The sequence below is a fragment of the Advenella sp. genome (assembly GCF_052108595.1).
Taxonomy (GTDB): Bacteria; Pseudomonadota; Gammaproteobacteria; order Burkholderiales; family Burkholderiaceae_B; genus Advenella.
This window is the reverse complement of the sequence record NZ_JBQEAU010000003.1, coordinates 1-56994: the sequence shown is the minus strand read 5'-3', so window position 1 is coordinate 56994 and position 56994 is coordinate 1. Positions and strand designations below refer to the sequence as shown.

General features: G+C 52.9%; 58 protein-coding genes (1 of these 58 only partly in view). 20 read left to right on the top strand and 38 right to left on the bottom strand.

Going from position 1 to position 56994, the window contains the following annotated elements:
• The 5 genes in view from ACTIKR_RS01110 to ACTIKR_RS01090 are tightly spaced (at most 58 nt apart) and all read right to left on the bottom strand, a layout consistent with a single transcriptional unit that may run on beyond the window.
• On the bottom strand, positions 1 to 150 hold the beginning of the coding sequence (locus tag ACTIKR_RS01110; protein WP_193089149.1) for an amino acid ABC transporter permease. 552 nt of this gene lie to the left of the window's left edge; the window shows 150 of its 702 coding nt (coding positions 1–150); it begins with the start codon at positions 148 to 150; its stop codon lies beyond the left edge, outside the window.
• Positions 151 to 181: 31 nt separating this feature from the next.
• Positions 182 to 1018, bottom strand: a complete 837-nt coding sequence (locus ACTIKR_RS01105; protein WP_193089148.1) for a transporter substrate-binding domain-containing protein — start codon at positions 1016 to 1018, stop codon at positions 182 to 184.
• 26 nt (positions 1019 to 1044) lie between these two features.
• The gene (locus ACTIKR_RS01100; protein WP_193089147.1) at positions 1045 to 2061 is read right to left on the bottom strand and encodes a nitrilase-related carbon-nitrogen hydrolase; all 1017 of its coding nucleotides are present in this window, start codon (positions 2059 to 2061) and stop codon (positions 1045 to 1047) included.
• 58 nt (positions 2062 to 2119) lie between these two features.
• Entirely contained in the window at positions 2120 to 3076 is a 957-nt protein-coding gene (locus tag ACTIKR_RS01095) for a tripartite tricarboxylate transporter substrate binding protein (RefSeq protein ID WP_193089146.1), read from the bottom strand.
• Between the two features lie 31 nt (positions 3077 to 3107).
• Positions 3108 to 4166 (bottom strand): TauD/TfdA family dioxygenase, encoded by a 1059-nt coding sequence (locus ACTIKR_RS01090; protein ID WP_193089145.1) that lies wholly within the window; start codon positions 4164 to 4166, stop codon positions 3108 to 3110.
• 130 nt (positions 4167 to 4296) lie between these two features.
• On the opposite strand from ACTIKR_RS01090, the gene ACTIKR_RS01085 reads away from it, so the two are divergent.
• A complete protein-coding gene (locus tag ACTIKR_RS01085; RefSeq protein ID WP_193089144.1) occupies positions 4297 to 5208 on the top strand; it encodes a LysR family transcriptional regulator in 912 nt (303 codons plus the stop codon).
• A gap of 413 nt (positions 5209 to 5621) precedes the next feature.
• Here the strand turns inward: ACTIKR_RS01085 and ACTIKR_RS01080 are convergent, their stop codons facing one another.
• Complete coding sequence (locus tag ACTIKR_RS01080) at positions 5622 to 6551, bottom strand: LysR family transcriptional regulator (RefSeq protein WP_193089143.1); 930 nt, start codon at positions 6549 to 6551, stop codon at positions 5622 to 5624.
• A 105-nt stretch (positions 6552 to 6656) separates the two neighbouring features.
• Here ACTIKR_RS01080 and ACTIKR_RS01075 point away from each other — a divergent pair, with 105 nt between their 5' ends.
• Positions 6657 to 7271, top strand: a complete 615-nt coding sequence (locus tag ACTIKR_RS01075; protein WP_193089142.1) for a LysE family transporter — start codon at positions 6657 to 6659, stop codon at positions 7269 to 7271.
• A gap of 121 nt (positions 7272 to 7392) precedes the next feature.
• On the opposite strand, the gene ACTIKR_RS01070 is transcribed toward ACTIKR_RS01075, so the two are convergent.
• The 4 genes from ACTIKR_RS01070 to ACTIKR_RS01055 form a co-directional block, all read right to left on the bottom strand.
• Positions 7393 to 7857, bottom strand: coding sequence for a GNAT family N-acetyltransferase (locus ACTIKR_RS01070; RefSeq protein WP_193089141.1), 465 nt, complete (start codon positions 7855 to 7857; stop codon positions 7393 to 7395).
• A gap of 51 nt (positions 7858 to 7908) precedes the next feature.
• Entirely contained in the window at positions 7909 to 8538 is a 630-nt protein-coding gene (locus ACTIKR_RS01065) for a cysteine hydrolase family protein (protein ID WP_193089140.1), read from the bottom strand.
• Between the two features lie 580 nt (positions 8539 to 9118).
• The gene (locus ACTIKR_RS01060) at positions 9119 to 9556 is read right to left on the bottom strand and encodes an acetyltransferase (RefSeq protein ID WP_193089139.1); all 438 of its coding nucleotides are present in this window, start codon (positions 9554 to 9556) and stop codon (positions 9119 to 9121) included.
• Between the two features lie 70 nt (positions 9557 to 9626).
• Complete coding sequence (locus ACTIKR_RS01055; protein ID WP_442326958.1) at positions 9627 to 9821, bottom strand: EamA family transporter; 195 nt, start codon at positions 9819 to 9821, stop codon at positions 9627 to 9629.
• Between the two features lie 82 nt (positions 9822 to 9903).
• On the opposite strand from ACTIKR_RS01055, the gene ACTIKR_RS01050 reads away from it, so the two are divergent.
• From ACTIKR_RS01050 to ACTIKR_RS01025, 6 genes are read left to right on the top strand one after another with little or no spacing between them, the layout of a single operon-like run.
• The gene (locus tag ACTIKR_RS01050; protein WP_193089138.1) at positions 9904 to 11421 is read left to right on the top strand and encodes a 4-hydroxyphenylacetate 3-hydroxylase family protein; all 1518 of its coding nucleotides are present in this window, start codon (positions 9904 to 9906) and stop codon (positions 11419 to 11421) included.
• Positions 11418 to 12116: an isochorismatase family protein gene (locus tag ACTIKR_RS01045; RefSeq protein ID WP_193089137.1), complete on the top strand. Its 699-nt coding sequence runs from the start codon at positions 11418 to 11420 to the stop codon at positions 12114 to 12116. The genes ACTIKR_RS01050 and ACTIKR_RS01045 overlap by 4 nt, the downstream gene beginning before the upstream one ends.
• Before the next feature lie 25 nt (positions 12117 to 12141).
• Positions 12142 to 13050: a polysaccharide deacetylase family protein gene (locus tag ACTIKR_RS01040; RefSeq protein WP_193089136.1), complete on the top strand. Its 909-nt coding sequence runs from the start codon at positions 12142 to 12144 to the stop codon at positions 13048 to 13050.
• A 3-nt stretch (positions 13051 to 13053) separates the two neighbouring features.
• Positions 13054 to 13854, top strand: a complete 801-nt coding sequence (locus tag ACTIKR_RS01035; RefSeq protein ID WP_193089135.1) for a maleate cis-trans isomerase family protein — start codon at positions 13054 to 13056, stop codon at positions 13852 to 13854.
• Positions 13855 to 13885: 31 nt separating this feature from the next.
• Positions 13886 to 14431: a flavin reductase family protein gene (locus ACTIKR_RS01030; RefSeq protein ID WP_193089134.1), complete on the top strand. Its 546-nt coding sequence runs from the start codon at positions 13886 to 13888 to the stop codon at positions 14429 to 14431.
• 60 nt (positions 14432 to 14491) lie between these two features.
• Complete coding sequence (locus tag ACTIKR_RS01025) at positions 14492 to 15487, top strand: Bug family tripartite tricarboxylate transporter substrate binding protein (RefSeq protein WP_193089133.1); 996 nt, start codon at positions 14492 to 14494, stop codon at positions 15485 to 15487.
• Between the two features lie 436 nt (positions 15488 to 15923).
• On the opposite strand, the gene ACTIKR_RS01020 is transcribed toward ACTIKR_RS01025, so the two are convergent.
• From ACTIKR_RS01020 to ACTIKR_RS00980, 9 genes are all read right to left on the bottom strand, one after another.
• Positions 15924 to 16157, bottom strand: coding sequence for a recombinase family protein (locus ACTIKR_RS01020; RefSeq protein ID WP_442326957.1), 234 nt, complete (start codon positions 16155 to 16157; stop codon positions 15924 to 15926).
• Positions 16158 to 16456: 299 nt separating this feature from the next.
• Entirely contained in the window at positions 16457 to 17281 is an 825-nt protein-coding gene (locus tag ACTIKR_RS01015) for an alpha/beta fold hydrolase (RefSeq protein WP_193089132.1), read from the bottom strand.
• Between the two features lie 152 nt (positions 17282 to 17433).
• Positions 17434 to 17991, bottom strand: a complete 558-nt coding sequence (locus ACTIKR_RS01010) for a MarR family winged helix-turn-helix transcriptional regulator (RefSeq protein WP_193089131.1) — start codon at positions 17989 to 17991, stop codon at positions 17434 to 17436.
• A 1622-nt stretch (positions 17992 to 19613) separates the two neighbouring features.
• Positions 19614 to 20372, bottom strand: coding sequence for a GntR family transcriptional regulator (locus ACTIKR_RS01005; RefSeq protein ID WP_193089130.1), 759 nt, complete (start codon positions 20370 to 20372; stop codon positions 19614 to 19616).
• 62 nt (positions 20373 to 20434) lie between these two features.
• The gene (locus ACTIKR_RS01000) at positions 20435 to 22021 is read right to left on the bottom strand and encodes an AMP-binding protein (protein WP_226816997.1); all 1587 of its coding nucleotides are present in this window, start codon (positions 22019 to 22021) and stop codon (positions 20435 to 20437) included.
• A 13-nt stretch (positions 22022 to 22034) separates the two neighbouring features.
• Positions 22035 to 23078, bottom strand: coding sequence for a cyclase family protein (locus tag ACTIKR_RS00995; RefSeq protein WP_193089128.1), 1044 nt, complete (start codon positions 23076 to 23078; stop codon positions 22035 to 22037).
• Between the two features lie 22 nt (positions 23079 to 23100).
• On the bottom strand, positions 23101 to 23823 hold the full coding sequence (locus tag ACTIKR_RS00990) for an SDR family oxidoreductase (RefSeq protein ID WP_193089127.1): 723 nt from the start codon (positions 23821 to 23823) through the stop codon (positions 23101 to 23103).
• A gap of 17 nt (positions 23824 to 23840) precedes the next feature.
• A complete protein-coding gene (locus ACTIKR_RS00985; protein ID WP_193089126.1) occupies positions 23841 to 25028 on the bottom strand; it encodes an acyl-CoA dehydrogenase family protein in 1188 nt (395 codons plus the stop codon).
• 24 nt (positions 25029 to 25052) lie between these two features.
• On the bottom strand, positions 25053 to 26024 hold the full coding sequence (locus ACTIKR_RS00980) for a tripartite tricarboxylate transporter substrate binding protein (RefSeq protein ID WP_226816995.1): 972 nt from the start codon (positions 26022 to 26024) through the stop codon (positions 25053 to 25055).
• 303 nt (positions 26025 to 26327) lie between these two features.
• Here ACTIKR_RS00980 and ACTIKR_RS00975 point away from each other — a divergent pair, with 303 nt between their 5' ends.
• Complete coding sequence (locus ACTIKR_RS00975; RefSeq protein WP_370540227.1) at positions 26328 to 26786, top strand: DUF302 domain-containing protein; 459 nt, start codon at positions 26328 to 26330, stop codon at positions 26784 to 26786.
• Between the two features lie 317 nt (positions 26787 to 27103).
• A complete protein-coding gene (locus tag ACTIKR_RS00970) occupies positions 27104 to 27952 on the top strand; it encodes an NAD-dependent epimerase/dehydratase family protein (protein ID WP_193089125.1) in 849 nt (282 codons plus the stop codon).
• Positions 27953 to 28272: 320 nt separating this feature from the next.
• Here the strand turns inward: ACTIKR_RS00970 and ACTIKR_RS00965 are convergent, their stop codons facing one another.
• The gene (locus ACTIKR_RS00965; protein WP_193089124.1) at positions 28273 to 29145 is read right to left on the bottom strand and encodes an NmrA family NAD(P)-binding protein; all 873 of its coding nucleotides are present in this window, start codon (positions 29143 to 29145) and stop codon (positions 28273 to 28275) included.
• A gap of 45 nt (positions 29146 to 29190) precedes the next feature.
• A complete protein-coding gene (locus ACTIKR_RS00960) occupies positions 29191 to 29613 on the bottom strand; it encodes a DoxX family protein (RefSeq protein ID WP_442326956.1) in 423 nt (140 codons plus the stop codon).
• A gap of 128 nt (positions 29614 to 29741) precedes the next feature.
• On the opposite strand from ACTIKR_RS00960, the gene ACTIKR_RS00955 reads away from it, so the two are divergent.
• A complete protein-coding gene (locus ACTIKR_RS00955) occupies positions 29742 to 30647 on the top strand; it encodes a LysR family transcriptional regulator (RefSeq protein ID WP_193089122.1) in 906 nt (301 codons plus the stop codon).
• 214 nt (positions 30648 to 30861) lie between these two features.
• Here ACTIKR_RS00955 and ACTIKR_RS00950 read toward each other — a convergent pair whose 3' ends face one another.
• Positions 30862 to 31548 carry a glutathione S-transferase gene (locus ACTIKR_RS00950; protein WP_193089121.1) on the bottom strand — a complete coding sequence of 229 codons (687 nt, stop codon included), beginning with the start codon at positions 31546 to 31548 and terminating at the stop codon, positions 30862 to 30864.
• Between the two features lie 135 nt (positions 31549 to 31683).
• On the opposite strand from ACTIKR_RS00950, the gene ACTIKR_RS00945 reads away from it, so the two are divergent.
• The 4 genes from ACTIKR_RS00945 (at position 31684) to ACTIKR_RS00930 (ending at position 36632) form a co-directional block, all read left to right on the top strand.
• Positions 31684 to 32259 (top strand): TetR/AcrR family transcriptional regulator, encoded by a 576-nt coding sequence (locus ACTIKR_RS00945; RefSeq protein ID WP_193089120.1) that lies wholly within the window; start codon positions 31684 to 31686, stop codon positions 32257 to 32259.
• 786 nt (positions 32260 to 33045) lie between these two features.
• Positions 33046 to 33501, top strand: a complete 456-nt coding sequence (locus ACTIKR_RS00940; protein ID WP_193089119.1) for a GNAT family N-acetyltransferase — start codon at positions 33046 to 33048, stop codon at positions 33499 to 33501.
• A gap of 119 nt (positions 33502 to 33620) precedes the next feature.
• Positions 33621 to 34283, top strand: coding sequence for a LysE family translocator (locus ACTIKR_RS00935; protein WP_226816991.1), 663 nt, complete (start codon positions 33621 to 33623; stop codon positions 34281 to 34283).
• A gap of 675 nt (positions 34284 to 34958) precedes the next feature.
• On the top strand, positions 34959 to 36632 hold the full coding sequence (locus tag ACTIKR_RS00930; protein ID WP_193089118.1) for a sulfatase-like hydrolase/transferase: 1674 nt from the start codon (positions 34959 to 34961) through the stop codon (positions 36630 to 36632).
• Between the two features lie 148 nt (positions 36633 to 36780).
• Here ACTIKR_RS00930 and ACTIKR_RS00925 read toward each other — a convergent pair whose 3' ends face one another.
• From ACTIKR_RS00925 to ACTIKR_RS00915, 3 genes are all read right to left on the bottom strand, one after another.
• Positions 36781 to 38337 (bottom strand): hypothetical protein, encoded by a 1557-nt coding sequence (locus ACTIKR_RS00925; protein WP_226816989.1) that lies wholly within the window; start codon positions 38335 to 38337, stop codon positions 36781 to 36783.
• 479 nt (positions 38338 to 38816) lie between these two features.
• The gene (locus ACTIKR_RS00920) at positions 38817 to 38912 is read right to left on the bottom strand and encodes a helix-turn-helix domain-containing protein (protein ID WP_442326955.1); all 96 of its coding nucleotides are present in this window, start codon (positions 38910 to 38912) and stop codon (positions 38817 to 38819) included.
• Between the two features lie 24 nt (positions 38913 to 38936).
• A complete protein-coding gene (locus ACTIKR_RS00915; RefSeq protein ID WP_193089116.1) occupies positions 38937 to 40175 on the bottom strand; it encodes a glycosyltransferase in 1239 nt (412 codons plus the stop codon).
• Between the two features lie 371 nt (positions 40176 to 40546).
• Here ACTIKR_RS00915 and ACTIKR_RS00910 point away from each other — a divergent pair, with 371 nt between their 5' ends.
• Both ACTIKR_RS00910 and ACTIKR_RS00905 read left to right on the top strand, forming a co-directional pair.
• Entirely contained in the window at positions 40547 to 41797 is a 1251-nt protein-coding gene (locus tag ACTIKR_RS00910) for a TrkH family potassium uptake protein (RefSeq protein ID WP_226816987.1), read from the top strand.
• Positions 41787 to 42485 carry a potassium channel family protein gene (locus ACTIKR_RS00905; protein ID WP_442326954.1) on the top strand — a complete coding sequence of 233 codons (699 nt, stop codon included), beginning with the start codon at positions 41787 to 41789 and terminating at the stop codon, positions 42483 to 42485. The genes ACTIKR_RS00910 and ACTIKR_RS00905 overlap by 11 nt, the downstream gene beginning before the upstream one ends.
• 36 nt (positions 42486 to 42521) lie before the next feature.
• Here ACTIKR_RS00905 and ACTIKR_RS00900 read toward each other — a convergent pair whose 3' ends face one another.
• The 3 genes from ACTIKR_RS00900 to ACTIKR_RS00890 all read right to left on the bottom strand — a co-directional run bounded on the left by ACTIKR_RS00900 (position 42522) and on the right by ACTIKR_RS00890 (position 44154).
• Positions 42522 to 42962 carry a hypothetical protein gene (locus ACTIKR_RS00900; protein ID WP_193089114.1) on the bottom strand — a complete coding sequence of 147 codons (441 nt, stop codon included), beginning with the start codon at positions 42960 to 42962 and terminating at the stop codon, positions 42522 to 42524.
• 20 nt (positions 42963 to 42982) lie between these two features.
• Positions 42983 to 43267, bottom strand: a complete 285-nt coding sequence (locus ACTIKR_RS00895) for a hypothetical protein (protein ID WP_193089113.1) — start codon at positions 43265 to 43267, stop codon at positions 42983 to 42985.
• 311 nt (positions 43268 to 43578) lie between these two features.
• A complete protein-coding gene (locus tag ACTIKR_RS00890) occupies positions 43579 to 44154 on the bottom strand; it encodes a CGNR zinc finger domain-containing protein (protein ID WP_193089112.1) in 576 nt (191 codons plus the stop codon).
• Positions 44155 to 44257: 103 nt separating this feature from the next.
• Here ACTIKR_RS00890 and ACTIKR_RS00885 point away from each other — a divergent pair, with 103 nt between their 5' ends.
• From ACTIKR_RS00885 to ACTIKR_RS00875, 3 genes are all read left to right on the top strand, one after another.
• Positions 44258 to 45436, top strand: coding sequence for an epoxide hydrolase family protein (locus tag ACTIKR_RS00885; protein WP_193089111.1), 1179 nt, complete (start codon positions 44258 to 44260; stop codon positions 45434 to 45436).
• A gap of 131 nt (positions 45437 to 45567) precedes the next feature.
• Positions 45568 to 47484, top strand: a complete 1917-nt coding sequence (locus ACTIKR_RS00880; RefSeq protein WP_193089110.1) for a DNA/RNA helicase domain-containing protein — start codon at positions 45568 to 45570, stop codon at positions 47482 to 47484.
• 155 nt (positions 47485 to 47639) lie between these two features.
• The gene (locus ACTIKR_RS00875) at positions 47640 to 48581 is read left to right on the top strand and encodes an HNH endonuclease (RefSeq protein WP_193089109.1); all 942 of its coding nucleotides are present in this window, start codon (positions 47640 to 47642) and stop codon (positions 48579 to 48581) included.
• A gap of 288 nt (positions 48582 to 48869) precedes the next feature.
• Here the strand turns inward: ACTIKR_RS00875 and ACTIKR_RS00870 are convergent, their stop codons facing one another.
• From ACTIKR_RS00870 to ACTIKR_RS00825, 10 genes are all read right to left on the bottom strand, one after another.
• Positions 48870 to 49250, bottom strand: a complete 381-nt coding sequence (locus ACTIKR_RS00870) for a hypothetical protein (protein ID WP_193089108.1) — start codon at positions 49248 to 49250, stop codon at positions 48870 to 48872.
• A 10-nt stretch (positions 49251 to 49260) separates the two neighbouring features.
• Entirely contained in the window at positions 49261 to 49524 is a 264-nt protein-coding gene (locus ACTIKR_RS00865; RefSeq protein WP_193089107.1) for a hypothetical protein, read from the bottom strand.
• Positions 49525 to 49687: 163 nt separating this feature from the next.
• Positions 49688 to 50236, bottom strand: a complete 549-nt coding sequence (locus tag ACTIKR_RS00860) for a nuclear transport factor 2 family protein (RefSeq protein ID WP_193089106.1) — start codon at positions 50234 to 50236, stop codon at positions 49688 to 49690.
• An 82-nt stretch (positions 50237 to 50318) separates the two neighbouring features.
• Positions 50319 to 51761 (bottom strand): FAD-dependent oxidoreductase, encoded by a 1443-nt coding sequence (locus tag ACTIKR_RS00855; RefSeq protein ID WP_193089105.1) that lies wholly within the window; start codon positions 51759 to 51761, stop codon positions 50319 to 50321.
• Positions 51758 to 52546 (bottom strand): SDR family NAD(P)-dependent oxidoreductase, encoded by a 789-nt coding sequence (locus ACTIKR_RS00850; protein WP_193089104.1) that lies wholly within the window; start codon positions 52544 to 52546, stop codon positions 51758 to 51760. The genes ACTIKR_RS00855 and ACTIKR_RS00850 overlap by 4 nt, the downstream gene beginning before the upstream one ends.
• The gene (locus ACTIKR_RS00845) at positions 52539 to 53348 is read right to left on the bottom strand and encodes an SDR family NAD(P)-dependent oxidoreductase (RefSeq protein WP_370540226.1); all 810 of its coding nucleotides are present in this window, start codon (positions 53346 to 53348) and stop codon (positions 52539 to 52541) included. Before ACTIKR_RS00845 ends, ACTIKR_RS00850 begins: the two co-directional genes overlap by 8 nt.
• 133 nt (positions 53349 to 53481) lie before the next feature.
• Positions 53482 to 53892 carry a nuclear transport factor 2 family protein gene (locus ACTIKR_RS00840; RefSeq protein WP_193089103.1) on the bottom strand — a complete coding sequence of 137 codons (411 nt, stop codon included), beginning with the start codon at positions 53890 to 53892 and terminating at the stop codon, positions 53482 to 53484.
• 74 nt (positions 53893 to 53966) lie between these two features.
• A complete protein-coding gene (locus ACTIKR_RS00835; protein WP_193089102.1) occupies positions 53967 to 55082 on the bottom strand; it encodes a C4-dicarboxylate TRAP transporter substrate-binding protein in 1116 nt (371 codons plus the stop codon).
• 69 nt (positions 55083 to 55151) lie between these two features.
• The gene (locus ACTIKR_RS00830; protein WP_193089101.1) at positions 55152 to 56453 is read right to left on the bottom strand and encodes a TRAP transporter large permease; all 1302 of its coding nucleotides are present in this window, start codon (positions 56451 to 56453) and stop codon (positions 55152 to 55154) included.
• 10 nt (positions 56454 to 56463) lie between these two features.
• The coding region (locus ACTIKR_RS00825; RefSeq protein WP_193089100.1) for a TRAP transporter small permease subunit at positions 56464 to 56994 on the bottom strand (531 nt) is incomplete at its 5' end.

Sequence of the window (56994 nt, the reverse complement as noted above, 5' to 3'; positions counted from 1 at the left end):
GCCGGACTGTCGCAAGGCGAGTAGAAAAAGCGATAGTACGAAGCCCGCGAGCCAGCATGCAGCAAAGAGTACCAGCGTCATTGTTGCACCGGCCAGCAGCCAGCTTAGGTACTTGCCCTGAAGCACCACACCGAAATTGAGTAGTTCCATAGTGCCAACGATGAAGAGTTACAGGGATCGATCAAAGGTCAGACAAGGGAGTCAGCTTCTTTTCGCGGGGAATCTTGAACTTCGTGCTTGGGCCGTACCACTTGTTCCACATGACATCGAGCTGACCGCTGTCTTCCATCAGGTGCAGTGCCTTGTTCACGGCGTCGAGCAACTCGGGCTCGCCTTTTTTAATGCCAAGACCGGTCGGCTCGAAGAACAAGGACTCGTCCAGGAATCTGAACTTGCCTTCGCCTTGGTCGACAAAACGTGCGCCCGCCGCCTGGCCGATCGCAAGGCCCTGCACTTTGCCTTGCGCCAGCGCCAGGAATGCAGTGGAGCTGTCCTGATAGGTCACCACTTCAGCGCTAGGAATCCGTTCTCGTGTGAAGGTCTCAGGAGTGCTGCCTTTGTTGGCGCTGATTTTTTTTCCAGCCAGATCAGCAAAGGTTTTGATACCCGACGAATTCGAAACAACGATTTTGATGGGTAACTGGTAATGAATGTCGGAGTATGCAATTCGCGTAGCCCTCTCCTTGGTGTAGCCCATGGCGGCAGCGACCACGTCAACGCGTCCCAGGCTAAGTTCGGGAATGCGTGCTTCTACGGCGATAGGCTTGTGTTCGAGAGTGACGCCCAATCGCTTGGCCAACGCATTGCAAAGGTCAATGTCAAAACCGACATACTGACGGGTGCGCGGGTCCTGAAAAGCCAGAGGCTCAGTCCCCGACAGCGTGGCGCAAACCAAGCGACCCCGACTCTTGATCTCCTCCAGACGATTGGCGTGTGCGGTGGTAGCAACGCCTGAAAGCGCAACGAGCAGGCAGCAACCTAGCGCCTGCCGGGAAATGGTCTTGAATGTGGTGAACATGTGGCCTCCTTCTGAATGGGGCGATTTCATTTGTGATGGCCCCAGGTCTTGGAACCGATTGGTGATTTATGCTTTTCCGTCAGGTGTCTTGGATCAGACTTTGCGAATGGCCCTCTGTCCGACTGGACGACTTCCTGTGGGCGCTCGTTGACAAACAGCTGGAACACATCGGGGCGCGCGTAATGGCCAGTGACATCGAGGTCGTATTTGCCGCGAATGGTATCGTCCAGGTCGATCTCAGCCACCATTACGGCTGCACCCTCGAAATTGGGGCCTGCCAGAAAGTTCCCGAAGGGATCGACGATGCAGCTTCCACCCCGGGTCAGCGGTTGTGCGGGGTCCGAACTTGCTACGCTCACATAGTCTGACGGATAGTCAGAAGCGGTGGCGTACTGGTTGGCGCTAAACACAAAGCAACGCCCCTCCATAGCGATGTGCTGCATCGAAGCTGGCCAGATGTCGCTGCTGGCAAGCGTTGGTGCACAGTACAGTTCGATGCCTTTCGAGTACATGGTAGTGCGTAGCAAAGGCATGTAATTTTCCCAGCAAATCACCGCACCGAGCCTGCCCAAATCTGTCGCATACACGGGAAGCGTAGAGCCGTCCCCGAAACCCCAGATGGTTCGCTCGCTGCCGGTGGGCATCAGCTTGCGATGTTTGCCCAGGAAGTTTCCCTTGTTGTCGAAAAAAACGACGGTGCAGTAAAGGGTACCGCCCGCTCGTTCAACCACACCTGTGACCAAATACACGCCAAGGTCTTTGGCCAGTACGGCGAGTTCGTCGATGTAAGGGCCGGGCACATCAATGGCGTTGCGGTGATAGCGCAGGAACTCGTCCCGGCCTTGCTCACTTCTGCCACCAACGTAGGCGCCGAATGTACTGCCCTTGGGATAAGTACCGAGCATTGCTTCAGGAAAGACGACTAGCGAGGCACCCTGATCACGCGCCTGATTCGCCAGCTCTTTCATGCGCAGCATGGTCCGATAGTTGTCGAAGGCGACTGCAGCCGACTGCACGACTGCAGCCTTAAATATTTTTTGCATGATATGTATAATGAAATATAGGTATTAGTAATGCGCTTGTGGCGAAGTTAGTCCAAACTCATTGGCGCTTGATCTTGCCCTTGCGTACTGTTTCGGCCCACTTGGCCGATTCCTTCTGTAAAAAGGTGGCAAACTCGGCCGGAGTATTGCCGATGGGCTGCGCGCCAATTTCAGCGAAACGCTGCTTCAACGCTTCGTCCTGAAGTGACTCGACCACTGCCTTGTGCAGACGGTCGATGACCGCTTCGGGCGTGCCCGCCGGCAGCAGCAGGCCAGCCCATTCGTACACCTCGAAGCCTGGCAACGCACTCTCGGCAACGGCAGGCACGTCGGGCAGCAAAGGGGAACGTTCAGCAGAGGAAATCGCCAACGCGCGTAACTTGCCCGCCGAGATCAGCGGATAGCACGCTGCGATATTGCTGAACATGACATCGACCTGCCCTCCCATCGTGTCCGAGATCGCTGGCCCGCCGCTCTTATAAGGCACGTGCAGCATATCCAGACCGAGACCCTGCCGATACAGCTCGGTTGCCATGCGCTGCACCGTGCCGCTGCCTCCTGAAGCAAAGGTCAGCTTGCCGGGTTGGTCCTTGGCGCGGGCGATCAGGTCTGCCTGGTCCTTGATCGATGACTCCTTGCGCACGACCAGCACGTTGGGCATCATGGTGATCAGCGACAGTGGCTGAAAATCCTTGTTGGTAAACGGCAGGCTTTTGAACAGCGCCTGATTGATGGAGGACGGCGTCGCGTCATACAGCAGGGTATATCCGTCAGCCGGCGCACGTGCCACAAGGGATTTGCCAATAATGCCGCTTGCCCCGGGTCTGTTGTCCACGATCACGCTGGTACCCAGATTGGTGCCCATGCGCACCGCCAGTTGTCGAGCCAAAGCGTCGGCCGCTCCGCCAGGCGCGTAGGGTACGACGATGGTCACAGGGCGCTCAGGATAGGCCGCAAGTGCAGCACCGGCAAGCAAGGAACTGGCGAGAAAAAAGGTTTTCAGAATGGTTTTCATTGGGTGTCTGCCAGAGAGATTTATTGTTCGATCAGTGGGCCATCTCAGGCAGACCGTGTTCCAATCGCGGGCGTGGTGGAAGACCGAAAGCTTCAGGCGCGGGAACGCCCATGCGGGCAGTGCCAGGCCCGAAACGCTCGGCAAATTCGGGCGCAAGAGGACGCACATCTGTGCGCATCCAAAGCCGTAGTAGATGGCGCTTCTTGTCCTCCTCTTCGTAATCTTCGAAGGCCGTGCGCGAATGCACTGTCACGTGGTTGTTCAATAGCTGCATATCGCCCGGCTCCATCTCCATCTCGAAGCACAGTGACTTGCTGCCGGCGAGTTCGTCGAAAAGATCCATCGCTTCAACTTGCTCAGGCGTCGCCGGAATGCCGCTCTTCTCGAACGCAGGTTCTATCGCGTTGCGAAGGTAACGACAGCTGAGCTTGCCTTCGAAGAGACTGAATACCGGAATGCGGTGCTCGGACAGCGGGGTGCGACCCGGCAAGTGCTCCCCCTTCAGGTCATAGAAGAACCCCGCAAACAGCGGTTCGAGCAGTTCGGGCTTGCGCTTTAGTATTTCATTGTGAATTGAGGTCGTACTTGTGATGCGACTGAGGCCACCGGTGCGCGACACGCGCAGACATAAGAGACCCACGACGTCGCAGTTGTCGCAATGGAAGTTGAGCTTGGCGCTGGTGTTGTAGCCACGTGTCTTATGGCCGTACTTCACCCCTTCATCTTTCACATGGCCGAGTAAGTGCGCACGCGAGTTCTGCGTGACCGGTTGCCCAAGATGCCGGCCGATGCCCCAGTAGATCCGCGATGCGTCGTCCTTCGAGTAGTTCAGAACCGGCAGGCCCCGCAGCACAGCCATGCCAATGCCGTCTTCGACTTGTGCGGCTACTTTGTTTAGCATCACCAGGGTCTTGTCTAGAGGAAAGTCCTCTTTTGTGATGTCGGTGATCGGCATGTGCTTCACCTTCTCCAAAGCAGCGTCAAGCTCGGCGATCTGCTCTGGCGTGAAGCGATAAATCCAGCTTTGATCGCCGTTTACTTGGGCTGCCGTCCACGCGCTGGCATCTTCAATAGGTTTGCGTTGTTTCACTTTGGTCTCCCTGAGCGGTGAAAAGGTATTGGGCGTACTGCCTACGATTGCTATGGTATGATCGGTTGAAGAATAAAAAAAGCGATATTTATCGATTCTTTATTATCGTCAAATGGAATGAGATAGAGTCATGACTTTCAAACAGCTGGAGGCATTCTTCTGGGTCGTACAGTTGGGTGGATTCGCACACGCCGCAAACAAGCTCGCGACGACGCAGTCCGCTGTGTCCAAGCGCGTGCAGGAACTCGAGGAAACTGTTAAAACGCAGCTCTTCGACCGCTCGCAAAGAACTGCGCGCTTGACCGAGAAAGGTGAAGAAATGTTCTTTATCGCCAAGCGCTTTCTACGCCAGCGCGAGGAAGCACTTGAGCAGTTCGAACGCCCCGAGGTAGTGGAGCGTCGTCTGCGTATTGGCATGACCGAGCTTCCCGCTATGACATGGCTCCCGCGACTGGTCAACGCGGTGCAGAGCCGCTACCCCAAGGCGCACTTCGAGCCAGACGTCGACGACAGTTTTAGCCTGCGCGAGAAAGTCCTGAGCGAACGTCTTGATTTAATTGTTGTGCCCGACCTCTTCGAGGATGTCCGCCTGCTAAAGACACGCATCGGTGCCGTGCGAAATGCTTGGATGTGCAAGCCGGGCCTCATAGACACGAAGTCTAAGCTTCGCGTCCACGATATTGCCCAGCGGCGCCTTCTCACTCAGGGCCAACTATCGGCGACTGGCGTTCTTTACGAAGATTGGTTCAAGGCAGCAGGGCTGGAGCCCGTCGAGCGCATCACAAGCAATAATCTCGTGGCGATTATCGGTATGACGGTCTCTGGACTTGGCGTGAGCCATCTACCCGTGCATTGCCTAAAACCGATGATCGATGCTGGTCTGCTGCAGGTATTACATGTCACGCCAGTTGTGCCCGATGTGCCTTTTGTCGCTGTTCAGCGCGCAGATCGACGAAGCACCTTGGTGACGGACCTGGTCCGGCTGGCCAGGGATTGCTGCTCATTTGACAGGCCCTTCCAGGCGGCCACTGAATCGGCTTGAAATGATCGATAACAAACAGGTTGTTCTTCCTTTTCAAAATCTTGTTACGCTCTCGCTGCATCGAAAGTGCCCTCACGCAACACCTTCATATTTGGCCTGTTCCCTCTAAAGAGGTGGTACGTTCATTGCGGACCAAGGTAACAGTTTAATTCTTCATTGCTAAAAATGTTGGCGAGCGATCAACCTTTAAATAGCCTATTTCCATGCGTCACAGCCTCGTTTGTGACAGAAAAAATGCCGAGCACCTGTGGGCAGCTTCGTCCCAACAGCTCTGACACTCGTTGTTTAACGTAGGGCTGGTGCCACCGCTCGACCGTGGCGCTGCCGATGCGGTGCGTTGTGCTCAGTTTGCGCTGACTCACTCCGCCGTCATGGGCTTCAAAATCCTCGGGCCTTCGGATTGCTGTCGGCTTTCACGATCGTGCCGTGGCCTCTTGGGCTTTCCATTCGTCCGAGGCGCTGCGTAGTGCTGAGAGCCCGCTGGCGATGGAGAATTGATCGGCGCTACCGCGACGTATACAAGCAAGCAGCCTTCGCACAGGAGCATGGGCGCCCACTAGACGAACCCGCTTGACCTCCTGACCCGATGTTAAATGAGCAAGCCGAGGAAATAGGCAGATTCCGTATCCATGGGCAACCAGAGCCCCCACTGCGCACCAATCAATAGCGTTGTGAGCTAGGCGAGGCATGAAGCCGGCGGCGGCACAGGCACTCAACAAGAGTTGGTGCTGGTCACGCTGATCTCCCGCCTGAATCCAGATTTCTTCTGCTGCATCGCTCAGGCTTACGTCATCTCGCAAAGCGAACCGATGTTGCGCAGGGACCAACAGGTCCTGAGGTTCTTCCAGAAGCACTTGCTGCTCGAACCTGCCGTCGTTCGGGGCAGGCCCGTCGGGCGTCGGGATGATTACCGCAATATCCACCTGTCCGGCGACCAGGAGTTTGAACCGATTCTCGCCTGCGTACTCTCCGAGATCAAAGGTCATACGTGGGTATTGGCGCCTGAGCTTTACCATGGCTGGAGCAATAATACTGGACAGCGCTGTGGCAATCCCGGCTATTCGCAGGTGGCCAGCCTCTCCGTCTCGGTATGCATCCAAATCTGCGCTTGTCCGTTCCCATTGCGCATATAGGATATCGGCGTGTTCAATAATGGCAAGTGCTGCGGCTGTAAGGCGGACCCTGCGCCCGTCAGGCTCGAGCAATCGTACGCCAAGGTCTTCAGCAAGGTGGCGAAGCTGCTGTGAAACGGTGGACGGCGTGAGATGCAGCGTGAGGGCAGCCGCTGTGACGGTGCCCTCGGACGCCAATACGCGCAGGGTACGAAGTCGATGATCAATCATGTAATTTTTCCACAAGGTATTGTATATAAATATTCGATATACGTACATGAATGTATGTGTAAAACTGTCTTTTTCAAAGATTCAAATCGAACATGGATTTCATTTATGATTGAGAAAATTGTCGCTGGCCTTTGGGCGGGATACGGACTCGCCGTGCCCCTGGGCGCGGTAGCGGTGCTAATGGTCGACATGACCGCACGGTCGTCTTTTCGTGTCGGTGCCGCAGCAGCAATGGGTGCCGTCACAGTAGACGGTTTATATGCCATAGCGGCGGTGACTGGTGGGAGCGCGCTTGCCATTGCCATTCAGCCTTATTCGCAACCCTTGCGGTGGATGGCCGCTATCGTCCTTATTGTGATGGCAGCCCATATTGTGATGGCTACGGTACATAAAGAGGAACGCACGTCATCTGCGGCATCGGTTCGCATAACCTGCCGGCGCGCCTATTTCACATTCTTTTGTCTGACGGCACTTAACCCCTGGCCCGCGATCTATTTTGTGTCGCTGGTCCTTGGAGAACAGGCGACGCGCGAGATGGCCCCGTCACACGCTACAGCCTATATCGCCGCGATCGTTGTTGCCTCCGCCAGTTGGCAGCTTCTTTTGGCAGGCGGAGGCGCTACACTCGGCCGTAAACTCACGAGTGACCGCGGGAGAACTGTTACGGCGTTTATCTCGGGAGGACTCATCGTTGCGCTGGCATTCAACATGGTCGTATAACGGGCTTGTGCCGAGTTCTGACCGCTTGCGCTTATGTCGCGTCAGTGAGTGCAGCGTCAACCAGACCAAAGATGGTTTGGCGCCGTGCGAGACAAATCATTTGTCCTCGTCTCTGTCCATCCTATCCAGTCGTGAAACGATAGATCATCTCGCCATCGCCCTGCATTCGCTCCAGCGTACTTACTTGAGCCGCGGCAATGGCTTTCGGCCAAAATCTTTGAGCCGGTGCGTTCAACGACATAACGCTAAGCTCCCATATGCCGGTGTGCATCAGGAAAATGTTTTTTGCAGCATTGTGTCCAATTCCACACCCCCTCGCATCGGGTACGATATAGAATTCGGCGATTGCGAAGTCGGTCCCGTTCCCAGATGGAGACCAGGTATTCACAAGAGAGAAGCCAACAATTTGGTTGCGTTGACGTATCAGATAAGGCCAGCGGCGTTCTTTGTGATCCCAATAGGTGTCAAAGTAGGGATAGGCATAGTCGACGGTGCCGTAGCGGCTTAACTCCGACAGGCAGTCGGCAAGGAGCGTCCTCAGCTGCGATTTTTCCTCAGACGATGCCAAATCTATGAGTAAGTGCATGGTGCCGCCTGGCGCTTAGTAAGCATGATACATGTGATTACGGTACATTAATCAGGAATCCCAAGTAGAATTTTCAGACACTTTGCTGGGATTTTGCTCGGATTCGAAATGACTTGCCGCGAACTGAACTTCATGCGCCGACGCACAGATTTTGATCTCGTCGCCAAGCGACCATTCAGCCGCCCGCGCCGCCATCGCTGCAGGCACGCCCTCTGATCCTGGACCGGCGGGAACGTCGTAAGTTGCATGCGCATCGTGCGGCAGCAGAACGCCATAACCATGTTCCATGGCTGCCCGCGCGGTCGCCGCAACGCACATTTCCGAAAGCAAGCCGCATATCGCGACCGTTCGTATGTCCAGACCGGTGAGGATGGCATGTAGGCTCGTTCCGTCAAACCCGTTATCGTTTTTCTTCCGCACGATCTTGTCGCCAGGTTGCGGAGGGAACAATAGCGCCCATCCTGGTTGGTACGGCTCATCGACGGCGCCGGCCGGACCATCATTCTGGAGGAAGATCACGGGCGCGTTGGCGGACCTGGCCTGGCTAAGCACATAGCCGACCATAGAAATGAGCTGCTTATGTTCCGGCACAGCTTCAGGTCCAGAAACGAAAGCGTTCTGAACATCGACTACGATCAAAGCATCAACTGTATCGGTCGAGATCGGGCTGGAAATCTTCATGCGTGTCGTAAAAAATCGCAGACTTTACACTGCGCAAAAGTCAGCGCTATTTGTCCTTGTCCGTAAGGTGGTCGTACAACGGACGTTTCTTCCGTCTCGTCTCGGCAAGCCGCAAACACTTGCCTCAACTAAAAGTCGTTCGTCGCATTTGAATAGTACTAGATTTCTTGCAATGAGAGCCCCCTAACGTTACAGATCTCGCGTTAGACTGCTGACTCCGTCCTTCAGCTCCCACAGATCCCGCAATTCCCGGATGCATGCCAATTTCGGTAAGCAGCGCTTCCGCCGCGTCGATAAGTGCAGCCTTCCAGTGTGGCGAGTCTTGCGCATCCAGCGACCCGTCTGCATCGCGAGGGGCGAGTCGCGCTTTGGCGAGCCAGCGTGATTTTGCTATGGTTGCCATTTCGTGTCCCTTTGGCCAAGTTCAAGCACTTCGCCCGGGATCCGTTTTTCCAGGGACAAAGTCACCTTTTGGGCATCTGGATTCAGTGGTTGAGCGGCGTGTTTGGCGCGTATCTCGATCCTCGAGCTGGGCATCCAAGGCTTGGTTGCCGTGGCTACCGTACAGAGTGATGGTATCTCATGCGCTAAGCCGCATATGCAGCAACGGATAAGGCTTGCCCTGACCGTCAAGGGGGGAACGCCCAATCACCGCAAAGCCCAGATGCTCATAAAACCCCAGCGCCTGCTCGTTCTGCTCATTTACATCCACCCTTGTGGCACCTCGAGCGCTTATCGCATGCCGGGCAAGCGACGCCCCGATGCCTTTGCCGCGCGCTTCCGGCGCAACGAACAGCATCTCAATATTGCCATCGCTCACGCCGCAAAACCCCAATAGTTCCCCCTCGCCGTTCCTGGCAACGCTCAGGTCAACGGCCTTGAAATACTGATTCAGGATAAGCGGCTTCAGTTCAACGAGGTCGCGCTCGGCCAAAAAATTGTGCGTCGCCCGGACCGAGGACTCCCAGATTTCGATAAGCTGCTGATGCTCTTTGTTTCCTGCACTCTCGATCTTCATTACTTGAACCCTTGATTAACCAGATTTTCAGAATACCCTTGCTTTGCGGCCCCTGTCAAAAAATCATGAGTTAAGTTCGTCCACTTGACTCAGGCTCAAGCGAAATAGCCTTATTTGAGGGCTGACGATTGGCGCGTTGACTCAACCAGATGCTGCCAATGATGAACACAAGACCGGCGATCTGAAGCAAGGTCAGTGTTTGGTCGAGAAAGAGCCATCCAAGCAATACAGCGGTTAACGGACTAAGGAAAAGGAGTGATGACACCACAAACCTTGAGAAAAGGTATTGACAACAAAACAGCCATCAAATATAGTTAAGTCACTTACTTAACTATATGAGGTATGCAATGCTACGAACGGGTGAAGAATATTTAAAATCATTACGCGACGGACGGCGAGTTTATATTGGAGGCGAGCTTGTCACTGACGTAACGAAACATCCCGCATTTCGCAATGCCGCTGGCACATATGCCAAACTTTTTGATTACAAGCGAACAACGCCAGGAATGTCTTTTGAAGAGAATGGTCAGAGATATAGCTTCTACTACATGCAGCCCCGAAATATCGAAGACCTGAAGTTCCGGAGCAACGGGCACAAGTTACTGGCGGATTTCAGCTATGGATTATTGGGCCGTTCGCCTGACCATGTTTCGTCCTTCGTCACGGGGATGACTCTGAAGCCTGATATTTTTGACCTTTCAGACCACGGGTTTCGACAAAACATTGAAGCTTATTATCGTTACCTTCGCGATAATGATCTGTATGTAACATACGCGGTTCATCCTCCCGCTGGCGCCAAAAACTGGAGCTCTGATGCTAAGGAACATTTATTTGACTCCCCATCATTGCAGGTAATCGCGTCCGATGAGTCTGGGGTAACCATCCATGGCATGAAAATGCTCGCGACAGGTGGCGCCTTTGTCGACGAAGTCTGGATTGGTAACCTATCAGCTCTAGCTCCAGGTCGAGAAAAGGAGGCAATAACATGTGCACTGCCTGTCGCTACACCGGGGATTAGCCTATGGTCCCGAAAGTCCATGGAGGCGATGGCGGAAAGCGCATTTGATAACCCTTTGTCATCCCGCTTCGACGAATCGGACATGATGCTGTTCTGCGATCAAGTAAAGGTTCCTTGGAACCGTATCTTCACCCTGGGTCATATAGAGCTAAGTAGGTCCATATACGTTGATACCGCGGGTCATTGTTTCGGTAACCATCAATCGAACGTCAGATTTTGGTCGAAGTTGCAATTCATCCTCGGGCTTGCGAACAAAATTTGTCAATCGGGTGGCGTCCGCAACATTCCCGCCGTCCAAGATACGTTAGGTCGCCTTGCTGCGTATGAAGCTAGTCTCGCCGCAATGATAGCGGGGCAAATCCTCGCATTTGAAGAGATTGGCGAAGGACTTGTGTTGCCCAATCGTAGATACATGTACGCAACCTTGAATTGGTGCCAAGAAAACTACGTCTCGTTGTGCACCGCGGTACGGGAGCTCATGGGTGGCTCCGTTTTCCAAATGCCCGCGAACGTTTCGGTAATACATGATGAGTCTCTGAATGCCATCTTTGAAGAGTTTTGGTCCACAGACCATGAAACCGCGTTAGACCGTATGAAGCTTTACAAGCTAGCGTGGGACATGCTCGGCTCTGAATTTGCAAGCCGCCATCTCCAATATGAGAACTTCTACGCCGGCCCATCGTTTGTCGTACGAGCTTATAGCCTCCGACAAGCTCCCTGGAAGAAGTTCGACGCAATAGTCGAAGACTTCATGGCGACATATGACCATACCACTTCTTTGAATCCATTAGAAATAGTTGAACCCGCTAATACTGGCGGTTTGACACCCAGAGGAATTACGAGATGAATATTAAACGGCCTTGGGATGACTTGATTACAAATGCTGATAAAGCTGCATATGCCACCGCAGGATTTGGCGGCTCCGGCGGAATGGGAAAGCATCCGGCACTTCTCATTATCGATATGCAATACAGAACGACGGGCACAGCTCGTGTCCCAATTGCGGAAGCGATGAAAGAGTTTCCCACATCATGTGGCGACGCCGCCTGGGCTGCTGCTGATCAGGTTAAGCCATTGTTATCCCTGTTTCGGAGTAAGAACTGGCCCGTCCTTTATCCGCACGTTGCGCCAAAGAAATTATACGACAGAGGTCGATTGACGGAAAAAGTCCCGACCATGATGGATATACCGCTTCGTGGCTATGAGTTCTTTGGCGATCTGGCTCCAATAGAGGGAGACATTCTAATTCCGAAACATCATCCCAGCGCCTTCTTCGGCACGTCCTTGGCCAGCCATCTGGTGAATTTAGGTGTCGACACTTTACTCATGGTTGGCTGCACGACTTCTGGATGTATACGCGCCAGCGTCGTAGATGGCTTCTCCTATAACTACCACGTAATTGTTCCTGAAGATTGCGTCTATGACAGAGGAGAGGTGTCCCATGTCGTCAATCTCTTCGATATGTCCCAAAAGTATGCTGAGGTACTTCCGGCGAACGAGCTCTTAAAACGTTTGCGAGAAATATCCGTATCTCCCAAATGAAACTGATAATTAACTAGGAGCAATCATGAAAAAATTTGATACAAAACTAGACCGCTATCCATATTCTGCTATCGTCGATCGACCGACTTACGATTGGGAAAATGGCACAAGACTTGCCGTCTACTTCGCACTGAATATTGAAGCCTTTGAATTTGGTCTGAATCCCGGAAACGACTTTACCTCGTCCCCTTCAGCGCCCTACCATCGAGGTTATGCCTATCGTGATTATGGAAACCGGGTAGGGGTCTGGCGCATTAAAAAACTCTTTGACGACCTGGAAATACCGCTGGCTATCCTCGCCAACTCATCCGTGTATGACGTTTACCCCCGAGTTCTTGATGCATTTCGTGAACGTGGAGATGAATTCGTAGGACACGGTCGAACCAACTCAGAACGGCAGATCGATATGTCGGAAACACAGGAGCGAGAAATGATCGTTCAGGTTGTCAATCAAATGAATTCAGCGGAGGGTGTGGCTCCCAAGGGCTGGCTCGGACCTTTTATTTCGCAAAGCGCCAATACGCCCGAACTACTGAAGGAACTGGGCTTTACATACATGCTCGACTGGTTTTTTGATGAACAGCCGATGTGGTTCAAGACCGGTAAGGGACCGATTTTGGCGGTTCCGTATCCGTCGATGGAATTAAATGACCTTCCCGCATATATCAATAGGGGTTCCAGCGACACCGACTTCACCCGAATGATGATAAATGCATTTGATGAACAGCTACACGAATCAAAATCATTCCCTATGGTTTACTGCGTGTCGTTACATACGTTCATGACTGGGCATCCACATCGCATCCACCAGCTAAGGACAGTGCTGGAACACATCAATAATAATCGCGATTCGATATGGCTTACCACTCCAGGTGAAATCGCGCAATACGTGAGCGATCTTCCTAAAGGTACCGTACCTGGTGATGGGAGATAACAAATGCATGTCATTGATACTGCGCAAAACATAAGTCGCCATCCCGAAAGAGAGTACAGCAAGCAGGGGCTGTTTGGTATTGCAGTGCCACAGGCCAATCCAATTGTCGAACCGGAGATTTCCGCATTGATGCCTGATCAGATCGGTGTACTGACAACGCGACTCCAAGGAAGCCGAGTCGATTCAAAAAGCAGACTGGTGGATTACATGCACAATCTTGCCGCGAGTCTGAACGCATTCGACACCGCCAAGCTCGATGTGGTCGGTTACGCATGCACAGGAAGTACCTACCTTTTGGGGCGGGATGAGGAGCGGCGTCGAATAGATGAGTTTTCACGGCAGTACGGATACCCTATCATCACTTCTGCAGAAGCCATTCTCTCTGCACTGAAACATCTCGGAGTTTCAAAAATTGCATTAATCGCGCCATACCCCCAATGGTTGGTTGACATTAGCCATGCACATTGGGAAAAGTGCGGGCTCACGGTCATTGGCTCTGTACGAACAATGCTCGAGGCGGAAGATACGCGTAATGTTTATAAATTGAATACCGAAATGATTCTGGAAGCGACAAATTCTCTAGCGACAAACAGAGCGGACGCAATTCTTTTGTCAGGCACGGGAATGCCCACGCTGCGCGCGATTCCAGCCATCGCTGAACTGTCAGGCAAACCTGTCATCTCATCGAATCTTTGCCTTGCATGGGCAATGCTTGAGATAGCCTGCTCCCCGTACCCTCGTCCGCGGACGGAAGCCGGAGAAACACTGATTGGTGGCTGGAGCGAGCGAACGTCGTTGCTGTAGCAACTCATTTGCAATATCGAGGAACTTAGACATGATTATTTCAGACACTGTTTCAAAGCCGCGAGCGCCGTTCAAACCCAACGACACGGAATCTCTGCTGAATCAGGAACAACAAAAGCAGTTACGTAACACGCTAGCATCTTTTGCCACAGGGGTGACAGTTGTCACTGCATTGAACCCGGAAGGGTCACCACTTGGGGTTACCGTCAATTCTTTTGCATCGGTCTCACTTGACCCACCTCTAGTGCTATGGAGCCAGGTGAATACAGCACCCAGCCATTCAGGGTTTCTCAAAGCGAAAACGATTGTCATCAATGTTTTGTCCGCCGAGCAGCGACGCCTTGCGGCGCAATTTTCCCGGCCGGATGTCGATAAATTCGCGGGGATCAGCTACAGCCTTGCACAGTGTGGAACTCCCGTACTGGAAGACTGCGCGGCAACCTTCATCTGCGAAATTATCGATCACTACTATGGTGGGGACCATACGATTCATCTTTGCAAAATTAATTCGTTCCAAGGCCATGCTCCGCACCCTCTCATCTATTGTCGAGGTACTTATATTGAATCTGACGCATAGCAGCACGAGAAAACATTTGAATGACCTTCGGTCTATTCATTACCCATCGAGGAGACAAACATGAATTCATTGATAAAGTATTCAGTCGGCCCATTTATCATCGCGATAACAGTTGGCATGATCCCAATAACTAGCTCCGTTGCCGCCACAGAGACCTATCCCTCAAAGCCAATAGAAATCGTGGTGCCGTTTGCTGCAGGAGGAACAAACGACGTGCTTGCGCGGATAATTTCGGAAGCCCTAAGTCCGAACCTCGATCAACCAGTCATTGTATTAAACAAGCCCGGTGGAAGTGCAAGTGTGGGCAGCTCACTTGTCGCCCGCGCACCTGGGGACGGGTATACACTACTGATCGGGAGTCAAGGCAGCATCTCAGCTAATCCTTATCTAATATCCGATCTATCTTACGATCCAATGGCAGACTTCATTCCTGTCGCCCTGATCGGTACAGTTAACAACGTGCTGGTTGTGCCGACCGCGTTTCCGCCAAAAACGCTAGGTAACTTCACAAAACACGCCTTCAACAATCCCGGTGGCTTAAACTTTTCACATGCGGGTGTCGGAACATCCATGAGTCTTGCAGCAGAGCTGTACAAAATCAAATCGGGCGCCAAGATTGTTTCGGTTCCGTACAAAGGTTCCGCACCAGCGACGACCGCCGTGATTGGTGAAGAAGTTCAGGCAATGTTTGCCAACACGATTTCGGTGATTCCGCACATCCATGCAGGGAAGCTGCGCCCACTCGCTGTAACCAGTTCGACACGCGACCCCCTCTTACCTGACGTCCCTACCTTTCAAGAAGCGGGCGTGGATGGCTATGAGATGCAATCCTGGTTCGGCGTATTTTCCCCCGCCGGCACACCACCCGGCATTGTGAAAAAATTGAATGAGTCAATACGGACTGCGCTTAAGGATCCACAACGCAAAAAGCGGTTAACAGAACTGGGTGTAGATCCTGGCACCTTTACGCCAAAGGAGTTTACGGATTTCGTAAAAAATGATAATCAGAATATAGGCAAGCTAATTCGGGAAGCCGGCATTCAAATCACTCGCTAACAACACTATATTATAGAGGGCAGGACGGAAATCTGCCCTCTCTCGCATCGGTCACGACCATCATTGTTCACGTCGCTCCATCAATTATGAGCAAATAGCCATTGTGAAAGTCTACAAAGCAGCGGCGTCTTCTATTACCGCAGAAGGTAGTAATACGGCATTTGGTTTATTCGGCGACGGAATATGCACTTCCGGAACGGCTTGAACTACCTGGGCACGCTTTACCATGTCATTATTTATTTGTCAGTGTGAGACGTTGAGCAGCCCGAAGATATTGGTACTTCGCTCTCCTACTAATACCATACTCATCGGCCTGCACTGATTGTTTCTCACCAGACGCAATCCCAGGAAGCAGGACGATCACTTGTTCAGATGATATAGACTTTTGGCGGCCACGATAGGCGCCGCGTTTTGTCAGAGCAATACCCTCCCGTTGTCACTCGCGGATCAGTGCCCGCTCGAACTCGGCAAACACGCCCATCACCGATAACAATAGATTTTCCATCGGTAAATCTTCACCAGTAAAGATCAGACTTTCCTTGACATACTCAATACGCACACCACGTTTAGTTGGCAACTGGACAAGCCGGCGCAAATCGTTAAGGTTTCGCGTCAGGCGATCCATTCTATGCACTATGACCGTATCACCTTCATGCACAAACGCCAGCATTGCATCGAGCTATGGTCTATGGGTAATCTGATGCATTTGCGGATAGCATATATTTGCTATCCGCAGTTCCTTCGCATTGTTTGGCGGGCGCAGATCATCTGTCTTCCCACGAAGTAGCGCTGGCTAAACTCGGCCGCCGAGACGCTGCGTGTTTTATTTTCCGTTTGCTGAGGTCATCCCTACTTCGGCATCCTACGTTACTTCGCCCGAGGAAGTCATGCGATACCACAGAGCGGTGTTGATCGGGCCGCTCTAGGCGACCCAGGCGATACAACGTCGTTCATACCGAGAAGCATTGGTCAAGCGCTTGAGCTGATGAGCTTAGCCACTTCTTCTGGCATGTCGAGCATTACATCATGTCCACACTGCAGATGATGTGCGGACCATCGAGGATCCGATTTCGCCATATCGAAAAACGAATCAAATGCCGGTTGCTCGTAGTTGGCTGCCCTAACATATAGTTTCTTACTCACTTTATCCCGAATATCTGATAGCGTGAGGGCTTCTGTGAAAGTCTTGAGAGGTTGTGGAGTACATTGCCGATCCACCCATTCTCTGTCTGCTTCGTTAACTTGAAAAACCGCTGCTGGAATAGGCTCCAACAAGGCTGTCGGGTTATTCTTCACCATTTGTCGAGATACGTCTGATTGATCGACCAGGCTTTGTCCATTTTTGGGAAGAAAGGCGTCTAGAAACACCAGTGACTGAATTTTGTTTGCACCTATCTGCTCCGTTGCGCCCGAGATAACCATACCGCCATAGGAATGGCCAACCAAAATGAACTTATCGAGTTCTTCCCAGCGTACCAGATTCACGATATCCTGAATGTGCGTCGTCAACGTAACATTTGTGGTGAGCAAATGAGATCTATCAGCCAAGCCCGTGAGGGTCGGTGCAAAAACGCGATGACCGAGCCCGGTAAGAATGTCGGCGACACGCCGATAACACCACCCTCCATGCCAAGCTCCGTGGACGAGTAAGATATCCGGTCGCGAGAATTTTCCTCTGTCGGATACTGAAGTCGCCTGTACGCCACTTAGTGGTACTAATGACAGCGCGAGCCCGCTTCCCGTTGTCAACATCCATTCCCTTCGAGATATGATCCGTGTTTGGTCGTTTGACATGCCATCTCTTCCTAGTGTTTTTAATAATACATTCTCAGATTCATATCATAAATATATTAAGTAAGTAACTTAACTATAATTAATGACTCTGTTGTTGTCAATGCCTTTTCTCAAGATTTTTTCTGAAGTTAGATTTAGTTTATAGATGGATGCTAAAAGCCGCGATTGGACAAGACATCTTGCAGGTGCTTCTTTGCTCGCTCCGCATCTTCGATCATCCGCTCGATAGTGCGGCACTGCTCGAGAAGGCGAGCTTCGTTAAATTGGGAAAATAAGCGATCATTTACTTGCTGTTGTATCGGGGCCAGCTTTGTCAATAAGGAATTGCCTTTCGGTGTAACGGAGAGCAACTTCACTCTTTTATCGTCAGGATTGGCTAGACTGCTTATCAAGCCTTGCTGAACGAGCGGACGAATCTCCATACTTACGTATGCGTTTGTTACCCGAAAATGCTTTGCTAGAAATCGAGTGGTCCAAGGTTCGTTGTTGTCAATACGCGCAATTGCCTGAAGAGCCACATACTGAAATGGTGAGAGATGGAGTAATTTCCCGAAAGAGGCTCGAATGTCGATAAGCTGCCACCCCAGAACAGCGAAGCCCAGAGTCAAGTGCCGTAATACCTGGTCTGACCCATCTGGCAGCAGCGAAGGCTGGGAGGCGGTAAGAGGAAGCGTTGTCAGGTTGTGGGAATCCTTCTTAATCCGTGTCATGGGCGTTGTACCTTGAATGTGTCCGAGTAAAGTTTGCATCAGTATACTAACTGCATACTCCAGTGAGGATGGCCGCTGATTCCGGTCTATCGTGATCGCTGAGAATTTGATGATGTTATGCGCTCAGATTGTATAGGTTTCGGTCACGATAAATCCGTTATTATCTCATTTTTGCTTAACTTAATTAGATAGTCCAATTTAATTGACCGGCCCAACATGGACATGCTATGTATTGTTGGCGCAACGTGAGAACCCTTCCTGAGCACCGCCCTGGTGTACGCTCTCCGGAGTATTTTGTTTTAGGCAACACATAAATAGCATTTCCGCTGAAGGATGCTTTTATGGCGGTGAGCGCTACAATGAGGGAGAAGTTATCGATCCTTTGCTATCGCCGCCCCACCAATGTGGCGTAATGGCTTTCAGCGCTCGTGCATCGAACGGAGCTTTGCCCTCGATTTCCTACACCAGCTCCGCTAAAAACCGCTTAATATCCATATAGATCACCGTATGGTAAAGAGGATATCTCTCAACCCGCCCTTCCCCATCCTGTTCTTTATCTTCCCACTATTTGTACTCAATCAGCGGCTCATCAGCGTCACTCAACCTAGAATCTGGCCCTAGCTCCAGTGCTATCAGCTAGTGTTGTAGTATTTCCAAGGCGGGTTTGATCAGATACAAGTCTCTTGCCCGTCCCCCTTTTCCCTCGACTGACAAATACCAGGCCTGAGTGCCTTCATCGTTTCCGGCGATTGCCCCGCAAGGCCAGTTTCGGTCATCCCTGAAAGGGGTTTGAGAGTAGATAGTTTTGACTGGTCTATCCTCTTATGCAAACTTGCTCTCACCCGCAAGGATCATTTAGCGTTAAAGAGAGCCTACATTGGGATGCATTTAGATTCGAAAAATGAACGGATCGATACGTATTGAACGTTTGAAACTGTCTCAATAAAGCATCCTGGAATTGAACTGACCTTCAGAAGTTAGAACTCAATTTTCCACAGCTTTTGTGGCAAAGTACGATCACCCGTTCGGGTTTTAAATGCTGTACCAAAACTCAATACAGTATAGGTACACACATCAATTCTTAACAACTTCGTGAAATTACGCTATACCATTGATTAGTAATTATTTTTTACCTGCTTCCATCTACGCTCAGCTTCGCTACGTTTTCCTATACTAACCCCTTAAAACGCAAACTCAAAATTCTCCGCCGCAAGGCGTGCCGGTTCGATTCTGGCCTCGGGGCATCATAGTGAAATTCCTAGAAAATCCTATACTCTAGAGTGATCCCAGCTTTTAGCCCAATACTGGAGGTATTTTCCAACATAACAGCGCCCGCCGGACAACCACCGAAACCAATCCCGCTTGGTCAACCTCGCACACATGGCGACCTCTTCCAGGCGTGTATTGAAATATCCTTTACTCGAGAATAATCTAAGCGCTGCTGATTTTTTTCAATACAGGATTTTTTGTCGCGAGTGCGAATCGGGTGCAAGATTACCCAAAATCCACACAAAAAACGCTCTTTATCCGCGATTGTAGAGAATCGTCTGGAGCGAACGTCGCTCGCCCCACGTTCCGCTAGATTGACAACCCTGGCAAACGCACCAAAAAGACAATAAAAATCAGCGCTCGCCAGCGAGCAAATCCAGCTCAAGCTTGACATACCGGGTGGGAAACTCCAACCGGGCATAGTAAATAATTACTTCATTGGCGCAGGCCAGACGCTTTACCTCGGCGACGCTGTCGCCGGCCGCCAGTTGCAATGCATTGGCAGAAACGAATCCGGCATTGATAATCGCCAGGCTTTGCCGGGATTCATCGACGTGCAATCCAGGAATACGGGCGATGACCGACGCGGCCGCATGGCTCAGAAAATTATCTTCATATTGCTGAAAGAGCGCCATATCGACATAGACTTCACTATAACAATACGGCACGTTGTTCCGGCTATGCAGCCGACACAGATATTTATAGGACTGGGCCGGCTGCGCGCGACATTGCATGCCCATATCCGGCAATTGCGTGATCGTCCCTTCAGACTCTGTAATGCTGTGCGTGCCCAGCACATCGCTCAGTGCCACGGCTTCCTGCCAGGTAGTGGGCAACTGCAGTTCACTGACCTGGGGCGGACGACGCTGCACGAAAGTGCCCTTGCCCCGACTCCTTGTGATCAGTTGTTCCGCCTCAAGAATCTCCAAAGCATTGCGTATCGTCATGCGAGAGACTTCATAGGTACGCATGAGCTCTTCCAAAGGCGGGATCTGCTCACCCACATGCCATAGCCCGACGTCGATACTGCGTCTGAATTCAGTGGCCAGTTGAAGATAGATGGGCTGCTTGCTACGGCTCAGTACGGCGTAATTGGAAGATTTATCTGTCATAGTCCGGTAAGAAAGGAGGCCGCAGACGCGGGTTGACCGTGGCGTCTGCGGATCGGCCGCCGTCAGGCCTGCGTATCCAGGAGTTGCTGTGCTTGCTTCTGCAGTTCACCTCGCTGTATTTTATTGGAATTCGCGCTTTGGACCACAGGAAAGGCCGTCACGAACACAACTTTCTTCGGTACTTTGAAACCCGCAAGCTGATGTCGGCTAAGCGCAATGATCTCGGCCTCCGACAGGTTTGACCCTTCATGCGCAATGACAAACGCCACTGGCACTGCCTTACCCTGCAAGCTGGCACCAACTACCTGGCAGGATTTGACGCCATCCAGCGATTCAATATAGTCCTGCACTTCCTGTGGATTCACCAGAAAACCGCCCAGTCGCAAATAATCTCCCTTCCTGGCCTGAAAGATGAAATGCTGGTCGTTCAGGGTGTAGCCCAGGTCGCCCGTGCGAAAATAACCGTCGCTGTCGATCGCCTCGTGCGTCGCCTCGGGGTTATTCAGATAACCACGCATCATGCTGGGCGCCTTGATTTCAATTTCGCCTAATTGACCGTGCGCCAGCACTTGGCCTGAATGCGTATCGCGGGCCCGTACCCGAGCGTCACGACTGGTTAGTCGTCCACCCGGCAACTGCCGCTGCGCTAACGAGGCGTCGGCCTCTTGTGAGGCCACCAGCGCCTGCATCTCGCTGGAGCCGTAAAGTCCGACCAGTGTCATCCCCATACTTTGCGCCCGGGTCGGAAAATCACCCAAGGAAGGCGCAAAACTGGCAAAGCCGGCAAGTTTTAAGGTCATCAGTGGATTATCGCCATCGGCCTGCTGCGCGTAATCCAGAATCCGGTTCAGCAATTCATTGTTCGCAAAGGTATGCGTGACCTTGAATTGCCTGATTTGCTCCGTGCATTCTTTGGGATCCAGAACCGGTGAGGACACCATGGCGGCCCCGGCGAACATGGCGCCCAATGCGCTGGAGAAACCGAATGCGCCGCACAACGGCGCCCCCAGTAGCAAAACGTCCCGGGCAGTGATATCGAAACGCCTGGCCACCTCGCAGCCGTGACCAAGCAGCGTCTGTTGGTCATGCCAAACGAGTTTGGGCAGCGAGGTTGTTCCAGAGGTCGTATAGACCAGAGCAGGCGCCGTGCCTTCAGGGGGTTCCGGAAGACTGACCTGACCAGGCTCAACCGAATAATCCAGCCACGCAGGCGCGCCCAGCCAATCTGGCCTGGGCGCGTCGCCCACGGCCACAATGCCCTTGAGCGTATCGAGAATACCGGTATCCACTTCCTTCAGAATTCCGCCAAAATCCAGACCCTTGAATTCGGGCCAGAGCACGAGCCAGCGGCATTCCCCGCGAGCCAGAAGATCGGCCACCTCGCGACTGCGAAACCGGGTGTTCATTGCAATCACCGTGATGCCCAGACGCGCGCAGGCGTAGAACACCGACAGCCAGGCGCTGCATGTCGGTAACCAAAGCGCCAGGCGCTCTCCTGGCTGCGCGCCGTTTGCCGCCAGTAGCCGCGCAACCCGGTCGGCCTCTTCATGAAGATCCTGAAGGCTGAACGCTTTGTCTACATCATATAACACAGTTGAAGAGGGACGCACACGCAGGTGTTGGTCCAGCAGCTGATGGAACGTCTTCATTTGCGTTGTCATGCTACACCGTCGCGATGGGGGTCACCGGAGAGCCGACTGCGCCAGGCAAACGCAATGGCGGCGCGGTCAACAGGAAGCGATAGCGATTCTGCTCTTGCAGCCATATCGCCAGATCCTTCAGATACCATAGCTCAGCAAGTGGCAGTCCAAGCTTGAACAGGCAATGATGATGCAATGGCAGCAATGATTTTTTCTCACCCTCGCTCAAGGCGGGGTACGCTTCGACAGCATAATTGTCTGCGCAAATACATGCAATGCCGTTATCCGTTATCCATTGCAGCAGCCGTGAATCTGCACCATTGAGTACGGCGCCGGCCTCGTGCAACGCCTGCGCATCAGGATTGCCGGCCATCTCCATGACAGTTTCCGCAAAGCCGGTCCGCAGCACCAGCATGTCCCCCTGTTCGATCTTGATTCCATCCTTTTCAAGCACAGCCATCAATTGTTCATAGCCGATCAGGGTACGGCCATGGCCATAATGCCTGACAAAGTCCACCATCACGCCGCGCCCCTGCATGCCCTGGACCGCAAAGTTCTCTACGCCCAGCTTTAACGCGCCCATACCGTGATTGCACTCGCCTTCGCCATCGTCGTGGTCATGGGTATGACCGGCATCCAGGATGTCTTCGCCGCCGCGGTAGCCGTTATAGTACGTTTTTCTCAACGCGCCAGTGCCGTCTACATCGAACTGGGCACCCACATGCGCAAGCGCATCCCATTGAGTGGAATATTGCAACGACAGCGTGACCTGATCATCGCTCAGGATATCGATGGCGCTTGCGTCCAGATTCTCCATGGAAAAGTTCATGTACGGAACGCCATCATTCTCGGTCGCGGCCAATTGGGGCGGTTTGCGTCTGGGATTCAGGACCATGCCGCCTGGCATATCCAGCGGCAGAGACAGGCAAAAAACCTTGCCATGCTGCACTTCCTTTACGCCTTTGAGCACCTGCTCGGACGTCAGTAAATTGACGCGTCCCAATTGATCATCTGAGCCGAACTCGCCCCAGTTCGAGCCATCCGGCCGCTTTTTCCATCGTTGCATTTCCTTCTCCTGTAATATGTTTTTACGCGGCGCCAATTGTCACACCGCCGCAAACGTAATGCGTCTGCCCAGTGACAAAACTGCAGCGCTCGTCAATAAAATAAGCGACTGCATGCGCGACATCCTGGGGTTTGCCTATATGCCCCACAGGAATGGCCGCCAGCAGTTTCTGAGTCGCCGCATCGTCAGCAGTGTTCGCGCTGTTAAAGAACTCCGTGGCAATCGGGCCTGGTGCGATGGCGTTAACGGTAACGCCCGCGCCGGCCAACTCAAGCGCCCAGGTGCGGGTCATGCCAATCATGCCAGCCTTGGTCAGACTGTAAATCGTGCGATTCTGCTTGCCCAGCGCCGCACGCGAGCTGATATTCACAATACGCCCTGCGCCCAGGTTTCGCATACCGGGCAGCAGGGCCTGTGTACACGCAATCGCCACTTCGATATTCAGTTGCACGGCCACCTGCAGCTCTGCCATGTTCACACTTTCGATCGCGCCGATTGGCACGATACCCACATTGTTGACCAGCCCGTAAAAGGCGCGCTCTTGCGCCAGCTTTTCCAGTACGGCTGACAACTGGGCGCGGTCAGACAGATCGACCTGGTGAAACGCTGCTTCTTCGTGCCAGTCAGACGGTTTGGTACGCGCAATGCCCGTCACGGCATACCCATCGTCGAGCAAACGGTGACAGATCGCACGACCAATCCCTTTGCTTGCGCCTGTGACCAGGACTTTTTTCTGTTCAGTCATCATTTTTCCATATCGATTCATATTGTTTCGGTTTGCTGCTGCTTGATCAACTCACGCGCAATGATCAGCTTTTGAACCTCCGTTGCCCCTTCGTAAATACGCAGGGCCCGTATATCACGATAGAGCCGTTCAACCGGACTACCACTGACCACGCCGCGGGCACCCAGCATCTGTACCGCCCGATCAATCACCCATTGCGCAGATTCGGTCGCCGCCATTTTCGCCATCGCGGTTTCCTTGGTGGTTCTGACGCCCTGCACATCTCGTAACCACGCAGCGCGATAAGTGAGCAATGCAGCTTTGTCAATTTCAGTTGCCATCTCGCCCAGATATGATTGCGTGAGCTGGAAATCCAGCAGAGCCTGATTGAACATTTTTCGCTCACCAGCATAGGTCAATGCCTCTTGCAACGCACGACGCGCGAAACCATTGGCCGCCGCAGCTACCGAGCTGCGAAAAATATCCAGCGTACGCATGGCCAGTTTGAACCCTTCGTTCAGATTACCAAGCATGCGATCCGCAGGAATCCGACATTGATCAAAACGCAGCGTCGCCAGCGGATGTGGAGAGATCGTGCGGATATTTTCTTCAATATGCAGGCCAGGCGTATCGGCATCCACGACGAACGCGGTGATCCCGCGAGCGCCCAATCCCTGACCCGTCCGTGCAAATACCGTGTAAAAATCCGCAATACCGCCATTGGATATCCACGTTTTACGACCCGTTAAGACATACTCGTTGCCATCGGCATCGGCCCGACACGACAGCGCGGCCACATCGGACCCCGCCTGCGGTTCCGACAAGGCAAACGCTGCAATCGCCTGCCCGCTACTCACTTTAGGTAGATAGGCATCCTGGATGGCGCGACTCCCGCCCAAGCTGATCGCACCTGACCCCAGTCCCTGCATGGCAAACGCAAAATCGGCTAGGGCATCGTATTGCGCCAGCGTTTCACGCAAAATGCATAAGGACCGGGAGTCCAGATCCTGCCTGGCCCCGCCCCACACGCCATTTTCTCCTGCAGGCACACAATATTTAAGCCAGCCGGCCTTGCCTAAAGCGGCTACGCGTTCGCGGCAGGCAGAAAACTCGTCGTCGTGCCCGAGCGCCTGTAGGTTATCCTGACACCAGCGGTCAAGCGTTTCACCGAGCACCCGGTGAGATTCATCAAAAAATGGCCAGTCAAGCATATCGTTTTTAATCATTGCGCGTCGGTCTGATAAGGTAAATTATTTCTTGAGCTCTGCCGCTGCAGGACCCCATTGAACTGCGGTATTGTCAATATGGCGGGCAAAGTCGCTTGCGTTGCGATAGTCGATCATGAGCCCGAACTGATTTGCGCAATTTTTGAATGTGCTGGTGGACATCGCATGATGAAACGCATCATCGAGTTTGCGGACGATGGCCGGATCCATCCCCTTGGGGCCTACCAGCCCGAAAATGCTAGGAGCAACAATATCGAACCCGGCCTCCTGCATCGTTGGCGCCTGGTTGAACTCGTCTATGCGCTTGTTGGTAAAAACGGCGAGCAGACGCAAGCGCTTGTCACGCACATATGGCGCCCATTCGGCCGTCTGCGTCATGAAATCGACATCGCCACGCATCAGTCCGGTGGACGCTTCGATACCGCTTTTATAAGGCGTATGAATCCACTGCCCGCCGGTTATTCCACCCAGTTTTTCCATTGCCAGGTGCTGTGGCGTGCCCACCCCTGCGGTGCTATAGGTCATGGATTTTTTCTTCGCTGCAGCGATCAGGTCCGCAACATTGTGATAGGGAGAATCAGCCCGCACCAGAACGCCGACCTGATATTGCGCCATCATCGCAATGGGCGTCAAATCCTTGCCTACATCATATGAAATATTTTTTACGAGAAACTGATTCAGGACTGCACCGGTAGACAGGGCTGCCAACGTATAACCGTCCGGCTTTTGCCGTGCGATGTAAGAGATCGACAGCGAGGAGCCGGCCCCGGGCTTGTTTTCCACGACAATGGATTGACCCAGCTTTTCTGCCGCGCCCTGCGCCAGCGCGCGAAAACACATGTCCGTGCCGCCCCCGGCGCCGTACCCGACGACGAGCTGAATCGGTTTATCGGGGTAGGTATCGTTCTTGCCTGCGCCTGAGGCGGCAGGCGTAAACAACAGGCCGGTAAGGGCAAGCATGTTTGCCGCAGCGACTATAACCACGTTCTTTTTCATAAAAGTCTCCAATTTTGATCGTTTCTATATAACGATTCTGCAAAGGCCAACTACTAAATGGCTTAATGTATTTATAGTCTATACGTCTAGACGTATAGAAATATAGATGGTATTAACCCTAATTCTGGATTTTTGCAATGACCCAGTGCTTTATGCACAACTTATGTGCGTGGCGTGAATGCTTGAAGTGAAAGACCGTCACGATTACAGCTGACAATGACGCAAAATTGCTGGGCGAGATCTGGCTTCCGTTACTATGTTATTGATGTCATTGACTAAATTAACTGTATATGGAGATGCCCTGTGTTATCCACCTTCAATCGAATATTGGTAACGGCTTCAATTTGTAGTGTGAGTGTTCTTGCAAATATTGCTTCTGCTCAATCGACTCATCACTTTAAAAGTGCTTATCCCTTTGAGGAAACAGTATCAAGACTAGAGAGCGGGATAAAGGAAAAAGGGATGTCGATTTTCGCCGTCATTGATCATGCCCAGGCTGCGAAAAAAGCAGATCTTACAATGCCGCCGACCAAGGTGATTATTTTTGGCAATCCAAAAGCCGGGACACCACTCATGGTGAAATATCCAACCTTGGCACTTGACCTACCGCTAAGAGTTCTGGTGAATCAGGATAAGAACGGGGTAAACGTCATTATGCATTCTTATCAAACATCGTTTAATAATTTGCAGTTGCCTGTCCAAGAAGGCAAAGCGTTGGGGCAGGCGGAAAAGTTAGTGCAAAAGCTGGTAACCAAGCAATAGATAGCACTCATTTTTTGATAGAACCTCATATAGAGATCATCGCAGGCGAATCAACCATTTTCAGCTTTCAAGGTAAATAGCCATTGTTGAAGTGCCCATTCGAGCACCGGCACTCAAATTGCGCTGATCTCTTTTTTAGTTTCACTCGTGAAATAAAAGTGTTTTTAGAATGCTGCTTAAAAGGAAAGCCATTTAAGTAGCATGGACAGGCCCCGGTAAAGTGGATCCGCCATTAGCTTTATTTGATCGGTTTGGTTATTCTGAAGTGCTGAAAACAATCATCCACAATTAAACACATACGTAATTAAGTAACCAATATGAATACGCTTTTGCTGGTAGGTGGTGACCTCTGTGAACGGACAGCGACGCTGTTTGACCCGGCCCATTGGAAATGCATTGGCCTGCGCCGTAGCAAGGTGACGCCTACCGGCGAGAACACCATTTCCTGGCGCGAGGCTGATCTACTGAACCCGGAAAGCCTCTCTTTCCTGAGTGCGGATGAATTCTCGGAGGTTACCCATATTCTGTATGCCCCATCGCCGGACAGCAGGACAACGGCACACTACACGGGGGTGTACTCGCTAGGCCTGCCAAGGCTGCTGGGCAGTCTGCCTGCCGGTTGCCTGCACAAGCTACAACGGTGTGTACTGGTAGGTTCATCCGCCGTCTGGGGACCATCCGAAGATGGGGTCGACGAAAATACCCCCGTAGAGCGTACGAACTTTCGGGCCATCTCGCTTCTGGAAGCCGAAGATGCGCTGCATGCTTCGCTGTCGCCGGGCGCAGGGGTCTCGCTGCGTCTGTCGGGCTTATACGGTCCGGGGCGGTTGCAGTTGCTAAAAGGGCTGCAGGCTGGCACGATCACGGCGCCCGACGGGCCGGGCCATTGGGCGAACCGGATTCATATCGATGATGCTGCGAGCGCCTGCGCGCATTTGCTTACGCTGGCCAACCCCCAGCCACTTTACATAGGAACGGATGATTGCCCCATGCCAACAGCGCAACTATACGACGCACTGGCGCAACTGATGGGCGCACCCTCACCTGCCCGGCAGCTACGGGCACCCAGCGGCAAGCGGCTGTCGAACGCGCGGCTGCGAGCCAGCGGCTGGACGCCCGCATGGCCGAATGCGCTCGAGGGATATGCAGCGCAACGGGCTGAGTAAAGCCTGAAAGATTGCCCAGGCGCTGCCAGTTGAAAGCGCACAGTTTCCTGTGACCTTCTACTTTACCTATATGGAACCGGACACAACGTCGTTTTGGCGGGTAATCAGCCGGTTCGGCTTCTTCCTGTTTTGTGTATCCAGGGCTTGCCCTCATTGGCGGTCGGCTTTAACCAGGTCCTAGTCGTCAACCACGCCACTACGAACAGAGCGACACTGCGCTAGAAAACGAGCGCTTTTGGGTTCTCTGCAAGAGTCACGATAGGATGCACGTTGCCAGAGCAGGTTCCAAAAGGCGCATCCCACCGCAAGTATCCACGAGCCTATGCTGCAGCGGCTTTCGACGCTGCAGCAAAGACATCGCGCGCCGACGTCGTGCCCGCGACGTGTTCCGTTCCCGGCACGCCCAGGTCCATCCATCCTGCGTTTACGGCCTCGTACATTTCTTCAGCAGGTCCGCTGTGGCCCTTCGGAATACCGAATTGTTCGAGCGCTTGCGTCCATCCCGCACGCGGGACGGCATAGGCTTTCACGTCAAGATTCAGAACCTCACCCAGCTGTTTGGCAACGTCGTCCGCGCTCACCATCGAACCGAGCTCGACGACACGCTGCCCTGACCAGGCTGGTCCGGTCAAAAGCGTTGCGACTTGCGCGCCGATGTCGTTCGTCGCAACCATGGTCGATTTGCGGTTTGTCGGATTGTAGAAGACCGGTAGTGTCCCGCCCTGCGCGACCTGCAGGCCGTAAAGAAAATTCTCGAAGAATCCGCCTGCGCGCACAAATGCGGTTGGCGATATCAGTTCCCGAAAGCCTTGCTCCAGCAGCGACAAGGCTGTAATCACCCCGTGCCCGCTGGTTCTGTTTGCGCCCAGCGACGAAAGCGCCACCACGCGCGGCGGCGCTGTCCTGGTCAACGCCTCGACATAGCTTGCAATCACGCCTTTTGCCTCTTTGTAATCGGGCGACGGCGCCCAGACCGGAGGCAACATGACAAACGCGCCTTCGACGCCGTTGAGCGCCCGATCAATGGCTGCCGAATCATTCCAGTCGCCGTCGACCAGTTCCACGCCCTGGTTCGCCCAGTGCCTTGCCTTCTCACGATTGCGCACCAGCGCGCGTACTTGCTTGCCTTGCGCCAGCAGATGCTCTGCCGTTGCGCCGCCCACTTTCCCTGTGATGCCCATGACTAAAAACATGTGTTTACTCCTGATATGAAGGGGCAACGCACTGCCCCGGTTGAATTAACGAACGAGCGGCAGAAGCGCCCGGATACGGGAATCGCGCGCGTATAGGCCTGCCCATGTCATCGCGCCCAGAAGCAGGCAAATGATTTCCGGTGGCGAGCCCAGCTCGCCAACGCGGACATGGGCGCAGATCGCGCCTCCCAGAAAACCTGTCACCAGGATCGCGCCAAGAACGGAGGTGGCTGGAATGGCGTAAAGGATGGCACAGGCAAGCAGGATCGGCCCCACGACATGGGTCAGCTCCAGCGCGAACCCGGTTTCCTGCAACATGTTTGCAATCTGCGCCGGCGCCAGAAGCTGAATGAGGCCGTCTGCCAACAGCGCAAGAACGACGAATGTGCTTATGATCCGGCCGGCCCACAGGGCGCGAGGCAGGATCATCGTTTCAGGCGCCTGATGCAGTTTCATCGTTTCGGACACGTGCCATTCTCCTTAATATACGGCTGGGGGATCCCAATTGCTGAAGCTTACCGTGTACCTTAGGTATGATAAACACCCAGGAATTGAACTTACTGTTCTCTTCAGGGTGAACAATATAGAGGCGCAAAATGCAAAATCTCAATCCCATCCTCATCTTCATCACGATAGCGGAAATGGGCAGTTTCACCCACGCCGCCGATCGCCTGGGCATCCAGAAGGGGCGGGCCTCAACGGCGGTGCGCAAGCTGGAGGAACAGGTTGGTGTCAGGCTCCTGCACCGGACGACGCGCAGGGTGCAGCTGACCGAGGACGGACGCGCATTCCATGCACGCGCCCGCGATCTGCTGGCCGAAGTCGATGACCTGTACTCGATGTTCGCAGGCGATCACGAGGGGCTTCGCGGGCGTTTACGGGTCGATCTTCCGACCGAAATAGCGCGTACAACGATCGTGCCGGCTTTGCCACAGTTCATGGCGGCTCACCCCGAATTGGAGCTGGAGGTGTCGAGTACGGATCGGCAGGTCGATCTGGTTCAGGAGGGGTTAGACTGTGTATTGCGGCTTGGTCCGATACGAGACGAGACGCTGATTGCCCGTCCACTGGGCAAGTTATGCATGATCAACGCTGCCAGCCCCGCCTATCTGGCGCGCTATGGCGTTCCTCGATCACTGGAAGACCTCAAGCGCCAGGAACATCGGGCCATACATTTTTCCACGATGCAGGGCGCAAGGCCTTATGGGTGGGAGTATCAGGACGGCGACAGCTACGCGACGCTTCAATTGCCCGGCGCACTACATGTCAATAACGCGCAGACCTACGAAGCCGCTGCCCTGGCCGGTCTTGGCCTGATTCAGGCGCCACTCCTGGGAATTGGTCAATATCTGGACAGTGGTGCGCTTGTGGAGGTGATGCCCGATTTTCGTCGCCGGGCAATTGCCGTGTCCCTCGTAGTAGCACACCGGAGCAATCTGTCGCGCCGGGTCCGCGCATTCATGAAATGGATTGAAGGTGTGCTAACGCCGTATCTGGTATGAATCGTGGCCGCTACCAGGACGATGCCCTGTTTTGCACAAGATGGGCAACGTTTTCAGTATGGTCCTGGCGCAGATCACTAAGTCTGCCGATCTGTGACGCGATCGCTAAGAGGGTGGTTGAATCCTGCCAAAGCCTGCAAACGGGCGCTCAGATCCTTGAAAAGTGTTTTATGTCACTCATCATCGCGGTTCGCAACGCCCAGTCCTGGCTCATTTATCCGGAAAACGCCGGTTGGCTTGCCACACTGTCGCGCATTTTCATCCGTTCGTACCATGAGAGCAAGGCCCCACATTCAGGTGGGATCTCGAGCTTGACAATAGCAGCAAATACTAAACCACCAATGACCGTAATATCGACCATCGAGAATTGTTCGCCTGCAATATAGGGTTGCTGCTGAAGCACTTTATCAAAGTAATGCATGCCGCGAAGCGCCTTATCACGCTGCCGCAGCCCCCATTCCTGATTCTGGTACAGCTCCACCAATGGTCCCAAGCCCGGTGTGCCATGGTGGAAATAGACACTGATGGCATCAAGCAATTCGATTTCGGCCCGTTTGCTCATCATATGTATGATCCCCTGTTCCAGGGGTGTGGTGCCCGTAAGGCTAGGCGCGCCATCCAGCGTATCCAGATACTGGGTGATAGCCGTGCATTCGGCAATAAGCGTACCGTCCGCCAGTTCGAGAACTGGCAGTGTTCCCGAGTAATTTTTCTGCTCGATGAACTCTGGTTTCTTGTGTTCGCCCTTGTACAGATCGACCATCTCAAATCGAACGCGCTGTTGCAATTGCTTTTCTGCGATAGCGATTCTAACTCTCGTTGGATAGGGGCCGACCGGGAAGTCGTAGACCGTCATGGCGGGACGGTTATTAGGATCAATGTTTGTAATGACGGATGTCATTGTCTACTCCTGAACAAGTTGAAAAAGCCAACGAAAGGATTTAGTTAAGGATTTAATTAATCTACCTAACGTTAGGTAGATTAACTGTATTGCGTTATACTGCGCTCTGTCAATGTTTTTTTAGCCGGAGCTAAGGTGATGAGCGAAGCAGCAGGTAGTTCAAAGGAGAAAATCCTATTGGAGGCGACCAAGATGGCGCAGGCGCACGGCTATAACGGATTGAATGTTCGAGATCTGGCTAGCGCTGTCGGGATCAAGGCGGCCAGCGTCTATCATCATTACGCCAGCAAAGCGGATCTTGGTGCTGCGGTGGCAAGACGCTATTGGGAAGATTCCGAGGCGACGCTGCATGCGATGGAGGTAGCGCTCGATAGTCCGCTTGAATGCCTGCACAGATATTCTGAAACTTTCCGAAAGGCGCTCACGCGAGACAATCGCATTTGCCTGTGTAGTTTCATGGCAGCCGAAACAGATGATCTTCCGCACGAGATTAAGAAAGAGGTACGAAAATTCGCCGACGTAAATATTGCCTGGCTAAAAAGAATGCTGCTCTCTTCTGCCTCTATACCCGAAAAGGAGTGTGAGGTCCGTGCAGAAGCTATTTTTGCAGCCGTCGCAGGCGCACAGCTTATAGCAAGGAGCCGTTCTGATATCGCTTTGTATGATCAACTCATTGTTGGTTATTCGTCTGCTGGCTTGATACCAAGGTAGCGCTGGCATTGTGGTTGTTATACGGCCATCCTGGGTGCCGAATCATAGCCTGAGGAAAATTCGACTTTGGTCGATCATAAATAATTTATGGTCGACCAAGAACTATCTATAAAGCATTACCCAAAAATGTCGCCACTGCCTAAGAGATCCCCAATAATTGGGAGCCCGTCTAAAATACTAAAAATAGAATCAAGAAGGCCGGAAATCAGGTCCATAATTTTCTCCAATCGGTTAGTAGGTATTAAAAGGTTAGCAGGTGTTTCTTAATACACCTGTGATGACTTTATGTTACTTGCTCCAGGTTTGTATATCGCAACCAAGTAAGTAATTGTATTTTTTATTTCATTTGAAATAATGATACATATTTCCAGGTGAATATTGGTAGTGATAAAAAAAGAGCCATAAGGCAGATTGGACGGGGTTTATAGGAAAGATATCGGAAGATTGAAGATTGAGTTATTCAAGCTACGCAATTAGTTACATAATTTTTTGATTTTTAATTAATTACGATTTTATGAATTCTTTTGCCGAACTATTGTGTCAGATGTAATTTTATAAATTCGTTGTGTAACCAACACTTTTTATTGGTGTCATTCATTTATTGGATTTAACGACAACTAGTAGCGAATAAAATTGTTCTCTTGGAACGCGCCGCTTCTATACTTGAATGAAATATGACTGCCCGATGTATCTGCCGTGAATATGCAGAGGTTGGCAAATCAGCGAGCGCGCAATTGCTCACAGCGCCGTTAGTTTCGGCGCGCTATTCGTACGGAACAAGCCACTATGAGGATCGAGATCGACGACCTTTCACGCGATGAGACTCACGCCCTTCTCAACGAACACTTGCAGAGCATGTACGAACTCTCACCGCCAGAGAGTGTGCACGCATTGGATCTTGACAAACTCCGGCAGCCAGACATCACATTTTGGACAGCTTGGGACGGTCCGCGACTGCTTGGCTGTGGCGCCCTAAAAGAACTGGATAGTAAACACGGCGAGGTCAAGTCCATGCGTACGCCCAAGGCGATTCGTCGCAAAGGCGCAGGGCGAGCCATCCTTACACATGTGATCGAAATTGCCAGATCAAGAGCATACGAACGATTAAGCCTTGAAACTGGAACAATGGAAGAATTCCTCGCTGCCAGGAGGCTATACGAAAGCTTCGGCTTCACGTATTGTGGTCCCTTTGGTGAGTACGTCGAAGACCCGAATAGTGTCTTCATGACGCTACATTTATAAATATCGTACCCAGATAAGCCGAAAATTTCCTATTTTTACTTCGGTTTTTTTTACACACAACGGCTTGCCTTCGTCCTTAAGAGCGAAGCCCAACGTTTTGGACGTATAGGTATATCCAGATGGCACAACATATGGAAATCGGTTTAATTGGTATATTTTTTACAGTCGCCATTGCGCATTTTTTGGCATTATTAAGCCCTGGGCCAGATTTTATCCTGGTCGTAAAAAGTGCAATTAAAAATGGCACAAAGAGTTCGATTGGCATTGCAGCAGGTATAGCAAGTGCAAATGCGTTATATATCGCGCTTTGCCTGCTTGGTGTCGGGACAATTCTTGCTGCTTCTGTCCCTGTCATGATCGCTTTGAAAATTTCTGGCGGCCTGTTCTTGATTTATCTGGCCGTGATGGCAATGAAGGCAAAAAAGAGCGACTATAGCCAGTTAGCCATTGACGATATGAGTGCCGGTGTAACGCACTCTTCTTTGGCCAAAGAGTTTTTTACCGGATTTATGTCAGGGGTCTTGAATCCAAAAAACCTGTTGTTCTACATAAGTTTATTCACACTTGTGTTAACTAAAGATGTTGGTCTTATTTTCAAGGTTGTGCTGGGTGTCTGGATGACCGCGGTCGTGTTTATTTGGGATGTCGCAGTCATCTATTTATTGTCCGCCAACAAGGTACGTAACAGGTTTTCCCAGCTGGCTTACTACATTGATAAATGCACAGGCGTAGTCTTGGGGCTGATCGGTTTGAGTATAGTGAAGTCAGCCCTGACTAAATAGCGCAACTGTTGAATAAACCTCGAACAGATCGCATCAAACGACGCGATAGCACAACACACAAGCGCCGGCAAATCCTGTTTAGTCCCGGCATTCATCCGTTTCATTGATTTGAAATAAACGTTAGCCTTAGTTGACCGAATCGTATGCAATCGCGAAGGCCGTGCAAGAAGTTCACCATTCCTTTTTATTCGGCGACATCATAATTCATATGGCATAATAGACGCCATCGGCTCTTCCCATGCCAGAGCCTTCCTACCATGCTACTAAGAAAACGTAGCCAATGGTATCGTCAATATCTGCAGGTCTGGTGAGCATGGTACTCGAAGTGGGGACGTACAGAAACCATGCTGACCAATACCAAGCTGCGGAATCTCCAATCAAATCACAATTGCTATACGGTGAACGACCGTCATGGCCCTTACGTGGCTATTTGCGTGGCTCTCTACGCGACTGTGACCAGCTGCTGTATCACCCTCATCAAGCTAATCCGCGCACTCCACTGCGCGCGACAGACCATCACTCGCCACTGCATTCAGAAAATCACCGGGCAAACCGCCCCGATCGACATAATGAATGATTCGTACGCTCAATACCCTGCTTTATTCAAACACACGCCACGCAATCATCAAGGTTACACCCCCTATCATCCACCAGCACACTGAGGAGATCCTGGTCATGGCAGCGAACAATGGGCAATTCAATTTCTTGATTATCACCACGGACGAAGAGCGTTACCCTCCAGTATATGAAGACGAGAGTATTCGACAATATCGCCAGGAGTATCTGCACGGCATTGCCGCGCTGCGCGAAAACAGCCTGGAGATGCACCGGCATTACACCGCCAGCACCGCCTGTAGCCCCAGTCGGACCAGTATTTACACCGGCCAATACCCTTCCCTGCATGGCGTCACGCAAACGTCGGGCATGGCCAAAGAGTGGTACGACCCGAATATGCTCTATCTGGATCCAAACACCGTGCCGACCATGGGCGACTATTTTCGCGCCGGAGGATACCGCACCTTTTACCGCGGAAAATGGCATCTGTCGCACCCGGATATCATTCTGCCCGGCAGTGTCGATGTCATGATGAGTACCAAAGACGACGGCACACCCATAACACGTGCGGAGCAATTGTATAAATCAGCGAATAAGCTGAATGAATATGGTTTTGACGGCTGGATCGGCCCCGACCCGCATGGCTCGGCCAAAGCCAACGCGGGCGTCAACCGCGATCCCGGCTTTGCCGATCAGATTGTCGGCCTGCTGGACACGCTGGAAAACGATGACAGCAATCAACCCTGGCTGACGGTTGCCTCGTTCACCAACCCGCATGACATCGTATTTTTCGGCACGCCGTGGCTGCTGGGCTTCGAATACAACTATGATTTCCCGGATTTCATCAAGAACCTGAACCTGCCGCTGCCGCCAACCCGCTGCGAGGACCTGTCCACCAAGCCCCGGGCGCAGAAGGATTATGCCGAAAAGTACGGCGAAATGTTCTTCCGCAACCCGACCATTCCGCAGTATTTCCAGATGTATTACTATCTGCAGTACGTGGTCGATCAGGAAATTCTCAAGGTTTACCAGAGACTGCGCAACAGCCGGTTTTTCGAGAACACCATCGTCGTTTACACCTCGGACCACGGTGATATGCTGGGCGCGCATGGCGGTATGCACCAGAAATGGTATAACGCCTACGAAGAATCCTTACATATTCCGTTCATCATATCCAATCCGACCTTGTTTAGCGGCCAGAACAACAGTCACGCCCTGACCAGCCATGTAGACATCCTTCCCACCCTCATGGGCCTGGCCGGCATCAACCAGGAAGAAGCCGCCGACGCACTCAAACCAAGCCATTCCGAAGTCCATCCACTGGTTGGCGCAAATCTTTCCGAGCTGGTCAGCAGCAGCGGCACCGGCGGCAGCAGTGACGAGGCGCTCTATTTCATGACAGATGACGAGGTGAGCGAAGGCCTGACCGACGTCAATCCACGTGGCAACCCGTATTCGCCAATTGCCGAGCCCAGCCATGTGGAAACCGTTATCACACATTTAATAAATGATAGCGGCGAAAAACAGCTTTGGAAATATTCGCACTACTATAGCAATCCGAAATTCTGGGGAGGGGCGAGCAACCCGGACCAAAGCATTACCCCGCAGCCTGAAGGCGGCCCGGCCGAATTCGAGCTGTACAACCTGAGCGAAGACCCGCTGGAAACCACAAACCTGGCCGGCAACTGCGGCCAGACACCCGCATCTGACTCCGTGATCAAGGCGCTGCAGGCCGTGATGCGGGAGCAGCGAGCCAAGAAACGCCTACGGCCGACTGGGCAGGCGGCTGATTAATGCAACGGTAATATCGATTGCGGGGTCTTTTGTAGCCCGCTGCCATGAACAGCCGAACAGTCAGTCAGCAGCGGGCGGCTCCTCGAGCAATTCCGGTGGAATGATCAAGAAAACGCCCCATCATTCCCACCGGTTCAGTCGCGCTTTCCTATGGCTTTTCGACAAGGCGTCGGAAATTCTTAATAGCGATCAGATACCGATTGGTACCGATGTAGAGATCACCATTCCGGTTAAAGTAAATGCCGCCATACTCGTGGCAATAGTTAACACCCCTGCCCAGAGGGATATTCCAAATCACCCTGCCGTTAAAAGAGTCGATCGCGCTGATGTAATACATCCCTCCCTTTGAGGACGAGATGTCATCGGACCAGTCACACGTATGGGCGAAGATGATACCGCTGCCGCGGCAGAGCATGTTCATCGCGTAAAAGTGCATGTCCGGCAGCTCCCAGACCTGTTCATCAGGCTGCTCGGCGTTCTGGGGGTTAATGCGGATCAGCGCCATGCCAGGCCCATTGGGAACCAGCTGCGAGAACGGCCACGTTGGGTAGTGGCCGAAATTGTTTTCGACCACAAAGCTATCGCCCACGCCAATCAGCGAGGCTTCGTCGGCGCTTCTCATCGTCGCAAAGCACGGCGTTTCGGAGATGATGCTCCCGTCCGCGCGATTGCAGACCACCACATTCAGGCGGGGATCGGCATTGTCGGTAATGCCCACTAATTCAGTGCCGTCTTCCAGTATGGTGAGCGTCGGCGTGGTTCCCGAACCGATGTTCTTCTGACCCGGTTTCAAATAACCGGCGTTCTTGTAGAGCGTCTTCCAGCGCACGGTGATGTTGTTCCCCTCCAGACCAAAAGCCCAGAGATAGCCTTCCGTGCAGGCGCCTTCACTGTCGAGACCGTTGGTGACAATATAAGCCCCCTTTGCATCAACGGCGAACGTGTTGTTGTTCCACTGATTCTCCAGCCTCTCGGCGCTAATCAGCGTTGTGCTCCCGTCGCTCGGATTGATTTCCACAACCGCCATCCATGCCTGATTCCTGAGTGTGCTGTCCGGATAGTTCTCATAGTCGTAGTTACCGGCAATCAGACACCAGTAAAGATTCGGACGGTTATGATCCCAAACGGGAAGTGCCGAGTAAAGCGAATTACCGTGCCCCGAACCGGTGACCAACTCAATGATGTCGAGGCTCTCCCACTTCGGTTCAAGTTCATAAATATCGCCTTCTTTTGGCTGCACGTTCGCTGTCGGATAGCTGACGATCCGATTTTCCTGTACGACAATCGTGTTGTCGTTATTATCCAGGTAAAAATAGCCGCCGCCGAAGGTGTTGCTGGTGCGCTTGCCTGCGGGCGTGCCCGAAATAAGGTTGCAGTTCTCGTCGAACACCACCACCCAAAACTGGGATGAGGCATAATCCAGCGCGATGCCTACCATTTGGTTCTGGCTGTTGCAAACCATATTCGGTGTGTATCCGAACGGGTTGCGCTGCTTGATAAGCAGAAGATTGTCGCTAACGGGCCCGTCAAGTGACACAGATTCGGAGCACCAACTATCCTGGTGCGGACTCCCGAAATCATTTTTAGCCATCCACGGGTTTTGCGGGATCGCGGCATCGGCAAAGCGGTTGCGCGCGCTTTGCGCCGGGGGGACATGGTGCAGTTCTTCTGTTCGCATTGGAACGACGTGGTCAAACGGATTCATGCTTGCTCCTCGATTTGAGTTGGATTGCAGATTTCCGATCCCGACGCTCGGGACCGAAGTATTGAACCTCGGGTCATACCGAACAAAACGCACGTTAAGTTTTATAGGCTGCACAATGCCATGCATTCACGCAGTAAATGCTGCAGGCCTTGGATTCTCCATTTCGGCGGTTCCGAACGGCGAAAAAAACAGACAATAGGTGTCAGGTCGCAGATGATTTAATGGACCTTGCCCTCGTGGGGGCTCCCCTTGAAGTTCTGAGTATGTCGCCAAACGGGTTGGCTGGCAAGCCGTTTTTGTGCGAAGGGTCTTGGGCTGATCGAAGAGCCCAGCACTCATTAACGCAGATATTACAACGCAGGTATTACTAAAATGAGTCAACAAGGCTTGACTGTACTGAGGGCGATTATTCGATAGTTCAGGTGCACTGATCCATTCTCGATAAGTTCGTGAAATTACGCTAACGTTCTGATTGGCTTTTACCCACGCCCTATCGATGAAGGAGCGGTGCCGAACATTGCCCGAAACGCCCTGCTGAAATGCGAGACGTCCTTGAAGCCGCAGTTCATCGCCACTTCTGTGATGCGCTGAACTGCGTTTCAACGGCCTCTCTCTTCAACGAATTTAACGGCGGCAGCAATGCCATTCTCCTGGCCAATCGCAGCGCCCAATGCGGCTGCGCGCTCGCGCATCTGCGGGTCGTCCATCGCCGCGATTGCCGCCGCGACGCTGTCAACCGACAACGCCTTGCGATCCAGTGGCGTCGGCCCGACGCCCAGATCCGCAACGCGCCTTCCCCAAAAAGGTTGGTCCCCGAAAAACGGACAAATCGTCGTGGGCTTGCCCGCACGCAGCGACGCCCCCGTCGTTCCTGCGCCGCCATGATGAATAGTCGCCCCCACGTGGGGAAACAGTTTGTGGTGCGGCGCGTCTGCAACAATATAGATGTGGGCCGGCATGTTCTCTACCGCCCCCAGCGCACCACCGCCACTAGCCAGCAATCCACGCTTGCCCGCGCTGGCAAGGGCTTCAATAATAATCTCTGTGGTTTTCTGCGGATCCAGGCCGGGCATACTGCCAAAGCCGACGTAAACGGGAGGCTCACCGGCATCCAGAAAGGACGCAAGCGCATAAGACGGCCGCCAATCCTCATCATCCAGAAACCAATAGCCACTGACCAGGACAGTGCTGTCCCAGTCCGATGGTACAGGGAGAACATGGGGGCTATAAGCATAGAGCGTGCCAGCAGGCTTGGCAACGCCGCGGGAACGGCCAGAAAGACCCAGCGAGGCCTCTCGCCAATCGCGGATCAGCTTTGCGAACAAAAACTGCGCGCCCTTGATGGCCAGACTATGGCTGGCACGGTTCAACGGCCCCAAAGTCGCAAAGGGCAGCATCGGGCTCGGGAAGGCAGAGGTTGGCGTAAAGCCGGGCAGTGGCGATGCAAGAATGAATGGGCATTTAAGGACTTGGGCCATGTGCGGCGAAGCGATTGATTTCGGGTGGGACACAATAATATCGGGTGCGAACGCCTTGACGGCGGCCCACTCCTCTTCCAGCAGCCGCCGCATCAGCGGGCGCATATGTTTGAGCAGTTTGAGGCCCGCGGTGAAACCCTGGCTGCCTGCTATCGCAGCCTTCCCTTGCGGCGTGTCAAGGAGCGCCAGAAATTCGCCCGGAAGCGGCGCAAAGGCGATGCCGCGCTCGCGAACCATGGCATCGAATTGAACCGGTGCGGTAATTTGCACCTCATGACCCTGGTTGATCAGTCCAAGCGCCAATGCGATGTAGGGTTGAACATCGCCTCTGGTGCCTAAGGTTTGAATGGCCACACGCATATGGGTTTTTCCTTTAACGCCTTTTAAGGATATACGGAACATATCGCTCGGCTACGTCAACAAACAGATCAGAACTTTTCCCGAATGTAACCTGTGCCGCAGGGCAAAAGCGACTTTATGTCCGAAAAAATGCAGAGACAATTAATTTTTCCTGCCTATCCGACATTCAACAACTTGGCCGTTCAGCCAAGGTACTATTGCAAACTAACATCCCGAATGCAAAAAAGCAAAAAAACCGATTGCAAGAACACCCCTATTGCAAATAAACATCCAACCTGTCAACACTAACTAGAATGAAAAGTTTATTTCGTCCTGCCCAGACCGTTGCGTTAGGCTTTTTGTTGGCAATTACAGTAGGAACGTGCGCGCTCATGCTGCCAATATCAAGCAGCCAAGGTGAAGTGACGCACTGGATTACCGCGCTTTTTACGTCTGTTTCTGCCGTATGCGTAACCGGGCTGGGCGTTGTCGACACCGGGACGCATTGGTCAACGTTCGGACAATGGGTCATCCTCATTCTCTTTCAAGTTGGCGGGTTCGGCATCATGACCTTCGCTACGCTGCTGGGCTTGATGGTAAACAGCTCCTTGCAGCTGCGCATGAAAATGATTACCCAGGCCGAGAAAAACGCCATCAGCCTGGGAGATATCAAGGGTGTCGCCAAATTAATATTATTGATCACCGTAATAATAGAAATTGGCCTGACCATCATTCTTACCATTCGATTCCAGACACACTATGGCATGGACTGGCCGCAGGCGCTGTGGAATGGTTTTTTTCATGCCGTATCGGCGTTTAATAATGCAGGGTTCTCTTTACATAGCGATAGCCTGGTCAGATACGCAGGGGATTTCTGGATTATTTCGCCTGTCATGTTTGCCATCATCGTAGGCGGGCTGGGGTTTCCTGTTTTACATGATCTTAAGACTAGATTAAACGATCCTCGCCACTGGTCACTGCATACAAAACTGACTTTAATTGGAACGGCGGCCCTGCTGCTGGCCGGGTGTATCGGCACATTGCTATTTGAATGGGATAACGCCGGAACGCTGGGGAATATGAGTTTGCACGATAAACTTGCTGCCGCAAGTTTTGCCTCTGTGACCGCCAGGACCGCAGGGTTCAATTCGATAGATACCGGCGCCCTCACGCAAGCCAGCCTGGCGTTGAATTACCTTTTAATGTTCATCGGTGGCGGTAGCGGCGGCACGGCCGGTGGCGTAAAAGTGGGCACGTTTCTCATTTTGGTTCTTATGGTCTGGTCGGAAATAAAAGGCCGATCGGACACCGAAGCGTTCGGACGGCGCATCTCGCTTAACGCTCAGCGTCAGGCGATTACCGTACTCATGCTCAGCAGCACCTCAATTGTAGTAGGCACCACCATTATCCTGTTCGGCAGCAATCTGCCGATGGACAAAGTCATTTTTGAAGTTATTTCAGCGTTTGCCACAGTCGGCCTGTCTACGGGAATTACCGCAGATCTGCCGGCTTCGGGTAAACTTACCCTCATAACCTTGATGTATATTGGCCGAGTCGGAACGATCACGTTAGCCGCCTCACTGGCGCTGGATCAGCGCTACAGGCCATATCGCTACGCAGAGGAGCATCCAATTGTTGGGTAGCCTATTTACAGAACAGTACGCCTTTTCTCAAAGTGACAGTATTATCGTCATCGGTCTGGGCACTTTTGGTGGTGCGGTCGCTCAATCCCTGATCGAATTGGGAAACGATGTGATGGGCATTGACTCCAGTGAAGAGACCGTGCAGGAATGGGCGCATAAACTCACTTATGCCGTACAGGCAGACGCCACGGATGCCCAGGTTTTACGTCAGTTGGGGGTTGCGGATTTTTCACATGCAATAATCAGCATTGGTAACGATATGTCTGCAAACCTAATGGCCTTGCTGGCTGTTAGCGAACTAAACATCAAGGACATATGGGTCAAGGCCATGTCGCCCAAGCACGGCCATATCGCCCAGCGCATCGGCGCCCATCACGTGGTGTACCCAGAGGCCGATATGGGGCGACGAATCGCGCATATGGTCACCTCCCGGATGATGGATTACATAGAATTCGATGACGGGTATGCCATCGCAAAAATCTGGGCCCCTCCTCCAACACATAATAAATCACTGACCGAATCCATCGTTCGCGGAAAATTTGGCGTCACCATTGTTGGGGTCAAACGAAGCAACGAAGATTTTGTTCATGCAACGCCAGAAACCCGTATTCTGCCCGGAGATATCCTGATCGTTTCAGGGCCTAAACATTTGGTTGAGAAATTTTCTGCGGCGGCCAAGGAAAATTAGGGTGCGTTGGGAGGGTTGTATCTTAATGGTGGGCTGCTAAGAATCCTTAGCAATCCCTCCATGCGCTTTGAATATTTGAAAAAGCATCTCGATGATCAAACAATAGATATAGCCAAATAACGATCCGAATATCGAAAAGAAAAGCAGTGGCCCGAAGACATCGTCAACAGACATTTGTTTCATTGACTTGAGGTACATCCATGCATCAAACACATGCCAACCAATAGTTGCGAAGATGATATAAATAAGTGGCGAGCACCAGAATAATATTTTTATTTCCCTGAGAGATCCGAGACGACCAATCAAATAAACCATGACGGCGGCGAAAAACAAGTATTGAATGCCGCCAAATGTCAATGACGCCATCAGTAAATTTGAAAACTTATCGGGAGCATTCGATAAAGATAATAAGTAAAAAAGCAATGGCACCAGAACAGGAACACTTAAGGAGAGTCTGTAAAAAGTCTTATAGTTCATATTTTGGTTCCAGCTATTGTTTATCCTTTCTGGCTCTTCCGTCGTTTTTGAGACCACTGGCCTATAAGCAAACCGTAGGTAGCGGCGACGAAAATAGGAAAGGCTAGATGCCCTGCCAGGAGTGCGACAAGCACAGATGAATCATACATCGCTGCCAGTTGTGTGCGCCCCTCGGACGTCATAAAAAAGACCCATCCAACCAGTACCACTAGCAGCACTGTCAGCAGAATGACGGATATTTTTACCGAGGTAAATCGACCTGCAATATACGACAAAATTAGAGCCGGCAAAGCAAGGGTAATCATGTTTTTCCTTTGGTCTCGTTGTTAAATTTCGTTCTGTATTCTTCAATTATGGTGAAACGGCCCTCTGGGCTCATTACATATCAAAACGCACGATTAGATAGAATCCATTGAAAATTACCATTTACGAAACCAAGAGCGCCAAATTTTTACTTTTCGTTTCGTCATTGTTCAGTGCATCGTCCTAGTCTGGTATATGGGCATTGCTTTCCAGGCACTGAACCCAGTCAGTTGGTTTGCGTCACCATCAAAAACGGTTGTCGATTAAACATATGTCGCAGGCCTGCTCCTACCCGAAGCACCAGTCACCCCAATCACTCCCCCGCCCTAGCCTTCCCCCGCCGTTTCGCCACAAACCGCGCTTTCTTCTCCTTATTCCCACACGTACCCATATCACACCATCTGCGGGTGCGACTCTGGCTGGTATCAAAGAACGCGGCCTGGCAACTGGGCGATGCACACAAGGCCAGTTTTCCGTCCCGTTCGCCTGCCAGGATGCTGATCGCATCGGCGGCGATTACGCTTAAGGCATCTTCCACGCTGGATGTCGAGCCAAGCTTCCATATCCGCTTGCCGCCGTGCGTCAGGAATGCGGCTGCCTTGCCCGCAGCGCTGCAGTCGTTGATGACCTGGATGGCAGATGCTGGCGGCGCGCTTCCAATGGCGGCGGCTGTCGCAGCGGCGTGAATGGCTTCCCTTAGCTCCCGGGCGCGGTTGAACTGGGTTGTGGTACACATTTGCACCGCCAGGCCATAGACGGCCAGCCAGTCGACAAGCCGCTGCGCCGTGGGAATGCGCTCGATAGGATTACCACAACGCTCAGAAAGCGTCCCCGTGAAGCTGGTGGCCAGCACATTACCGAGGCGAAAGTCAGGATATTCAGTACTCATGGAACCACCTTAGCTGGTTGACGTTATTGTTGATGACATGTTACAACCATCTTAGCCGGTTCGCAATAGTTCATGGCCGGACCCACGATCGCAAGGAGATCTTATGCCTAGCCTGACCAACGAAGTACACGCATTTGAAGCCCACGCAACCGACGCCGACCTGGACGATCTGCGTGCCCGATTAGCCGCAGCGCGGCTGCCAGAGGCCGAGACGGTCTATCGCCCCGCCCCCGACCCGCACCGCTGGGACCAGGGCGTGCCGCTCGCGGACCTTATCGATATCGTGAATTACTGGCGCACCGACTATGATTGGCGAGCGTTTGAAGCGCGCCTTAACCAGATCGGCCAGTTCCGAACGACTATCGATGGCCTGGGAATCCACTTCCTGCACCGCCGCTCCGAGCGCGCCGACGCCACGCCCCTGATCATGACGCACGGCTGGCCAGGCAGTGTTGCCGAGTTTGTCGATATCATCGAGGAGCTGGCAGACCCCAAAGACGCAGATACGCCGGCGTTCCATGTTGTAGCCCCATCGCTGCCCGGCTTTGGCTACAGCGACAAGCCGACCACCACCGGCTGGGGAACCGAGAAAATCGCAGCCACCTGGGTGGAACTCATGGGAAGACTGGGCTACAGCAAATTCGCAGCCCACGGCGGCGACTGGGGCGGCGTGATCACCACCATCCTGGCCGGCCGCTTTCCGGACCACGTTCTTGGCATCCACTCAACACTCGCGCAGGCGCCGCCAGGGTTGACAACAGAGGGGCTAACGCCGGCCGAGCGCCAATGGACCGAGCAAACCCGCGACTTCTGGCAGTATCGTGCAGCCTACGCCAAGCAACAGGCAACCCGGCCCCAGACCATCGGCTACGCACTAGTCGACTCCCCGGTCGGGCTGCTTGCCTGGATCCTGGACAAGTTCTATGAGTGGACAGACAGCGAAGACAGCCCGTTCGAGCGGATTTCCCGAGATCGCATTCTTGACAACGTCACCCTGTATTGGCTAACGCGCAGCGGCGCATCGGCCGCCCGCATCTATTTCGAGAGCCACAACTCGCTTGATCCCGAACTCCGGGTAGATGTTCCGGCGGCAATCAGCATCTATCCCAGGGATATTGAAAAGTGCCCGCGTCCCTGGGCGCAGGAGCGGTATCGGAAGATTGTGAGGTGGAGGGAGCCTGAGGCTGGCGGGCATTTTCCGTCGTTGGAGGTGCCGCGGGAGTTTGTTAGGGATTTGCGGGAGGGGTTGGGGGTGGTATTGGCTAGTGGACAACCCATATAGATCAGCAGCCACGCTTTATCTATTAAGTCAGGACCCAAATCAACCAAGCAAGCCCCTGCCCTTTTACATATCGTAACCAACCGCTTAGAATAGCGTATAAGTAAAAATACGTATGAAAAGGCAAAACCACAATGATCGTTTACGAAGCCGACAAGAGGCAGTTTCTGAATCATATCGACTTCGATGACATCGAAGAGGTCATTCTGACGCGCTTTGTGGCCGCCACTGGTAGACGAGTCAATAGCTCTGAGATCCGTTCGTGGAGGGAGTCTCTTGGTTACATTGCGCGTGTATTACGCGATGACGAGATCCCCGATCAAATTGGCGTCGCTGTCGAACTACACATTCCCCAATCCGCGAAAAGAATAGACGTCACGCTGACTGGGCGGGACTCAACCGGCAGCAAAAACGCCATCGTTATCGAAATCAAGCAATGGGAAAAAGCAGTCTCGACCGATAAAGATGGGATTGTGGTGACGTATTTAGGCAAAGGGCTTAGGGAGGTTGTCCATCCCTCGTACCAAGCTTGGTCGTATGCGTCATTACTGGAAGGCTTTAACGAAGCGGTATATAACGGAGGAATAGCGATCAAACCTTGCGCTTTTTTGCATAATTATGCGCGAGACGGCGTAATAGACAATCCATATTACTCCGGGTATACCGAGAAAGCTCCGCTATTTCTAAAGGGTGCCAAAGAACAAGAGCATCTTCGCAGTTTTATCAAACAGCATGTTAAGTACGGCGACTCGAAAGAAGTACTCTATGAACTTGCTAACGGCCGCATTCGACCCTCGAAAGCACTGGCCGATGCGCTAAAAGGGCTCCTGACCGCGCAACCAGAGTTTGTCCTGATTGACGATCAAAAGGAAGTATTCGAAGCAACGTTAGCCTCTGCACGCGCCGCCTCTGCCGCCTCACCCAAAGTCATTATTATCGAAGGCGGGCCAGGAACAGGCAAGACCGTAGTTGCGATTAACTTGCTCGTGCGTTTGACTAGCGCGGGTCTGCTAGGTCAATATGTCTCAAAGAACGCTGCCCCTCGTGTTGTTTATCAATCAAAATTGGCAGGAACGATTACCAGAAGTAAGTTCTCGAGTCTCTTTTCAGGGTCAGGACGTTTTTTTGATGCAGAGCCCAATGTCTACGATTTTCTGATCGTTGACGAAGCACATCGCCTGAACGAAAAGAGCGGCCTGTATGGAAATCTTGGCGAAAACCAAGTCCAGGAACTCATCAACGCCTCAGCTTGCACCGTCTTTTTCATTGATGAAGACCAACGCGTCACATTAAGCGATATAGGTTCAAAGCAAGCAATCCGTGAGTTTGCTGCCGCTAAGGGAGCGACTATCGAGGAATATGAACTTGCCTCACAATTTCGTTGCAGCGGATCTGACGGGTACCTGGCGTGGTTGGACAACACGCTTGACATCCGTCCAACTGCGAATCAAATCTTGGACACTTCTGAATACGATTTCCGTGTATTTGAATCTCCTCAAGCGCTTCACGAGGCAATTGAAGCGAAGAACGATCGGAACCGAGCCCGAGTCGTTGCCGGATATTGTTGGCCTTGGTTAAGCAAGAGGAATTCTCAAGCAGATGACATTATTATTGGTGATGAATATCGCCGCCAATGGAATCTCGATAAAGATGGCAGCCTATGGATTATTGCGCCAGAATCCATTGAACAAGTTGGATGTATCCATACTTGCCAAGGCCTTGAGGTGGATTACATCGGTGTCATTATCGGGCCAGACTTCATTGTACGCGACGGACAAATTATTACTCGCGCAGAAGAAAGAGACCGGCACGACAAATCGATTCGAGGATACAAGACAAGACTAAAAACTGACCCTGAGCAAGTAAGAGCAGAGGTTGGCCTCATCATCAAGAATACGTACAGAACCCTCATGACTCGCGGAATGAAAGGCTGTTACGTATATTGCACTGACGAGGAAACAGCAGAGTACTTTCGTACAATGATTCGTTCCAATTCATCAGTCCAAGCGAGCGCCTATCCTAGATCAGAAATGCAAGCAGCTGGGAAATAAAATACCACTAGCTTAAAAGCACATAAATACGATTCTGACGCTAGGAATCAATAAAATCGCGACGCAATAATAATATTGCTTTTGTGATTAACTGTAAGTTCTCCAAAACGCACACACCCTAGAGGCCGTGCATGCCAATCTCCGAGGAACAAGTAATGACATACTGGTGGGTAAATCAAAATCAAACCTACGTTCACGAAGTCAACGGTGGCTATCTCTGGTCCCCTAAGACAAAGGCAAACGGCGAACGTAACCACTTCTACGACACCATGACTCAGGTTGCGCCCGGTGACGTAATATTTTCATTCGCAGATACGCACATTAAGGCCATTGGTATAGCTAGGGAGGTACACCAGTCAGCTAGCAAGCCAGTTGAATTCGGCTCTGCTGGTGCTAATTGGACAGATGAAGGTTGGTATGTGCCAGTAGATTTCATAGAACTAGCCAATCCAATTCGCCCCAAAGACCATATGGATCGTTTGGCTCCCCTCTTACCATCAAAATATTCTCCTCTTCAAGAAAATGGTAATGGCAACCAGGGTGTATATCTCGCATCGGTACCAGACGACCTAGCCCATGAGTTGGAGGCCATACTAGATGGCCAAGTACAATCTATTCTTGCCAATAAGAGCAATACAGCGGAAACCGACGACAGTATCAACATTGACAGGCTGCTCTCTGATGGAGCTCTACCCGCCACCCAGCGTACCCAATTGATCCAGGCTCGCATCGGCCAGGGACTGTTTCGTTCACGCGTTGCAGCGCTTGAACCCTGTTGCCGTATCACTGGGATTATTGATCCCAGATTTCTAATAGCTAGCCATATTAAACCGTGGTCAAAGAGCAATAATATAGAGAAACTCGATGGCCATAACGGTTTGTTATTGGCACCGCATATTGATCGATTGTTTGACAAAGGATACATGACGTTCGAAAACGACGGTCTGTTGCGCTTTAGCCCGCAATTGCCGACTGAGATATACCGAGCCTGGAGTTTGGACGCGTCAATCACAGCCAAACCTTTTTCTCGACAACAAGAGGATTACATGGCATATCACCGGGCTGAAGTATTTCTAGATGACATGACCAACCGATAGTTGGCATACCCTACAGGCCGGGCGCAACAGGTTCACTACCATAGCAGGGAAAGGGTCAATAGTGAAGACTGAAATCTAAAGAGCTTCACCGCCGTACCGCCATGATGAAAAGGCATAAGCAGGTGAGAAACAAGCTTTTAGAAGGATCGCCATATTTAGTTAAATGTAGCACTGCTCTCTCGATTTGGTAAACTGATCTTAATAGACCACAAGAAGAATAAGATCGCAACGATTAATCGAGATTTAGGTGGGGTGTGCTAACTACTATCACAAGTAGTGATCACTAATTCAAAGGCGTGAACGACTCTTTAAATGAGCAATATAAAAATCAATATCTTCTTCGGAATATCCTAAAATTTGTCCTTTTTGGCGTTCCACAGATTCGGAGCAACCGTTCTCCCAGGAATATTGAATCAGCTCGATCAATTTTAAGGCTTTATCTTTCGCACCGGGAACCCAAACCACCAGGGTCTCATACGGCGGACCTTCGCCAATCTTTATTGATTCGAATACTCCTTCGTCAAGACATTTTTTCATATCTTGAAAGTGCACTTCGGGATAGTCACAGTGGAAGTAGGCAACCTCTTTTTTTTCAGCAAGCATCAATTTTGCTTCCTGAAGCTCATGAGGGCCTAGCTTCCCTTGCTTAGCTTTGTTCTTGATGGTCATATATGAGGAATTAGTTGCAATGCGTTAATGGGGCTCCAGCGAATTTTTCCCACTCGCATATGGTTCCTAGGTTTGTTGGGTCTTTTTCTAATAATTCGAATAATTTCCGGTTATAACATTCAGGACAAAGATTCTCGTATAACCCTCCATGAAATGCACCGCATTCCTCGCAATTAAAACCCAGGCTTGCAGCCGCATTGGCCAACATGTCAGCGTTCGCTGTGTTAAAAAAAATTGCGACAAATAAAATAACAACATTCAAAGCGCTTTTCATTCTAACCTCCGACAGGCAATGATTACAGCCTCAATATTAGATAATGAGAATCATTATCACCTTGATGAAGGTTAAATTAATAATATTCTAGCGACGTTAGTAAGCTTTTTCACGCAAGAAAAAGACTAGGGAAGTACTTCAAGATCAATACTTGCTGAATAACCTACCCCACCAACCCCCACAACGGATCATCCCTCCCCCGCGTCGCCATCTGCATCCCTTCTGCAAACGGCGACTCCGGCGCGTCCTCGAGCAGTAACGACTCATACGCCACCACCCGGTTGGCAATCTTCCATTGGCCTTCCCGCTTTTCAAACCGATCCAGATACCGGCACCGTACCTGCGTCTGCTGTCCGCTGCCGCCCACTTTCAGCCCAACATCCGAGATTGAGGCCCCGTCACCCGGTTTAAGTCGTTGGTAGGTCACGCAATAGGTTTCTACTAATGCAACATCGTCGCTCCGCCAGTCGATCAGGCAGTTGCCCAGCAGGTGCATGGATTGGGCGACGCCTTCATGGCGACGGATCATCCACTGGATCAGGCCGTCAATATTGCCATTATAAGGACCGTGGTAGTCCATGGCGTCTGTATGGTAAACGCCTCGCACCAGGTCAAACTCGCGTCGGTCCACGCCGCGACAATACAGTTGCAATACGCGCTTGATTTCGTCTTCTGCACGCAGGCGCTGCAGGAATTGTTCATTTTCATTCATGGTTTATGCTTCGCAAATATGGCCAGATCGCAATTTCCGCCTGGCTATGGTTAGTCTGTCTCATCAAAAAAAGCCAAATCAATCAACCCGCTGCCGTACTCTGGACAGCATTCTGCAACGCGTCTTTAGCCGCAGACACGCCCGCAATACGCCCGATCGTCAGCGCGTTGGCAATGGAGTTGCCGCCGCCCACGTACCGGTTACCCAGTACACCGCCGCCTGCTTCACCTGCCGCATAAAGGCCTTTGATCACCGCCCCCCGTACATCGCAGACGCGCGCTTCAGTGTCGATGGTCAGGCCCGTGTGTGTGCACACCAGTTCTGCCGGGCATGTGCGAGCCGCGTAGTATGGCGGGTGTGCAATGGGCTCCAGCGGTTTGGTGTCGCCCTTGTTTTGCATGGTGGCCTGGCGCAGGAAGTCCGGGTCTTGGCCGTTGGGCAGTTGTTCGTTCCAGCGCGCTACGGCTGCGGTCAGGCGGTCCGCCGGTACGTGCATTTTGGCGGCGAGCTCTTCCAGGGTGTCCGCACTTAACATGTGCCCGGCCCTGGCATCTTCTGCAACACGTTCTTTGTTCCAGTGGGCGTAGCCTTCAGGCAGCGCGTTGCGTGCTTTTTCGTCGAACACGTTCCATACGCTGCCACCGTTATCACGCACGATTCCGGGCGAGACTGCATAGGGGATGTCTTCGTTCATAAAGCGATCGCCCGCCTGGTTGATGTAGATCCGCGAGCGTGGCGGAAAGCCGGACTGCCAGTGGTGCAGGCGCTGTATATAAGAGGTCACCATCAAGAGGCCCTGGCCGTGGCCGGTGAGCGCCGCGTTGGCCGATTCGGCAAAGCGGATATGGTCGCCCCGGCTGCCGGGCGCGGCCACAATGAACAGGTCTTCACCCGCTTCCAGCGTTTCGGGGTAATACAGGCGGCGAAGTTGGCTGTTATGTGCAAAGCCGCCACTGGCCACAATCACGGCAGAAGCCTCGATCAACTCACCGCCAATACGAATACCACGCACCTGCCCGTCTTCCACCACCAGGTCTTCTACCCGGTTATCCAGGAACAGGTCTATGCCTTTTGCCAGCCTTTGCTGGTTCAGCGCGGTAACCAGGCCATAGCCCTGGTCTTTGGGCACATGACCACGCCAGACGTCTTCCACGCCGGCCTGCATCAGACCCGGGTCGTGGGCGTTGGTAGAGAATTTGGCGGGGAAGTCTACGCCAAGTGTGATCAGCCATTCCAGCGTGGGGCCCGATTCATCGCAAAAGCGTTTGATCAGCCCCGGGCGCAGGCGCCACTGGTTCAGGTCCATGTAGTGCTGGAAGAACCGTTCGGCAGAATCTTCCACGCCCAGCGCACGCTGCACGCTGGTGTTGGCGGCGGTAAACATGCCGGCCGAAAGCTGGGTAGACCCGCCAATCTCCTTTTCCGATTCCAGAATGACCACGCGTGCGCCCTCTTCTGCAGCAGAGATCGCGGCGGCCAGGCCCGCGCCCCCGGCGCCGATGACAATCACATCCCAATTGCTCATAAGTCGCCTCCCTGTGAGAGCTCTGCCGCTTCGTGGTTGATGCGCCAATAGGTGCCGGCAGCAACCAGCGCGCCATCCACCGTCAGTTCACTGCCGCTCATATATGAAGAGGCTTCAGAAATAAGAAAGACCACGGCAGCGCTCACTTCAGAGGGTTGCCCGGCACGCGCCAGGGGAATGGATTTGAGTGATGACGCCACAAAGGCCGTGGCGCTATTGACCATGGCGGTCTGAATCAGGCCCGGATGGATGGAGTTGGCGCGAATGCCCCAGGGCGCATATTCGGCTGCGGCGGTTTTGGTCAGCCCGCGCAGGCCCCATTTGCTGGCGCCGTACGCTGCGCCATGGTAACCAAGCTGCCCGGAAATGGAAGAAATATTCACGATGGACCCGCCCCCGCTCTCGCGCATGAGCGGCGCCATGGTCCTTATGCCATAGAATGCGCCGGTCAGGTTCACGGCCATGACCCGGTCCCAGTTCGCATCGTCGGTGTCGCCAATACCCTGGCGGTACGATACGCCGGCGTTATTGACCAGCCCCACCAACGGGCCCAGATTATTTCGGATGTCATCGGCCAGCGCTTCCCACGATTTGGAATCGGTCACGTCCAGCACATGGCCGCTGGCTGAGCCGCCGTTCTCGCCAATGGCGGCAACGGTCGCCTCGGTGTCCTTGACGTCTGCCACGCAAACATGCCAGCCAGTCTGAGCCAGCGCGTGCGCGTGGGATTGGCCCATGCCCTGGGCGCCGCCCGTAATAATTACCGCGCCCTTGTGATCAGCCATGGCGCGAGCCCCCGTCTACACCCAGCGTCTGGCCGGAGACATATGAAGCAGAGTCGGAGACCAGGAACAGCAATGCGCCCAGTACATGCTCGGGCGTGCCGATATGGCCCAGCGGGATAGAGGCCAGGGCCTTGTCCATGGCGCCCGGTATTTCGCGCACCCAGTTGGTCATTTCCGTATCAATAAACCCTGGCGCCAGTGCGTTGACCCGAATTCCCTTGTCGCCCAGTTCCACCGCCAGCGAACGGGTCAGGTTGTGTACGGCAGCCTTGGTGGCCGAGTAAATGGCCCGGCCGCGCCTGACCCGGAAGGCCGCCACAGAGGCCATGTTCACAATCACGCCGCCCGGTTGCATCACGTCTGCCGCCGCCTGTGCCCCGAAAAACACCCCGTCTACATTGACGCCGAATGTCTGTCGTACTTGCTCGGCCGTTACCGATCCGATTTCCGATTGCGGGAACACACCTGCGTTACTGACCCACATATCCAGGCGACCAAATCGTTTGACTGCTTCGTCGGCAATGTTGACCAGGCTCTCGCTGGCGGTCACGTCCCCGCGCATGGCGGTCAGCGTACCGCCTTGCGTCTTGCCATCTGCCGTCTGTGATTTGGCAAACGCCGCTTTCAATTCGTCTTCATTGATATCCACGCCGATCACATGCACGCCCTGGCTGGCCAGCCCTGCCGCAAAGCATGCGCCCATCCCTCTGGCGGCGCCGGTTACCACGGCCACGCGTCCGGCCAGCTCTGGATATTGGGCCAGTTTGAATTCTGGCTGTTTGTTATTCGATTGATTTTCCACTTCTACGTCCTTGATAAAAATTCATAAACACCTGCGATCGCGCGTCATCCAGCATCATCGCGCCCTGCAGGCTTGCCAACTGAAATCGGTATTTCGCCCTTACTACGCCATTAGTAAGTCATCAATGTCGCCATCAATACGTCACCGTCCTGCGGCGCACCTGCCACCCTTGTTCCGTCATTGCCAGTTGGTCGTCAAGCGTGACAATGCGCAGTATTCGCGTCTCGCCGGCCTCCTTGGTCGCCACAATGGACAAGTAAGCACGCACTTGGGCGCTAGCCGCATCACATTCAACCACCCAGATGTTGTCCACCAGGTGGCGATGGCGTTCGCCGCTCTTTAGCGCCGCCTGACCAAACGCGTTTGAAATACCAGCCAGTTGTTCGTAGCCCACTGCCGGTTGCCCGTAGGTGGGCGAATGAAATTGGCCATCCGGGGTAAAGGTATGCGCCCAGTCATCATGCTGGCCGCTATCAATCAAATGCGCCTGTCTGGCGTAAAGGTTGCGCACTGCCGCAACGGTGCTATCACGCTCGTGATTCATAGTCTGTTTCCTGAACAACGGTAATATGGCCGGGCCGTCCTTGGCCCGCACCTCTAAAATCGGGGCTGCCCCGCTTATGGCATAACAAAGGTCTCTACATCGATCTTGCTGTAGAGTTCCTGCTCCAGCAGCTTGGCCACGGCATTGGCATCCTTGCGATCAACCTTGTCCAGCAGGTCGCGCCACTTGGCTTCCAGCTTGGTGTATTGGTCAATCAGGTTCGAGGGGTCGGCAATCTTGCGTTCTTTCACGGACGATTTGGCCAGGTCTTTGATGTAGCTGGCCTGGAAAGCCGCCAGCGCATCGACCAGATCCTGGTCCGGCTGGATCACCTTGATCTTCTCTTGCGCCAGCTTCAATGCTTCCTCTGCCCGGGCCGAATAACCCACCTGCTGGTCCGCCAGGCCTTTGGCCATCAGCGAAATCATGGTTTTCTTGTGCTCGGCAGACAGTTCCTTCCAGAAATCCGGATTCAGTACATAGGTCGCACCGGGCACGGCGCCCATGTCGATACGCGTAATAGATTTGGCAACCTCAATGAATTTGGAGTTGATCAGGTTGGGCACTTCGGCCATGGTGCAGTCCACGGAGCCACGCGACAGGCCCGTGTACACGTCGCCAATGGGCACCGAAACCGGTACGCCGCCAATGCTGGCGACCCAATCAGTTTGCGTGCCGCCCGCCGTGCGGATTTTTTTGCCCTTGGCATCCGCCAGGGACTGAATGGGCTTTGTGCACATGAAGTTATAGATCGGTGTTGAATAGCCACCGGTAAAGATCACACCCTGCTTTTGCCATTCGTTGATCAGGTCCTTGTTGGACAGATTGATTTCCGTATAGGCAAAGGCAGCAGCCATGGGGTCTTTGACCAGAAAGCCAAGGTCGACCAGCACATTGTTCAGTGGCAATTCTGCCGGCGTGTAACCGGGATACACGATACCCAGTTGCGCCGTACCGTCGCGCAGGGCCTGGATGGTTGCCTTGGCCGGCACCAGCGTACCCCCGGAATAGACCGTAAAGGCAATCTCATCATTAGTGGCTTTCTTCAGACCCTCGGCCAATTTCTGGTAGGGTTCGGCGTTCAGCGTATGAATGGGTTGCAGCCAGTTGGTGGCCCGGTAAGTGGCGCCCATTGCGGCGGTTGACGCCAGCAGGCTGGCGATTGCAACTGTCATTACGGTTTTTTTCATGATTGTGCTCCTCGTTTGGGTTGCGGACCGCCTGTGACAGCGATCAGTCTTGGAATAATGTGAGATTGTTTATTGCATAAAAGAAGGAAGCCAGAGCGTGAGAGCCGGGAAGGCGATCATGCATGCGACCGTGAAAAAGTCGGCAAAAATAAACCAGGCCACGCCCTTGAAGATGGTGCCCAATTTGATGGTTTTGCCCAGACTTGATCGGATGACGTACACGTTCAGACCCAGCGGCGGCGTGATCAGGCCGATTTCCAGCAGCTTGACCACCAGCACGCCAAACCAGATCATGTTGATGCCATAACCATCCAATAGCGGAGACAGCACAGGCAAGGTCAGCAGCATGATGGAAATACTCTCCATGAAGCAGCCCAGCACCAGAAACACAAGGCAGATCAGGATGATGACTGTAATAAAGTCAAAGCCGCTGAGCGAACTGGTCACCCACACCGGCAGCGTTGACAGCGCAATAAAGCGCGAGAAGATCGCGGCGCCTACAACAATAATGAATATGGCAGATGTGCTGACCGCAGTATCAAACAGGGCTTTTTCTGCCACCTTCAACGTAAACTGGCGCCTTGCAACCGCAATGACAACAGCCAGGAATGCGCCGATGGCACCGGCCTCGGTCGCAGTAAACACGCCCGTGAAGATGCCGCCGAGCACACCTGCAATAAGCAGCGGCAACGGCCAGATGTCCTTGATCGCTTCTTTTCTTTGCTCTGCCGTGTAGGTCTCATTGATGCGGGGCGCCAGGGACGGATCCAGCTTGCAGCGGATCGTGATCATGGCAATATAGACCACGGCAGACAACGCCCCCGGAATTACAGCCGCGACAAACAGCGTGCCAATCGACAGATCGGTGATCAACCCATAGATAATCAGCAGCACGCTGGGTGGAATCAAGGAACCCAATGTGCCGGCCGAGGCCACCGAAGCCGTGGCCAACGATGGCTTGTAGCCCGCCTTGAGCATTTCAGGAACGGCAATGCGGGAAAAGGCAGCGGCGGTCGCCACGCTGGAGCCGCTGGCCGAAGCAAAAAGCGCGCTGGCCAATACCGTTGCAGACGCCAGCCCGCCGGGCACTTTACCCAGAAAGATCCGGGCCGCGCCGAACAAGCCGCGCGTCAGGCCCGCCGCCGATGAAAAATAACCCATCAGCAAAAACATGGGCACTGCAGATAAATTCCAATCGCCCACCAGTTCATAGGGAACCGCCTTGGCCACCCCTATCGCGGGCGTCACGCCAATAATAAAGATAATGCCCAGAAACCCCACCAGCCCCATCGCGATACCAATAGGAAAGCGGGTGACAATGAAAGCCAGCAGCAAACAAATGCCGAGTACACCAATTAACAACGGATCCATTGCTGTTCCCTCAAATTTGTTCTGGAAGATCAGTGACATCATCAGCGATGCCATGATGCAGCGGCTTGCGCCCTGTCAGAATACGCATCAGCTGAAGCAGCGCCACAATCGCCCCCAGCGCCAGTCCTAGCGGCAGCAAAAACCGGGCAGGCCAGGTAATGACATTCCAGGTGCTGGAATCGAATTCGCCAATCCGGTAGGCATGCATGGCCGGCGCCCACAGAAACCAGGCCAGGAACCCGTAGCAGATCACCGTTGCCGCAGTGCCCAAGGCGGCCATGATGACGCGGACCGGTTTCGAAGCAATGTTATAGAGCAGCTCGACCACAATGGATTCGCCGCATACTTCCACCCAGGCCAGCGGCAGAAACACAATGGCCACCATGTAGTAGCTGGCCACAATCGCCTCGCTGCCAGGGATAGGCTGATCGAACAGATACTTACCTGCCACGTCCAGCGTGACCTGAAGCATCATCAGGACCAGCGCTGCCGAACACAGCAAAACCAGTGCGCGACTGGCCAGCACAATTAGTCTGTCCAT

Excerpts from the sequence above, each read along its gene's own strand:
- ACTIKR_RS00890 (WP_193089112.1), bottom strand. The coding sequence starts at position 44,154 with ATGAGTACTGAATATCCTGACTTTCGCCTCGGTAATGTGCTGGCCACC.
- ACTIKR_RS00895 (WP_193089113.1), bottom strand. The coding sequence starts at position 43,267 with ATGATTACCCTTGCTTTGCCGGCTCTAATTTTGTCGTATATTGCAGGT.
- ACTIKR_RS01045 (WP_193089137.1), top strand. The coding sequence starts at position 11,418 with ATGAATATTAAACGGCCTTGGGATGACTTGATTACAAATGCTGATAAA.
- ACTIKR_RS01010 (WP_193089131.1), bottom strand. The coding sequence starts at position 17,991 with ATGACACGGATTAAGAAGGATTCCCACAACCTGACAACGCTTCCTCTT.
- ACTIKR_RS01050 (WP_193089138.1), top strand. The coding sequence starts at position 9,904 with ATGCTACGAACGGGTGAAGAATATTTAAAATCATTACGCGACGGACGG.
- ACTIKR_RS00860 (WP_193089106.1), bottom strand. The coding sequence starts at position 50,236 with ATGAATGAAAATGAACAATTCCTGCAGCGCCTGCGTGCAGAAGACGAA.
- ACTIKR_RS00910 (WP_226816987.1), top strand. The coding sequence starts at position 40,547 with ATGCTGCCAATATCAAGCAGCCAAGGTGAAGTGACGCACTGGATTACC.
- ACTIKR_RS01015 (WP_193089132.1), bottom strand. The coding sequence starts at position 17,281 with ATGTCAAACGACCAAACACGGATCATATCTCGAAGGGAATGGATGTTG.
- ACTIKR_RS00900 (WP_193089114.1), bottom strand. The coding sequence starts at position 42,962 with ATGAACTATAAGACTTTTTACAGACTCTCCTTAAGTGTTCCTGTTCTG.
- ACTIKR_RS01080 (WP_193089143.1), bottom strand. The coding sequence starts at position 6,551 with ATGATTGATCATCGACTTCGTACCCTGCGCGTATTGGCGTCCGAGGGC.
- ACTIKR_RS00835 (WP_193089102.1), bottom strand. The coding sequence starts at position 55,082 with ATGAAAAAAACCGTAATGACAGTTGCAATCGCCAGCCTGCTGGCGTCA.
- ACTIKR_RS01025 (WP_193089133.1), top strand. The coding sequence starts at position 14,492 with ATGAATTCATTGATAAAGTATTCAGTCGGCCCATTTATCATCGCGATA.
- ACTIKR_RS00985 (WP_193089126.1), bottom strand. The coding sequence starts at position 25,028 with ATGATTAAAAACGATATGCTTGACTGGCCATTTTTTGATGAATCTCAC.
- ACTIKR_RS00880 (WP_193089110.1), top strand. The coding sequence starts at position 45,568 with ATGATCGTTTACGAAGCCGACAAGAGGCAGTTTCTGAATCATATCGAC.
- ACTIKR_RS00935 (WP_226816991.1), top strand. The coding sequence starts at position 33,621 with ATGGCACAACATATGGAAATCGGTTTAATTGGTATATTTTTTACAGTC.
- ACTIKR_RS00840 (WP_193089103.1), bottom strand. The coding sequence starts at position 53,892 with ATGAATCACGAGCGTGATAGCACCGTTGCGGCAGTGCGCAACCTTTAC.
- ACTIKR_RS00830 (WP_193089101.1), bottom strand. The coding sequence starts at position 56,453 with ATGGATCCGTTGTTAATTGGTGTACTCGGCATTTGTTTGCTGCTGGCT.
- ACTIKR_RS01095 (WP_193089146.1), bottom strand. The coding sequence starts at position 3,076 with ATGAAAACCATTCTGAAAACCTTTTTTCTCGCCAGTTCCTTGCTTGCC.
- ACTIKR_RS00940 (WP_193089119.1), top strand. The coding sequence starts at position 33,046 with ATGAGGATCGAGATCGACGACCTTTCACGCGATGAGACTCACGCCCTT.
- ACTIKR_RS01020 (WP_442326957.1), bottom strand. The coding sequence starts at position 16,157 with ATGCTGGCGTTTGTGCATGAAGGTGATACGGTCATAGTGCATAGAATG.
- ACTIKR_RS01100 (WP_193089147.1), bottom strand. The coding sequence starts at position 2,061 with ATGCAAAAAATATTTAAGGCTGCAGTCGTGCAGTCGGCTGCAGTCGCC.
- ACTIKR_RS01075 (WP_193089142.1), top strand. The coding sequence starts at position 6,657 with ATGATTGAGAAAATTGTCGCTGGCCTTTGGGCGGGATACGGACTCGCC.
- ACTIKR_RS00965 (WP_193089124.1), bottom strand. The coding sequence starts at position 29,145 with ATGTTTTTAGTCATGGGCATCACAGGGAAAGTGGGCGGCGCAACGGCA.
- ACTIKR_RS01105 (WP_193089148.1), bottom strand. The coding sequence starts at position 1,018 with ATGTTCACCACATTCAAGACCATTTCCCGGCAGGCGCTAGGTTGCTGC.
- ACTIKR_RS00850 (WP_193089104.1), bottom strand. The coding sequence starts at position 52,546 with ATGGCTGATCACAAGGGCGCGGTAATTATTACGGGCGGCGCCCAGGGC.
- ACTIKR_RS01085 (WP_193089144.1), top strand. The coding sequence starts at position 4,297 with ATGACTTTCAAACAGCTGGAGGCATTCTTCTGGGTCGTACAGTTGGGT.
- ACTIKR_RS00870 (WP_193089108.1), bottom strand. The coding sequence starts at position 49,250 with ATGACCATCAAGAACAAAGCTAAGCAAGGGAAGCTAGGCCCTCATGAG.
- ACTIKR_RS01070 (WP_193089141.1), bottom strand. The coding sequence starts at position 7,857 with ATGCACTTACTCATAGATTTGGCATCGTCTGAGGAAAAATCGCAGCTG.
- ACTIKR_RS01065 (WP_193089140.1), bottom strand. The coding sequence starts at position 8,538 with ATGAAGATTTCCAGCCCGATCTCGACCGATACAGTTGATGCTTTGATC.
- ACTIKR_RS00875 (WP_193089109.1), top strand. The coding sequence starts at position 47,640 with ATGACATACTGGTGGGTAAATCAAAATCAAACCTACGTTCACGAAGTC.
- ACTIKR_RS01040 (WP_193089136.1), top strand. The coding sequence starts at position 12,142 with ATGAAAAAATTTGATACAAAACTAGACCGCTATCCATATTCTGCTATC.
- ACTIKR_RS00980 (WP_226816995.1), bottom strand. The coding sequence starts at position 26,024 with ATGAAAAAGAACGTGGTTATAGTCGCTGCGGCAAACATGCTTGCCCTT.
- ACTIKR_RS00915 (WP_193089116.1), bottom strand. The coding sequence starts at position 40,175 with ATGCGTGTGGCCATTCAAACCTTAGGCACCAGAGGCGATGTTCAACCC.
- ACTIKR_RS01060 (WP_193089139.1), bottom strand. The coding sequence starts at position 9,556 with ATGAAGATCGAGAGTGCAGGAAACAAAGAGCATCAGCAGCTTATCGAA.
- ACTIKR_RS00955 (WP_193089122.1), top strand. The coding sequence starts at position 29,742 with ATGCAAAATCTCAATCCCATCCTCATCTTCATCACGATAGCGGAAATG.
- ACTIKR_RS00855 (WP_193089105.1), bottom strand. The coding sequence starts at position 51,761 with ATGAGCAATTGGGATGTGATTGTCATCGGCGCCGGGGGCGCGGGCCTG.
- ACTIKR_RS01035 (WP_193089135.1), top strand. The coding sequence starts at position 13,054 with ATGCATGTCATTGATACTGCGCAAAACATAAGTCGCCATCCCGAAAGA.
- ACTIKR_RS00995 (WP_193089128.1), bottom strand. The coding sequence starts at position 23,078 with ATGCAACGATGGAAAAAGCGGCCGGATGGCTCGAACTGGGGCGAGTTC.
- ACTIKR_RS01000 (WP_226816997.1), bottom strand. The coding sequence starts at position 22,021 with ATGAAGACGTTCCATCAGCTGCTGGACCAACACCTGCGTGTGCGTCCC.
- ACTIKR_RS00885 (WP_193089111.1), top strand. The coding sequence starts at position 44,258 with ATGCCTAGCCTGACCAACGAAGTACACGCATTTGAAGCCCACGCAACC.
- ACTIKR_RS00930 (WP_193089118.1), top strand. The coding sequence starts at position 34,959 with ATGGCAGCGAACAATGGGCAATTCAATTTCTTGATTATCACCACGGAC.
- ACTIKR_RS01005 (WP_193089130.1), bottom strand. The coding sequence starts at position 20,372 with ATGACAGATAAATCTTCCAATTACGCCGTACTGAGCCGTAGCAAGCAG.
- ACTIKR_RS00950 (WP_193089121.1), bottom strand. The coding sequence starts at position 31,548 with ATGACATCCGTCATTACAAACATTGATCCTAATAACCGTCCCGCCATG.
- ACTIKR_RS01030 (WP_193089134.1), top strand. The coding sequence starts at position 13,886 with ATGATTATTTCAGACACTGTTTCAAAGCCGCGAGCGCCGTTCAAACCC.
- ACTIKR_RS00865 (WP_193089107.1), bottom strand. The coding sequence starts at position 49,524 with ATGAAAAGCGCTTTGAATGTTGTTATTTTATTTGTCGCAATTTTTTTT.
- ACTIKR_RS00925 (WP_226816989.1), bottom strand. The coding sequence starts at position 38,337 with ATGAATCCGTTTGACCACGTCGTTCCAATGCGAACAGAAGAACTGCAC.
- ACTIKR_RS00990 (WP_193089127.1), bottom strand. The coding sequence starts at position 23,823 with ATGACTGAACAGAAAAAAGTCCTGGTCACAGGCGCAAGCAAAGGGATT.
- ACTIKR_RS00970 (WP_193089125.1), top strand. The coding sequence starts at position 27,104 with ATGAATACGCTTTTGCTGGTAGGTGGTGACCTCTGTGAACGGACAGCG.